The sequence below is a fragment of the Enterobacter cloacae complex sp. P1B genome, from assembly GCF_014982345.1.
Classification (GTDB): Bacteria; Pseudomonadota; Gammaproteobacteria; order Enterobacterales; family Enterobacteriaceae; genus Enterobacter; species Enterobacter bugandensis.
The window spans coordinates 412-55,841 of record NZ_JADCLF010000006.1; the positions used below are offsets into that span (position 1 = coordinate 412).

56 protein-coding genes and 1 tRNA gene (1 of these 57 running past the window's edge) are annotated in these 55,430 nt (G+C 59.1%); 26 read left to right on the forward strand and 31 right to left on the reverse strand.

Features of this window, described 5'->3' with window-relative positions; genetic code table 11:
• Nucleotides 1-24: 24 nt before the first annotated feature.
• The 10 genes from INF77_RS04675 to mltB all read right to left on the reverse strand — a co-directional run bounded on the left by INF77_RS04675 (nt 25) and on the right by mltB (nt 9,751).
• A tRNA-Ser gene (locus tag INF77_RS04675) sits at nt 25-117 on the reverse strand.
• Between the two features lie 342 nt (nt 118-459).
• Entirely contained in the window at nt 460-645 is a 186-nt protein-coding gene (csrA, locus tag INF77_RS04680) for a carbon storage regulator CsrA (protein WP_000906486.1), read from the reverse strand.
• A gap of 241 nt (nt 646-886) precedes the next feature.
• A complete protein-coding gene (gene alaS, locus INF77_RS04685; RefSeq protein WP_028014187.1) occupies nt 887-3,514 on the reverse strand; it encodes an alanine--tRNA ligase in 2,628 nt (875 codons plus the stop codon).
• Between the two features lie 131 nt (nt 3,515-3,645).
• Nucleotides 3,646-4,146: a recombination regulator RecX gene (gene recX, locus INF77_RS04690; protein ID WP_045629917.1), complete on the reverse strand. Its 501-nt coding sequence runs from the start codon at nt 4,144-4,146 to the stop codon at nt 3,646-3,648.
• A 68-nt stretch (nt 4,147-4,214) separates the two neighbouring features.
• Nucleotides 4,215-5,273 (reverse strand): recombinase RecA, encoded by a 1,059-nt coding sequence (gene recA / locus INF77_RS04695; RefSeq protein ID WP_028014189.1) that lies wholly within the window; start codon nt 5,271-5,273, stop codon nt 4,215-4,217.
• Between the two features lie 89 nt (nt 5,274-5,362).
• Nucleotides 5,363-5,860, reverse strand: a complete 498-nt coding sequence (pncC, locus tag INF77_RS04700) for a nicotinamide-nucleotide amidase (RefSeq protein ID WP_028014190.1) — start codon at nt 5,858-5,860, stop codon at nt 5,363-5,365.
• Between the two features lie 129 nt (nt 5,861-5,989).
• On the reverse strand, nt 5,990-6,868 hold the full coding sequence (locus INF77_RS04705) for a metal ABC transporter substrate-binding protein (RefSeq protein ID WP_028014191.1): 879 nt from the start codon (nt 6,866-6,868) through the stop codon (nt 5,990-5,992).
• A gap of 14 nt (nt 6,869-6,882) precedes the next feature.
• On the reverse strand, nt 6,883-7,743 hold the full coding sequence (locus INF77_RS04710) for a metal ABC transporter permease (protein WP_041908508.1): 861 nt from the start codon (nt 7,741-7,743) through the stop codon (nt 6,883-6,885).
• Nucleotides 7,740-8,393 (reverse strand): metal ABC transporter ATP-binding protein, encoded by a 654-nt coding sequence (locus tag INF77_RS04715; protein ID WP_193532026.1) that lies wholly within the window; start codon nt 8,391-8,393, stop codon nt 7,740-7,742. Before INF77_RS04715 ends, INF77_RS04710 begins: the two co-directional genes overlap by 4 nt.
• Nucleotides 8,394-8,650: 257 nt before the next feature.
• The gene (mltB, locus tag INF77_RS04720) at nt 8,651-9,751 is read right to left on the reverse strand and encodes a lytic murein transglycosylase B (RefSeq protein ID WP_170228335.1); all 1,101 of its coding nucleotides are present in this window, start codon (nt 9,749-9,751) and stop codon (nt 8,651-8,653) included.
• 253 nt (nt 9,752-10,004) lie between these two features.
• On the opposite strand from mltB, the gene srlA reads away from it, so the two are divergent.
• From srlA to gutQ, 7 genes are all read left to right on the forward strand, one after another.
• Nucleotides 10,005-10,568 (forward strand): PTS glucitol/sorbitol transporter subunit IIC, encoded by a 564-nt coding sequence (gene srlA, locus INF77_RS04725; RefSeq protein ID WP_003862164.1) that lies wholly within the window; start codon nt 10,005-10,007, stop codon nt 10,566-10,568.
• A complete protein-coding gene (locus INF77_RS04730) occupies nt 10,565-11,524 on the forward strand; it encodes a PTS glucitol/sorbitol transporter subunit IIB (RefSeq protein WP_045261264.1) in 960 nt (319 codons plus the stop codon). Before srlA ends, INF77_RS04730 begins: the two co-directional genes overlap by 4 nt.
• A gap of 12 nt (nt 11,525-11,536) precedes the next feature.
• Nucleotides 11,537-11,899, forward strand: coding sequence for a PTS glucitol/sorbitol transporter subunit IIA (srlB, locus tag INF77_RS04735; RefSeq protein WP_041908503.1), 363 nt, complete (start codon nt 11,537-11,539; stop codon nt 11,897-11,899).
• A gap of 14 nt (nt 11,900-11,913) precedes the next feature.
• A complete protein-coding gene (srlD, locus tag INF77_RS04740) occupies nt 11,914-12,693 on the forward strand; it encodes a sorbitol-6-phosphate dehydrogenase (protein ID WP_023294411.1) in 780 nt (259 codons plus the stop codon).
• Nucleotides 12,694-12,760: 67 nt separating this feature from the next.
• Nucleotides 12,761-13,120 (forward strand): transcriptional regulator GutM, encoded by a 360-nt coding sequence (gene gutM / locus INF77_RS04745; RefSeq protein WP_063437567.1) that lies wholly within the window; start codon nt 12,761-12,763, stop codon nt 13,118-13,120.
• Nucleotides 13,121-13,183: 63 nt separating this feature from the next.
• Nucleotides 13,184-13,957: a DNA-binding transcriptional repressor gene (locus INF77_RS04750; RefSeq protein WP_010434430.1), complete on the forward strand. Its 774-nt coding sequence runs from the start codon at nt 13,184-13,186 to the stop codon at nt 13,955-13,957.
• Nucleotides 13,950-14,915, forward strand: coding sequence for an arabinose-5-phosphate isomerase GutQ (gene gutQ / locus INF77_RS04755; RefSeq protein WP_041908497.1), 966 nt, complete (start codon nt 13,950-13,952; stop codon nt 14,913-14,915). Before INF77_RS04750 ends, gutQ begins: the two co-directional genes overlap by 8 nt.
• Here the strand turns inward: gutQ and norR are convergent.
• Nucleotides 14,912-16,426 carry a nitric oxide reductase transcriptional regulator NorR gene (gene norR / locus INF77_RS04760; protein WP_193532027.1) on the reverse strand — a complete coding sequence of 505 codons (1,515 nt, stop codon included), beginning with the start codon at nt 16,424-16,426 and terminating at the stop codon, nt 14,912-14,914. The genes gutQ and norR overlap by 4 nt on opposite strands.
• Before the next feature lie 187 nt (nt 16,427-16,613).
• Here norR and norV point away from each other — a divergent pair, with 187 nt between their 5' ends.
• Nucleotides 16,614-18,056: an anaerobic nitric oxide reductase flavorubredoxin gene (gene norV, locus INF77_RS04765; protein WP_041908494.1), complete on the forward strand. Its 1,443-nt coding sequence runs from the start codon at nt 16,614-16,616 to the stop codon at nt 18,054-18,056.
• Nucleotides 18,053-19,186, forward strand: coding sequence for an NADH:flavorubredoxin reductase NorW (gene norW / locus INF77_RS04770; protein WP_193532028.1), 1,134 nt, complete (start codon nt 18,053-18,055; stop codon nt 19,184-19,186). Before norV ends, norW begins: the two co-directional genes overlap by 4 nt.
• Nucleotides 19,187-19,276: 90 nt before the next feature.
• Here the strand turns inward: norW and INF77_RS04775 are convergent, their stop codons facing one another.
• The 4 genes from INF77_RS04775 to INF77_RS04790 form a co-directional block, all read right to left on the reverse strand.
• A complete protein-coding gene (locus tag INF77_RS04775; protein WP_193532029.1) occupies nt 19,277-20,299 on the reverse strand; it encodes a HoxN/HupN/NixA family nickel/cobalt transporter in 1,023 nt (340 codons plus the stop codon).
• Between the two features lies 1 nt (nt 20,300).
• On the reverse strand, nt 20,301-22,517 hold the full coding sequence (gene hypF, locus INF77_RS04780; RefSeq protein ID WP_193532030.1) for a carbamoyltransferase HypF: 2,217 nt from the start codon (nt 22,515-22,517) through the stop codon (nt 20,301-20,303).
• A gap of 6 nt (nt 22,518-22,523) precedes the next feature.
• Complete coding sequence (gene hydN / locus INF77_RS04785) at nt 22,524-23,069, reverse strand: electron transport protein HydN (RefSeq protein WP_008499565.1); 546 nt, start codon at nt 23,067-23,069, stop codon at nt 22,524-22,526.
• 133 nt (nt 23,070-23,202) lie between these two features.
• A complete protein-coding gene (locus INF77_RS04790; protein ID WP_193532031.1) occupies nt 23,203-24,216 on the reverse strand; it encodes a LacI family DNA-binding transcriptional regulator in 1,014 nt (337 codons plus the stop codon).
• A 213-nt stretch (nt 24,217-24,429) separates the two neighbouring features.
• Here INF77_RS04790 and ascF point away from each other — a divergent pair, with 213 nt between their 5' ends.
• Both ascF and INF77_RS04800 read left to right on the forward strand, forming a co-directional pair.
• A complete protein-coding gene (gene ascF, locus INF77_RS04795; protein ID WP_193532032.1) occupies nt 24,430-25,881 on the forward strand; it encodes a PTS cellobiose/arbutin/salicin transporter subunit IIBC in 1,452 nt (483 codons plus the stop codon).
• Nucleotides 25,882-25,899: 18 nt separating this feature from the next.
• Nucleotides 25,900-27,324 carry a 6-phospho-beta-glucosidase gene (locus tag INF77_RS04800; protein ID WP_193532033.1) on the forward strand — a complete coding sequence of 475 codons (1,425 nt, stop codon included), beginning with the start codon at nt 25,900-25,902 and terminating at the stop codon, nt 27,322-27,324.
• A gap of 79 nt (nt 27,325-27,403) precedes the next feature.
• Here INF77_RS04800 and hycI read toward each other — a convergent pair whose 3' ends face one another.
• The 9 genes from hycI to hycA form a co-directional block, all read right to left on the reverse strand.
• Complete coding sequence (hycI, locus tag INF77_RS04805; RefSeq protein WP_193532034.1) at nt 27,404-27,859, reverse strand: hydrogenase maturation peptidase HycI; 456 nt, start codon at nt 27,857-27,859, stop codon at nt 27,404-27,406.
• Nucleotides 27,852-28,262, reverse strand: coding sequence for a formate hydrogenlyase maturation HycH family protein (locus INF77_RS04810; RefSeq protein ID WP_028014209.1), 411 nt, complete (start codon nt 28,260-28,262; stop codon nt 27,852-27,854). Before INF77_RS04810 ends, hycI begins: the two co-directional genes overlap by 8 nt.
• Nucleotides 28,259-29,026, reverse strand: a complete 768-nt coding sequence (locus INF77_RS04815) for an NADH-quinone oxidoreductase subunit B family protein (RefSeq protein WP_028014210.1) — start codon at nt 29,024-29,026, stop codon at nt 28,259-28,261. The genes INF77_RS04810 and INF77_RS04815 overlap by 4 nt, the downstream gene beginning before the upstream one ends.
• Nucleotides 29,026-29,568, reverse strand: a complete 543-nt coding sequence (locus INF77_RS04820; protein WP_063437560.1) for a formate hydrogenlyase complex iron-sulfur subunit — start codon at nt 29,566-29,568, stop codon at nt 29,026-29,028. Before INF77_RS04820 ends, INF77_RS04815 begins: the two co-directional genes overlap by 1 nt.
• 9 nt (nt 29,569-29,577) lie before the next feature.
• Nucleotides 29,578-31,287, reverse strand: a complete 1,710-nt coding sequence (gene hycE / locus INF77_RS04825) for a formate hydrogenlyase subunit HycE (protein WP_063451860.1) — start codon at nt 31,285-31,287, stop codon at nt 29,578-29,580.
• 15 nt (nt 31,288-31,302) lie between these two features.
• Nucleotides 31,303-32,226 carry a respiratory chain complex I subunit 1 family protein gene (locus INF77_RS04830; RefSeq protein WP_047367499.1) on the reverse strand — a complete coding sequence of 308 codons (924 nt, stop codon included), beginning with the start codon at nt 32,224-32,226 and terminating at the stop codon, nt 31,303-31,305.
• A gap of 1 nt (nt 32,227) precedes the next feature.
• Nucleotides 32,228-34,042 (reverse strand): formate hydrogenlyase subunit 3, encoded by a 1,815-nt coding sequence (hycC, locus tag INF77_RS04835; protein ID WP_193532035.1) that lies wholly within the window; start codon nt 34,040-34,042, stop codon nt 32,228-32,230.
• Nucleotides 34,039-34,647: a 4Fe-4S dicluster domain-containing protein gene (locus INF77_RS04840; protein ID WP_028014215.1), complete on the reverse strand. Its 609-nt coding sequence runs from the start codon at nt 34,645-34,647 to the stop codon at nt 34,039-34,041. Before INF77_RS04840 ends, hycC begins: the two co-directional genes overlap by 4 nt.
• 73 nt (nt 34,648-34,720) lie before the next feature.
• The gene (gene hycA / locus INF77_RS04845) at nt 34,721-35,185 is read right to left on the reverse strand and encodes a formate hydrogenlyase regulator HycA (protein WP_041908468.1); all 465 of its coding nucleotides are present in this window, start codon (nt 35,183-35,185) and stop codon (nt 34,721-34,723) included.
• A gap of 211 nt (nt 35,186-35,396) precedes the next feature.
• On the opposite strand from hycA, the gene hypA reads away from it, so the two are divergent.
• The 10 genes from hypA to INF77_RS04895 all read left to right on the forward strand — a co-directional run bounded on the left by hypA (nt 35,397) and on the right by INF77_RS04895 (nt 45,330).
• Nucleotides 35,397-35,747, forward strand: coding sequence for a hydrogenase maturation nickel metallochaperone HypA (gene hypA, locus INF77_RS04850; protein WP_063155082.1), 351 nt, complete (start codon nt 35,397-35,399; stop codon nt 35,745-35,747).
• Nucleotides 35,748-35,750: 3 nt separating this feature from the next.
• On the forward strand, nt 35,751-36,614 hold the full coding sequence (gene hypB / locus INF77_RS04855; RefSeq protein ID WP_100170787.1) for a hydrogenase nickel incorporation protein HypB: 864 nt from the start codon (nt 35,751-35,753) through the stop codon (nt 36,612-36,614).
• Nucleotides 36,605-36,877, forward strand: a complete 273-nt coding sequence (locus INF77_RS04860) for a HypC/HybG/HupF family hydrogenase formation chaperone (protein ID WP_100170788.1) — start codon at nt 36,605-36,607, stop codon at nt 36,875-36,877. Before hypB ends, INF77_RS04860 begins: the two co-directional genes overlap by 10 nt.
• Before the next feature lie 3 nt (nt 36,878-36,880).
• Nucleotides 36,881-38,002: a hydrogenase formation protein HypD gene (gene hypD / locus INF77_RS04865; RefSeq protein WP_100170789.1), complete on the forward strand. Its 1,122-nt coding sequence runs from the start codon at nt 36,881-36,883 to the stop codon at nt 38,000-38,002.
• On the forward strand, nt 37,999-39,009 hold the full coding sequence (gene hypE, locus INF77_RS04870) for a hydrogenase expression/formation protein HypE (RefSeq protein WP_193532036.1): 1,011 nt from the start codon (nt 37,999-38,001) through the stop codon (nt 39,007-39,009). Before hypD ends, hypE begins: the two co-directional genes overlap by 4 nt.
• 63 nt (nt 39,010-39,072) lie before the next feature.
• Nucleotides 39,073-41,145, forward strand: a complete 2,073-nt coding sequence (flhA, locus tag INF77_RS04875) for a formate hydrogenlyase transcriptional activator FlhA (protein ID WP_193532037.1) — start codon at nt 39,073-39,075, stop codon at nt 41,143-41,145.
• A gap of 151 nt (nt 41,146-41,296) precedes the next feature.
• Nucleotides 41,297-42,295, forward strand: coding sequence for an ABC transporter substrate-binding protein (locus INF77_RS04880; RefSeq protein ID WP_028014223.1), 999 nt, complete (start codon nt 41,297-41,299; stop codon nt 42,293-42,295).
• Entirely contained in the window at nt 42,295-43,332 is a 1,038-nt protein-coding gene (locus tag INF77_RS04885) for an iron ABC transporter permease (protein WP_047367491.1), read from the forward strand. Before INF77_RS04880 ends, INF77_RS04885 begins: the two co-directional genes overlap by 1 nt.
• Nucleotides 43,332-44,093: an ABC transporter ATP-binding protein gene (locus INF77_RS04890; protein ID WP_063437554.1), complete on the forward strand. Its 762-nt coding sequence runs from the start codon at nt 43,332-43,334 to the stop codon at nt 44,091-44,093. Before INF77_RS04885 ends, INF77_RS04890 begins: the two co-directional genes overlap by 1 nt.
• Before the next feature lie 16 nt (nt 44,094-44,109).
• Complete coding sequence (locus tag INF77_RS04895; protein ID WP_088204200.1) at nt 44,110-45,330, forward strand: MFS transporter; 1,221 nt, start codon at nt 44,110-44,112, stop codon at nt 45,328-45,330.
• A gap of 5 nt (nt 45,331-45,335) precedes the next feature.
• Here INF77_RS04895 and INF77_RS04900 read toward each other — a convergent pair whose 3' ends face one another.
• Entirely contained in the window at nt 45,336-45,680 is a 345-nt protein-coding gene (locus tag INF77_RS04900; protein WP_047364429.1) for a nitrous oxide-stimulated promoter family protein, read from the reverse strand.
• Nucleotides 45,681-45,855: 175 nt separating this feature from the next.
• Between INF77_RS04900 and INF77_RS04905 the strand changes: the two genes are divergently transcribed.
• Both INF77_RS04905 and mutS read left to right on the forward strand, forming a co-directional pair.
• Nucleotides 45,856-46,074 (forward strand): SymE family type I addiction module toxin, encoded by a 219-nt coding sequence (locus tag INF77_RS04905; protein ID WP_193532038.1) that lies wholly within the window; start codon nt 45,856-45,858, stop codon nt 46,072-46,074.
• A gap of 125 nt (nt 46,075-46,199) precedes the next feature.
• The gene (mutS, locus tag INF77_RS04910; RefSeq protein WP_045261242.1) at nt 46,200-48,761 is read left to right on the forward strand and encodes a DNA mismatch repair protein MutS; all 2,562 of its coding nucleotides are present in this window, start codon (nt 46,200-46,202) and stop codon (nt 48,759-48,761) included.
• 93 nt (nt 48,762-48,854) lie between these two features.
• Here the strand turns inward: mutS and INF77_RS04915 are convergent, their stop codons facing one another.
• From INF77_RS04915 to INF77_RS04925, 3 genes are read right to left on the reverse strand one after another with little or no spacing between them, the layout of a single operon-like run.
• Complete coding sequence (locus tag INF77_RS04915) at nt 48,855-49,076, reverse strand: non-oxidative hydroxyarylic acid decarboxylases subunit D (RefSeq protein ID WP_003862116.1); 222 nt, start codon at nt 49,074-49,076, stop codon at nt 48,855-48,857.
• Nucleotides 49,077-49,086: 10 nt separating this feature from the next.
• The gene (locus INF77_RS04920; RefSeq protein WP_041908445.1) at nt 49,087-50,514 is read right to left on the reverse strand and encodes a non-oxidative hydroxyarylic acid decarboxylases subunit C; all 1,428 of its coding nucleotides are present in this window, start codon (nt 50,512-50,514) and stop codon (nt 49,087-49,089) included.
• Nucleotides 50,504-51,106 carry a non-oxidative hydroxyarylic acid decarboxylases subunit B gene (locus INF77_RS04925; RefSeq protein WP_028014231.1) on the reverse strand — a complete coding sequence of 201 codons (603 nt, stop codon included), beginning with the start codon at nt 51,104-51,106 and terminating at the stop codon, nt 50,504-50,506. The genes INF77_RS04920 and INF77_RS04925 overlap by 11 nt, the downstream gene beginning before the upstream one ends.
• A gap of 173 nt (nt 51,107-51,279) precedes the next feature.
• Between INF77_RS04925 and INF77_RS04930 the strand changes: the two genes are divergently transcribed.
• Entirely contained in the window at nt 51,280-51,687 is a 408-nt protein-coding gene (locus INF77_RS04930) for a MarR family winged helix-turn-helix transcriptional regulator (RefSeq protein WP_028014232.1), read from the forward strand.
• Here the strand turns inward: INF77_RS04930 and INF77_RS04935 are convergent.
• Entirely contained in the window at nt 51,684-52,571 is an 888-nt protein-coding gene (locus INF77_RS04935; protein WP_059358076.1) for a LysR family transcriptional regulator, read from the reverse strand. The two genes, INF77_RS04930 and INF77_RS04935, sit on opposite strands and share 4 nt — an antisense overlap.
• 108 nt (nt 52,572-52,679) lie before the next feature.
• Between INF77_RS04935 and INF77_RS04940 the strand changes: the two genes are divergently transcribed.
• Nucleotides 52,680-53,882: an MFS transporter gene (locus INF77_RS04940; protein ID WP_193532039.1), complete on the forward strand. Its 1,203-nt coding sequence runs from the start codon at nt 52,680-52,682 to the stop codon at nt 53,880-53,882.
• Nucleotides 53,879-54,256 (forward strand): DUF4440 domain-containing protein, encoded by a 378-nt coding sequence (locus INF77_RS04945; protein WP_163332821.1) that lies wholly within the window; start codon nt 53,879-53,881, stop codon nt 54,254-54,256. The genes INF77_RS04940 and INF77_RS04945 overlap by 4 nt, the downstream gene beginning before the upstream one ends.
• Before the next feature lie 51 nt (nt 54,257-54,307).
• Here the strand turns inward: INF77_RS04945 and rpoS are convergent, their stop codons facing one another.
• Together rpoS and nlpD are read right to left on the reverse strand one after the other, a co-directional pair.
• Nucleotides 54,308-55,300, reverse strand: a complete 993-nt coding sequence (gene rpoS, locus INF77_RS04950) for an RNA polymerase sigma factor RpoS (protein WP_013098493.1) — start codon at nt 55,298-55,300, stop codon at nt 54,308-54,310.
• 59 nt (nt 55,301-55,359) lie between these two features.
• On the reverse strand, nt 55,360-55,430 hold the 3' end of the coding sequence (gene nlpD / locus INF77_RS04955; RefSeq protein ID WP_041908436.1) for a murein hydrolase activator NlpD. The gene runs 1,054 nt beyond the window's last position; 71 of the gene's 1,125 nt are visible here — the last part of the coding sequence; its start codon lies off the right edge, out of view; it ends in the stop codon at nt 55,360-55,362.

Consider the following 55,430-nt stretch of genomic DNA (forward strand, 5'->3'; position numbering starts at 1 on the left):
TCCAGCTGAGCTACGGATGCAAAATGGCGGTGAGGCGGGGATTCGAACCCCGGATGCAGCTTTTGACCGCATACTCCCTTAGCAGGGGAGCGCCTTCAGCCTCTCGGCCACCTCACCACACAACGCCTCTTTCGAGTGCTTCGAGTGACTCGTTAAGAGCTTCTCGTCGCTGCGTGGCGCATATATTACTTTCTGGGACTTATAAGTCAAACAATTTTCCAAAAGCTTTTATCGTTTGCACAAATCACACGCAATTCGCATGTAAAAGCCGCAAAGAGGGTGTTTTATAAGCGGATTTTGCAGGCAACGCCACAGAAAACATCTGCCGAAATGGCGGTATTGAGACGAGTTAAGGGTAACGGAGTGGTTAAAAAGAGAGCGATTGAAATTAAACGGTAACTTTGAGCAGGAAAAATAGCGGGAGGGTTGCGTCTCGCCCGACAGCGAGACGCGACAATATCAGTAACTGGACTGCTGGGATTTTTCAGCCTGGATACGCTGGTAGATCTCTTCACGGTGGACAGATACTTCTTTAGGAGCGTTAACACCAATACGTACCTGGTTACCCTTTACCCCTAAAACTGTCACGGTGACCTCATCCCCAATCATGAGGGTCTCACCAACTCGACGAGTCAGAATCAGCATTCTTTGCTCCTTGAAAGATTAAAAGAGTCGGGTCTCTTGTATCCCGGCATTATCCATCATATAACGCCAAAAAGTAAGCGATGACAAACACGTAAAGTGTAAGCAGTCACGGCATCACATTCTGTTAAACGTAAGTTTAGCCGATATACACAAACTCAACCTGACTTTATCGTTATCGATAGCACAGTGAACAAGACGCCATAACGTTGCCGCTATGGCGTCTGCTTGTGCTTTGTAGTTATTACAGTTTCGCGCTTACCCAGCTTTCAACGCTGGCTAATGCCGCAGGAAGTGCCGCCGCATCCGTACCACCGGCTTGCGCCATGTCCGGACGACCGCCACCCTTGCCGCCCACCTGCTGAGCGACCATACCAATCAGTTCCCCTGCTTTAACGCGGTCGGTCACATCCTTAGAGACGCCCGCAATCAGAGAAACCTTACCTTCTGCCACTGTCGCCAGCACGATAACGGTAGAACCAAGCTGGTTCTTGAGATCGTCGACCATAGTACGCAGCATCTTAGGCTCAACGCCCGCCAGATCGCTGACCAGCAGTTTGACGCCCTTAATGTCTACAGCCTTGCTGGAGAGGTTTGCACTCTCCTGCGCCGCAGCCTGCTCTTTCAGCTGCTGCAGCTCTTTTTCCAGCTGACGAGTACGATCCAGCGCAACGCGCACTTTCTCGCCCAGATTCTGGCTATCGCCTTTCAGCAGCTGCGCGATGTCGTGCAGCTGATCGCTCTGCGCATGCAGGCTGGCGATTGCGCCTTCACCGGTCACCGCTTCAATACGACGCACACCTGCAGCCGTACCGGATTCGGAAACAATGCGGAACAGGCCGATGTCACCGGTGCGCGAGGCGTGAGTACCGCCGCACAGTTCGGTAGAGAAGTCGCCCATGCTCAACACGCGAACGCGCTCGTCATATTTCTCGCCAAACAGCGCCATCGCACCTTTTTTCTTCGCGTCCTCAAGATCCATGATGTGGGTCTCAATTGGCAGGTTACGACGGATCTGCGCGTTCACCAGGTCTTCCACCGCGCGAATTTCAGACGGCTTCATCGCTTCAAAATGCGAGAAGTCGAAGCGCAGCACTTTATCGTTTACCAGAGAACCTTTCTGTGCAACGTGGGTACCCAGCACGTCGCGCAGGGCTGCGTGCATCAGGTGGGTTGCAGAGTGGTTCAGACGAATGCGCGCACGGCGTGCTTCATCAACGTTAGCCTGTACGCCCTCGCCCACTTTCAGAGAACCGGATACCAGTTTGCCCTGGTGACCGATCGCCTGACCGTATTTCTGGGTGTCGCTGACGCTGAAGCTAAAACCGTTGCCTTTCAGTTCGCCTTTATCGCCAACCTGGCCGCCGGATTCCGCATAGAACGGCGTTTTGTCCAGAATGACAACGGCTTCCTGACCCGCGCTGATGCTGTCTACGGCTTTACCGTCAACAAACAGGGCGGTCACTTTGCCGGTCAGTTCCAGCGCTTCATAACCTTTGAATTCAGACGCGCTATCAACGCGGATCATCGCGTTGTAGTCTGCACCGAAACCGCTGGACTCACGCGCACGACGACGCTGCTCTTCCATCGCGGCTTCAAAGCCTGCTTCATCAACTTTGATGTTGCGCTCGCGGCAAACGTCCGCCGTCAGGTCAACCGGGAAGCCGTAGGTGTCGTACAGGCGGAAAGCGGTTTCGCCATCCAGCGTGTCGCCCTTAAGCTTCGCCAGTTCTTCGTCCAGCAGCGCCAGACCGCGCTCCAGCGTACGAGCGAACTGCTCTTCTTCGGTTTTCAGAACCTGCTCAACCTGCGCCTGCTGGCGTTTCAGCTCGTCGCCGGCTGACCCCATCACGCCAATCAGTGGCCCAACGAGTTTATAGAAGAAGGTGTCCTTCGCGCCCAGCATGTTGCCGTGACGGATCGCACGGCGAATGATGCGACGCAGCACGTAGCCACGGTTTTCATTCGACGGAATAACGCCGTCGGCAATCAGGAACGCACAGGAACGAATATGGTCTGCGATAACGCGCAGCGATTTGTTGTTCAGATCGGTCGCGCCGGTAACGTTCGCAACGGCTTTGATCAGAGTGCTGAACAGGTCAATCTCGTAGTTGGAGTTAACGTGCTGCAGAACCGCGGCGATACGCTCCAGGCCCATACCGGTATCAACGGACGGCTTCGGCAGCGGCTCCATGGTGCCGTCAGCCTGGCGGTTGAACTGCATGAAGACGATGTTCCAGATCTCAATATAGCGATCGCCGTCTTCTTCCGGGCTGCCTGGAGGGCCGCCCCAGATATGGTCGCCGTGATCGTAGAAGATCTCGGTGCACGGACCGCAAGGACCGGTGTCGCCCATCTGCCAGAAGTTATCAGACGCATATGGCGCGCCTTTGTTATCACCGATGCGAATAATACGCTCGCGCGGGATACCCACTTCTTTTTCCCAGATTTCGAACGCTTCGTCATCGGTTTCGTAGACGGTCACCCACAGACGCTCTTTCGGCAGGTTGAACCAGTTTTCACCGGTCAGCAGCTCCCATGCGTATTGAATGGCATCATGTTTGAAGTAGTCGCCGAAGCTGAAGTTACCCAGCATTTCGAAGAAGGTGTGGTGGCGCGCGGTGTAACCGACGTTTTCCAGGTCGTTGTGTTTACCGCCCGCACGCACGCAACGCTGTGAGGTTGTGGCGCGGGAATAATTACGCTTGTCGAGACCAAGGAACACATCCTTGAACTGGTTCATCCCGGCGTTGGTAAACAGCAGAGTCGGATCGTTGTTCGGTACCAGGGAGCTGCTGGCAACAACCTGGTGTCCCTTACTATGGAAAAAATCGAGAAACGCCTGACGGATCTCAGCGGTGCTCTTGCTCATAATTATCCTGAAATCAAGCTAACGAAATGTCGTAGCCAGCCTGTATCGGTAAACCGTTGGACGGACCAGCTACTGGAAAAAGTGGGAATAAGATAAGTTTTCTTTAGTGGGAAGTAAAATCCCGCATGCGTTCAATCGGCAAAATTACGCCAGATATCCTGAATATCTTCCATCAGAAAGCCGCGGTAGAGCAAAAAGCGCTGGATTTTGACTTTTTCTGAAAATTCACGCGGCAGCGGTTCGCCGTACTTACGAATCGCCTGCTCTTTTGCCAGTTCGCACCAGTCCGTGTCGCTTTCGCGCATCGCTTTTTCGATGGACTCCCTGGCCACCCCTTTCTGGCTTAGCTCCTGGCGGATGCGCGCGGGCCCATACCCTTTGCGACCACGGCTGGCGAGAAAACGCGAGGCAAACCGGTCATCGTCCAGGTAATGATGCTCATAGCACCAGGCCACCACGCGGTCGTAGTCTTCCGCAGTGGCATCAATCTCTTCCGGCCCGTTTTTGCTCATGACGGGCGCTGACAGCTTCCGCCGCAGCTCCTGTTCACTATGGTCGCGCACGGCGAGAATGCGTACCGCACGATCCAGCAAGCGCGCGTAGGCGGGTCGGCGTGATGTCGGTTCACTCATAAAAAACCTGCAGAATCAGAAATGCAAAAAGGGCCGCGTCAGCAGCCCTTCATCTTTACACGAGAGACTTAAAAGTCTTCGTTGGTTTCTTCAGCATCCGCGGCATCCACCACGAAATCAGGCTTGGAGTCCTGGTTGTTCAGCAGAAGCTCACGCACCTTCTTCTCAATCTCTTTCGCCGCAGCCGGGTTCTCTTTCAGCCAGGAGATAGCATTCGCTTTACCCTGACCAATCTTGTCACCGTTGTAGCTGTACCAGGCGCCCGCTTTTTCAATCAGCTTCTCTTTCACGCCCAGGTCAACCAGTTCGCCGAGGAAGTTGATACCTTCGCCGTAGAGGATCTGGAATTCAGCCTGTTTGAACGGTGCTGCGATTTTGTTCTTCACAACCTTCACGCGGGTTTCGCTACCCACCACGTTCTCGCCCTCTTTCACCGCGCCGATACGGCGGATATCCAGACGGACAGAGGCGTAGAATTTCAGGGCGTTACCACCGGTGGTGGTTTCCGGGTTACCGAACATCACACCAATTTTCATACGGATCTGGTTGATGAAGATCAGCAGCGTATTGGACTGCTTCAGGTTACCGGCCAGCTTACGCATCGCCTGGCTCATCATACGTGCCGCGAGGCCCATGTGAGAGTCACCGATTTCACCTTCGATTTCCGCTTTTGGCGTCAGCGCCGCAACGGAGTCGACGATGATCACGTCAACCGCACCGGAGCGTGCCAGCGCGTCACAAATTTCCAGCGCCTGCTCGCCGGTGTCCGGCTGGGAACACAGCAGGTTGTCGATATCAACGCCCAGCTTACGGGCATAGACTGGGTCCAGCGCGTGCTCGGCATCGATAAACGCACAGGTTTTACCTTCGCGCTGCGCCGCTGCAACAACCTGCAGGGTCAGCGTCGTTTTACCTGAGGATTCCGGACCGTAGATTTCTACGATACGCCCCATCGGCAAACCGCCCGCGCCCAGTGCGATATCCAGAGAAAGCGAACCGGTGGAGATAGTTTCCACATCCATGGAACGGTCTTCACCCAGGCGCATGATGGAGCCTTTACCGAATTGCTTTTCGATCTGGCCCAGTGCTGCCGCCAACGCTTTCTGTTTGTTTTCGTCGATAGCCATTATTACTCCTGTCATGCCGGGAGAAGCAACTGCGCTTCACCATGGACTTCTGTTCTGTTGGTGCAATTATACTGTATAGTCATACAGTATCAAGTATTTTGTAGAAATTGTTGCCAGAGCGTTTTTAACGCATAAACGGTAGCCTGACGACGCACGCTTTCGCGATCGCCGCTGAAGCACTCCCGGCGGGTGATCCCTTCCCCTTTGGACGTGGCAAACCCGAACCAGACGGTGCCGACAGGCTTCACGTCGCTGCCGCCGTCCGGCCCCGCGATGCCGCTGATGGAAATAGCGTAATCTGCCCGCGCCTCTTTCAGCGCGCCAATGGCCATTTCAATGACAACCGGTTCGCTGACCGCGCCATGCTGTTCCAGCGTGGCTTCGCGCACGCCAATCATCTGCGCCTTAGCTTCGTTACTGTAGGTCACAAAGCCACGTTCAAACCAGGCGGAACTGCCGGCGATATCGGTAATCGCTTTCGCCACCCAGCCGCCGGTGCAGGATTCCGCGGTGGTAATAGTCGCGCCACGCTGCTTCAGGGCAAGGCCAACGATCTCGCTAAGCTGCATCAATTCATGGTCAGTCATTCTTGCTCCAGGCTTGAGAAAAACGTGCAGCACAAGATAGCACTTTCTCGTCAGATATGGGGATGCGCTTCAGGTTTTACGAGGGGGCTTCAGAAAAAAGCCGGTGCGGGCGCACCGGCTGTAGAAATATTATTTCATGCTGTTCGCAAGCGTATCGACATTATGGCGAAACGCCTTAACGTAGGTGTCTGCTGCCCCACCTTTTGCCGACAGGGCTTCCGGGTAAAGTTCGCCGCCCGGCTGTGCGCCCGTCGCCGACGCAATCTGCTTCACCAGACGCGGGTCGAGCTGGTTTTCCATAAACCACGTTTTCACGCCGTCGGCTTTAATCTGCTTGATAATCTCCGCCACCTGCGACGCGCTGGCCTCGCTCTCTGAAGAGAGTCCTTGAGGTGCCATGAAGGTTACGCCGTAAGCGCGGCCAAAATAACCAAACGCGTCATGGCTGGTCAGCACTTTGCGCTTTTCCTGCGGGATCTGGCTAAAGCGCGTTTTGGCCCAACTGTCCAGTTGGGTCAGTTGCGCAATGTATGGTTTTCCTGAAGCCTCCAGCGCCGCTTTGTCTTCCGGATCGGCTTTCACCAGCCCGTTCAGAATATTTTGCGCATACAGCGCACCGTTCGCCGCGCTGTTCCAGGCGTGCGGATCGGTCACGGTCTTTCCATCTTCCTCAAGCGTGTGGGTTTTCACCCCGTTTGAGGCGACGACCAGCTGGCCTTTGAACCCGGAGGCTTTCACCAGGCGGTCGAGCCAGCCTTCCAGCCCCAAACCGTTGACCACGACCACGTCAGCCTTGCTCAGCGCCGCGCTGTCCTTAGGCGACGGTTCGAAGGTATGCGGATCGCCGTCCGGCCCCACCAGCGTCGTCACGTTTACACGATCGCCCCCCACCTCCTGCGCGATATCCCCAAGTATCGAAAAGCTGGTGACCACATTCAGCGTTTTCGCCATCACGCTATGCGACATCATCCCCAGCGCTAGCGCCATGATTAATCCTGTACTTTTCATCGTTTCCCCTTGCGTTAATAAAGCGCCCGCAGGCTGCCAGCCAGCCTGCTGCGCGTGCCAAATAAAACGGAAATAAAGAACAGCGCGCTGGCGGTCAGCACAATAGATGGCCCCGCGGGTAAACTTGCCGCCCAGGAGAGGCTTAGCCCCAGCCACGCGCAGAAAATACCGCTGATACCAGCCATCAGGAGTAATCCGGGTAAGGTGCGGACCCAACAGCGCGCCGCCACCGCCGGGAGCATCATCAGCCCGACGGCCATCAGCGTGCCGAGCACCTGAAAACCGGCCACCAGGTTAAGCACTAGCAGCGCCAGAAACAGGCCGTGCAACAGCCCGGGTAGCCAGCGGGCATTCACCTGCAGCCAGGCGGTGTCAAACGCCTCCGTCACCAGCCCGCGGTAAAAAAGAGCCAGCATGATAAGGGTGAAGATGCACACGCCGGTCACAAACAGCGCGGCGTCGTTGTCCACCGCGAGGATTGAGCCAAACAGCAGATGCAGCAGATCGACATTCGAGCCGCGCAGAGATACCAGTGTGACGCCCAGTGCCAGTGACCCCAGGTAAAAACCGGCAAAGCTGGCATCCTCTTTCAGCGGCGTGCGGCGGCTGACCAGCCCGGCCACCAGCGCAACGGCAATCCCGGCGATAAACCCGCCGACGGTCATAGCCAACAGCGACATCCCGCTGAGCAAATATCCCACGGCGACGCCGGGCAAAATGGCGTGAGAAAGCGCATCGCCCATCAGGCTCATCCGGCGCAGCTGAAGAAACACGCCGAGCGCGGTGGTGCTGACAGAGAGCGCCAGGCAAACCACCAGCGCGCGGCGCATAAAACCGAATTCGATAAACGGCTGGAAGAATGTGTGCCAGATCATGCCACCCTCACCCGTTCGGTTTTCCACTGGGGGGCGTCAGCATCCAGCCGCAGCGTCTGCGGGAAGTGGCGCGCCACGCACTCGCTGTCGTGCAGTACCGCGAGCAGCGTTTGCCCCTGCATATACATCTCCAGCATCAGATCCATCAGCACGTTGCAGGTCGCTTCATCAACGCCGGTGAAGGGCTCGTCGAGCATCACCAGCGGCGCCTGCTGTACTAACACGCGGGCAAAAAGCATGCGCTGAAACTGGCCGCCGGAGAGTTCATCAATGGTGGAGAGCGCCATCGACTCCAGCCCCACGCGCTCAAGTGCACCACTAATGCGCAGACGCGCTTCGCGACGAAAACCGGCGAAAAGCGAAATTCCGGGCCAGCAGCCCATGCTCACCACGTCCTGCACGGTCAGCGGAAACTGCGCTTCCAGCGCGTGACGCTGCGCCAGCCAGCCGATTACCGGTCGTCTACCCTGCCAGTGAAATCTGCCGCTGACGGGCGGAATAAATCCGGCGAGGGTTTTCAGCAGCGTGGATTTGCCGCAGCCGTTGGCGCCGATAATCGCGGTCATGCTGCCGCGTTCAATCACGCCCGAAAGCGGACGCGTGACGGGCTGGCGGTCGTAGCCCGCAACCAGTGCGTTCATCACGATCATGGCAGCGCCACCGCCCAGCGCACGGCCAGCCCGAGAAACAGAATGAGCACCATCGCCAGCAGCAGCCGAACCGGGGATGAGAGAGAAAACAGGGACATGGATATTTCAACTCAAAAATAATGTTATAACATAACAATAATGAAAGACGATGAAGATGTAAACGGCGGGAATGAAATGGGAGTGTGGCGAAATGTTTCTGCGGGAAAGAGGTGCGCGCGGGTGCCCTCTCCCACAGGGAGAGGGCGGAATAAGGCGAGTTACTGACTAAACGGCGACGCCGCCGGGACGCGAGCCTGCGATACCGCCAGCCCCAGTTGCCACACCGCCATCGCATAGTGGGTGCTATGGTTGTAGCGGGTGATGGTGTAGAAGTTCGGCATGCCGTACCAGTACTGGTAGCCGGTTCCCACGTCCAGACGCAGCAGGCTCACCTGGTCAACGTTGCCCAGCGGCTGGGTTGGCGTTAAGCCTGCCGCCGTCAGCTGCGCAACGCTGTATTTGGTTTTAAAGCCGTTTTCCAGACCAAACGCTTCGCCGTTCGCCTGCACGGCAACCTGGCCGCCCGGCGTCCAGCCGTGCGCTTTGAAGTAGTTCGCCACGCTGCCGATGGCATCCACCGGATCCCACAGGTTAATGTGACCATCCCCGTTAAAGTCGACGGCATACTGCTTATAGGAGGACGGCATAAACTGGCCGTAGCCCATCGCGCCGGCAAATGACCCTTTCAGATCGAGCGGATCGTCCTGCTCGTTGCGCGCCATCAGCAGGAAGGTTTCCAGCTCGGAAGAGAAATACTCCGCGCGGCGCGGGTAGTTAAAGGAGAGCGTCGCCAGTGCGTCGAGGATGCGGGTTTTGCCCATCACGCGCCCCCAGCGGGTCTCTACACCGATAATCCCGACGATGATTTCCGGCGGCACGCCGTAAACCTGCCACGCGCGGTTGAGCGCATCTTCATACTGGTTCCAGAACACCACGCCGTTTTGCACGTTGTCCGGGGTAATAAACTGTTTGCGGTAGCGCAGCCATGCGCCGTTCGGCCCGCTCGGCACCTGGGCGGATGGTGCCTGCCTGTCCATCAGGCGCAGAACGTAGTCCAGACGCTTCGCCTGAGACAAAATTTCATGCAGCTGCTGGCGGTCGAAACCGTGTTTGCTCACCATTTTATCGATGAACTGCTCGGCCGCCGGGTTATTCGCGAAGTCGCCTCCCATCTGCATCATATTGTGCTGCGGCTCCAGCAGGAATCCCCCGGAAGGTGCGCCCGCCGTTTGCTGAACGGCTTCGGTCTTAGGTTTGCTGCTACAGGCAGACAGCAGGATAAGCGCAGGCAACAGCGCTGCATAACGACGCTTGAACATGAGACATCCATTTAACGGGTTCGACAAGAACCCAGTATGGTAAAGCATCCGCAACACCTCAAGGAAGCGGTACGCGCCTCCACAACGCAAATCCGCGCTTTTTTCCACCGAAAATCATTCACCTCATCAATTAACTTTCAAAATAATACATTTTTCTTTCATTGTGAGATCTAACTAACACTTTAAAACCTTTCAAAGTGATTATTATTAGCCGCAGTTATACAAAAACAAAAAAGCCCCACAGGAGAGAAGAATGATAGAGACCATCACCCACGGCGCCGAGTGGTTCATCGGGCTGTTTCAGAAAGGCGGAGAAGTGTTCACCGGCATGGTGACCGGGATCCTGCCCCTGCTGATCAGCCTGCTGGTGATCATGAACGCGCTGATCAACTTTATCGGCCAGCAGCGCATCGAACGCTTTGCCCAGCGCTGCGCCGGTAACCCGCTGTCCCGCTACCTGATATTGCCATTCATCGGCACCTTTGTTTTCTGTAACCCGATGACCTTAAGCCTCGGCCGCTTTATGCCGGAAAAGTACAAGCCGAGCTACTACGCCGCCGCCTCCTACAGCTGCCACTCGATGAACGGCCTGTTCCCGCACATCAACCCCGGAGAGCTGTTTGTCTACCTCGGGATCGCCAGCGGCCTTACCACGCTTGGCCTACCGCTCGGCCCGCTGGCGGTGAGCTACCTGCTGGTTGGCCTGGTGACCAACTTCTTCCGCGGCTGGGTGACTGACCTCACCACCGCTATTTTCGAGAAAAAAATGGGCATCCAGCTTGAACAGAAGGTCCATCTTTCAGGAGCGACAGCATGAACCGGATCCGCATTGAGAAAGGCACGGGCGGCTGGGGCGGCCCGCTGGAGTTCGACGCCACCGAAGGCAAAAAGATCGTCTACATCACCGCGGGCACGCGCCCGGCGATTGTCGACAAGCTGCGCGAGCTGACCGGCTGGGAAGCGGTTGACGGCTTTAAAGAGGGCGAGCCGCCGGAAGCGGACATCGGCGTGGCGGTGATTGACTGCGGCGGCACGCTGCGCTGCGGCATCTATCCGAAGCGCCGCATTCCGACGGTGAATATTCACTCCACCGGGAAATCCGGTCCGCTGGCGCAGTACATCCTGGAGGACATTTATGTCTCGGGCGTGAAGGAGGACAACATCACTCTGGTGAATGGCACTGCCGCGCCGCAAAAAGCAGCCCCGCGCGAGTACGACACCAGCAAGAAGATCACCGAGCAGAGCGACGGCCTGCTGGCAAAGGTCGGGATGGGGATGGGCTCCGCCGTGGCGGTGCTGTTCCAGTCCGGGCGCGACACTATCGATACGGTGCTGAAAACGATTCTGCCGTTTATGGCGTTCGTCTCGGCGCTGATCGGCATCATCATGGCGTCCGGCCTGGGCGACTGGATTGCCCACGGCCTCGCCCCGCTCGCCAGCCACCCGCTCGGGCTGGTGACGCTGGCGCTGATCTGCTCCTTCCCGCTGCTGTCGCCGTTCCTCGGCCCGGGCGCGGTGATTGCTCAGGTCATCGGCGTGCTGATTGGCGTGCAGATTGGTCTGGGCAACATTCCCCCGCACCTCGCCCTGCCCGCCCTGTTTGCCATTAACGCCCAGGCGGCGTGCGACTTCATCCCCGTGGGTCTGTCGCTGGCCGAAGCGCGCCAGGACACCGTGCGCGTGGGCGTGCCGTCCGTGCTGGTGAGCCGCTTCCTGACGGGCGCGCCGACGGTGCTGATTGCCTGGTTTGTCTCCGGCTTTATCTATCAATAAGAGGTTCCTGCAATGAACGTCATTTACCAGACCACCATTACCCGCATCGGCCAGAGCGCAGCGGACGCGCTGAGCGACCAAATGCTGATCACCTTCCGCGAAGGCGCTCCGGCGGATATCGAAGAGTTTTGCTTTATCCACTGCCACGGCGAACTGAACGGCGAGCTGAAGGCCGGAAGCCAGCTGGAGCTGGGCGAGGCGCGCTATGCCGTCACCGCCGTCGGCGACGTGGCCGAGCAAAACCTGCGCGAGCTCGGCCACATCACCCTGCGCTTCGACGGCCAGCCGCAGGCGGAATACCCCGGTACGGTTCACGTGGATGGCCCGGTTCCGCAGTCTGTCACCCCAGGCTGCACGTTAAAATTTGTTGCGTAATTAAGGAGAATCACATGAGTCAGGTTGCCGTTGTCATTGGTGGGGGACAAACCTTAGGCGAGTTCCTCTGCCGTGGGCTTGCCGCAGAAGGTTACCGCGTGGCGGTAGTGGACATTCAGAGTGAAAAAGCCGCCCGCGTGGCGGACACCATTAACACCGAGTTTGGCGAAGGGATGGCGTACGGGTTTGGTGCTGACGCCACCAGCGAGCAGAGCGTGATGGCGCTGGCCCGCGGCGTGGACGAGATTTTTGGGCGCACCGATCTGCTGGTCTACAGCGCGGGGATTGCGAAAGCGGCGTTTATCAGCGATTTCGAACTGGGGGATTTTGACCGTTCGCTGCAGGTGAATCTGGTGGGCTATTTCCTTTGCGCCCGCGAGTTTTCCCGCCTGATGATCCGCGACGGGATTCAGGGGCGCATCATTCAGATCAACTCAAAATCCGGGAAAGTGGGCAGCAAGCACAACTCCGGGTACAGCGCGGCGAAGTTTGGCGGCGTGGGGCTGACGCAGTCCCTGGCGTTGGATCTGGCCGAATACGGGATTACCGTGCACTCGCTGATGCTGGGCAACCTGCTGAAATCGCCGATGTTCCAGTCCCTGCTGCCGCAGTACGCCACCAAGCTCGGCATCAAGGCTGAGGAAGTGGAGCAGTACTACATCGATAAAGTGCCGCTGAAGCGCGGGTGTGACTATCAGGACGTGCTGAACATGCTGCTGTTTTACGCCAGTCCGAAAGCGTCGTACTGCACCGGGCAGTCGATTAACGTGACCGGTGGGCAGGTGATGTTCTGATCGAGCGGCCTGATGCCCTCACCCTAACCCTCTCCCACCGGGAGAGGGAACAAAACAAGGAGTCGATATGGTAACCGCACTCATCACCGTCGCTGCCCTCGCCTGGCTGTGCCAGATGGCGTTTGGCGGCTGGCAGATCCACCAGTTTAACCGCGCGTTTGATGCGCTGTGTCAGAAGGGCCGCGTCGGCGTCGGGCGTTCCGGCGGACGCTTTAAACCGCGCGTGGTCGTCGCCGTAGCGCTTGACGAGCACGACCGGGTGTGCGATTCCCTCCTCATGCGTGGCGTGACGGTATTTGCCCGTCCGGCCAAAATCCAGGCAATCAACGGCCTCTTGTTACAGGAATTGCAGCCTGATGTGATCTTTCCCCATGATCCACTCTGTCGGAATGCACTATCATTAGCGCTCAATCTGAAACATGGATAATTTCGTTGTGAAAGTTATAGACTTGCGAAATTATCATTTCGCAACCTAAGGAACGAAGCGCCTATGAAACCACGTCAGCGGCAGGCGGCCATTCTCGAGCATCTACAAAAGCAGGGAAAATGCTCGGTAGAGGATCTGGCCCACTACTTTGACACCACCGGCACGACAATACGCAAGGACCTGGTATTGCTCGAAAACTCTGGCGCCGTTATTCGCACCTACGGCGGCGTGGTGCTCAACAAGGACGAAGCGGACCCGCCAATCGATCACAAAACGCTGATCAATACCCACCAGAAAGCGCTGATTGCCGAAGCCGCCGTCAAATTTATCCAGGACGGCGATTCCATCATCCTCGACGCAGGCAGTACCGTCCTGCAGATGATCCCCCTGCTCAGCCGCTTCAACAACATCACGGTGATGACCAACAGCCTGCACATCGTCAACGCGCTGTCGGAGTTCGACAGCGAGCAGACCATCCTGATGCCCGGCGGCACCTTCCGCAAAAAATCGGCGTCCTTTCACGGCCAGCTGGCGGAGAACGCTTTCGACCACTTTAGCTTCGATAAACTGTTTATGGGCACCGACGGCATCGACCTGAACGCAGGCGTCACGACGTTTAACGAGGTGTTCAGCGTCAGCAAAGCCATGTGTAACGCCGCGCGGGAAGTGATTTTAATGGCCGACTCGTCGAAGTTTGGCCGCAAAAGCCCCAATATTGTCTGTAGCCTCGAAAGCGTTGATAAGCTGATTACCGACGCGGGTATCGATCCGGCGTTCAAAAAAGCGCTGGAAGAGAAAGGGATCGACGTGATCGTAACCGGAGAAAGAGATGAGTGATTTTCTGTTAGAAACGGGCCGCCAGACGCTGATGCTGGAGCTGCAGGAAGCCAGCCGCCTGCCGGAACGTCTGGGCGAGGATTTTGTCCGCGCCGCCAACACCATTATCCACTGCGAAGGCAAAGTGATTGTGGCGGGTATCGGTAAATCCGGCCATATCGGCAAGAAGATTGCCGCGACGCTCGCCAGCACCGGTACCCCGGCGTTCTTCGTGCATCCGGCAGAGGCACTGCATGGCGATCTCGGGATGATCGAAAGCCGCGACGTGATGCTGTTTATCTCCTACTCCGGTTCGGCCAAAGAGCTGGATCTGATTATTCCGCGCCTGCAGGAAAAATCGGTCGCCCTGCTGGCGATGACCGGGAAACCCCGCTCGCCGCTGGCGCTGGCCGCCAAAGCGACGCTGGATATTTCCGTTGAGCGTGAAGCCTGCCCGATGCACCTCGCCCCGACCTCCAGCACCGTTAACACCCTGATGATGGGCGACGCGCTGGCGATGGCGGTAATGCAGGCGCGCGGATTCAATGAGGAAGATTTTGCCCGTTCGCATCCGGCAGGTGCGCTCGGCGCGCGACTGCTCAATAAGGTTCACCATCTGATGCGCACTGACGATGCCATTCCGCAGGTCAAACTCGATACCAGCGTGATGGACGCGATGCTGGAGCTGAGCCGCACCGGTCTGGGGCTGGTGGCGGTATGCGATGACGGCGGAAACGTGAAGGGCGTGTTCACCGACGGCGACCTGCGCCGCTGGCTGGTGGGCGGCGGCAGGCTGGAAACAAACGTGTCTGACGCCATGACCAAAGGCGGGCTGACGCTCAACGCCGACAGCCGTGCCATTGAAGCCAAAGAGGTGCTGATGAAGCGCAAAATCACCGCCGCACCGGTGGTGGACGAGCACGGCAGGCTGTGCGGCGCTATCAACCTGCAGGACTTCTACCAGGCCGGGATTATTTAACCCTTCAGCCCAAGTCGCTTCGCCAGCCGGTGCAGGTTGGCGACGTCCATCTCCAGCGCCCGCGCGCACGCCGCCCAGCTGCGGTTATTCTGCTCCAGCGCGCGGGTAATCATCTGACGCTGAAACTCTTCCGTCGCTTCGCGCAGGTTTTCGATTGCGATCTCAGGCACAGCAGGCTTCACGGTCGGGGCATTTTCCTCATGCAGCGCAAAATGGCGCGCATGAATCACCACTTCATCCCCCGAGCGCGTCGCCCTCGCCAGCACCACCGCGCGGTGAATCGCATGCTCCAGTTCGCGCACATTGCCCGGCCAGCCGTAGCTGAGCAGATGCGCTCTCGCCCCCGGGCTAAGCACCACGCGGGACAGCCCCATTTTGAGACGGCACTGTTCGCAGAAATAACCCGCCAGCAGCACCACGTCGTCTCCGCGCTCGCGCAGCGGCGGCACGGACAGCGGGAACACGCTCAGGCGATGGAACAGGTCGGCTCGGAACTGCCCGGCCAGCACCGCTTCGCGCAGATCCCGGTTGGTCGCAGCAAGGACGCGCACGTCCACCCGCAGGCTGCGGTCATCCCCCACGCGCTGGATGTCGCCGTACTGCAATACGCGCAGCAGCTTGGCCTGAAGTGAAAGGGAAAGCTCGCCAATCTCATCAAGAAACAGCGTGCCGTTATCGGCCATTTCAAACTTGCCGCTGCGGTTGCTGATGGCCCCGGTAAACGCCCCTTTGACGTGACCGAACAGCTCGCTCTCCGCCACGCTTTCCGGCAGCGCGGCGCAGTTGAGGTACACCAGCGGGTTGACCGCGCGCGGCGAAGCTTCGTGGATGGACTTCGCCACCAGCTCCTTACCGGTACCGGTCTCTCCGAAGATCAGCACGTTCAGATCGGACGCGGCAACAATCTCAATCTCTTTTTTGAGCTGCGCCATGCCGGGCGAAAGGCCGATCATCTCGGTGTGCGCCACCGGCTCAAACGCCGTCGGGCTACCGGGAAGAATATTCTGGCTCTCCAGCTGCTCTATCAGCAGTGCATTGTTCAGCGCCCCGGCTGCCAGCGCCGCAATCAGGCGCAGTTCTTCGTCGCTGAAGGTGTCGAACTGGTCCGGCGACATGCCGTCGAGGGTTAATGCGCCAATCAGATTCTGCCCGGCGAACAGCGGCAGGCCAATACAGGCGTGCACCTTCAGGCTCTCCTGCCCCGGAATCAGGCCGTCGTACGGATCGGGCAGATCGCTGTCTGCCGGGAAACGCACCACGTCGCCCGCGCGGGCGATGGTTTCCAGACGCGGGTGGCCCTCCAGCGTAAAGCGCCGCCCGAGTACGTCCTTCGCCAGGCCGTCGATAGCCAGCGGAATAAACTGCCGCCCTTCGTAACGCAGCAGCGCCGACGCATCGCAATCCAGCACGTGGCGCAGCGTGGAGATCAGGCGCTGAAAGCGGTCCTGATGGCCGATACCGGTTTGCAGTTCTATGGCTATCTTCGCCAGCACGTCTACGGAAAAACTCATGCCTGCCTCACTGTCATTTTGACAATGCATAATGTCATATTGACTCTTTTTAGGATAGTCATAATGACTACTCATTATGGGGCATTAAATCACAACTTATTGAATATTAATAATTTAAAAAGTTGGCACGCAACTTGATATAAGCAAACCATCTTATTTAAAAACGCTGTATTAAGTTGAGGTTGCTATGTCTATTCTGGTTAAAAATAACATTCATTGGGTGGGTCAACGTGACTGGGAAGTGCGCGATTTCCACGGGACGGAATACAAAACGCTGCGCGGCAGCAGCTACAACAGCTATCTCATCCGCGAAGGTAAAAACGTCCTGATCGATACCGTCGATCACAAATTCAGCCGTGAGTTCGTGCAGAACCTGCGCGGTGAAATCGACCTGAATGACATCGACTACATCATCATCAACCATGCGGAAGAGGACCACGCCGGGGCGCTGACCGAGCTGATGTCCCACATTCCGGATACCCCAATCTACTGCACCACCAACGCCATTGATTCAATTAACGGCCACCACCATCATCCGGAGTGGAACTTCCACACCGTAAAAACTGGCGACACGCTGGATATCGGCAACGGCAAGCAGCTGATCTTCGTCGAAACCCCGATGCTGCACTGGCCGGACAGCATGATGACCTACATGACCGGCGACGCGGTGCTGTTCAGCAACGACGCCTTCGGCCAGCACTACTGCGACGAACGCCTATTCAATGACGAAGTGGATCAGACCGAGCTGTTCGAACAGTGCCAGCGCTACTACGCCAATATCCTGACCCCGTTCAGCCGTCTGGTGACGCCTAAAATTACCGAGATCCTCGGCTTCAACCTGCCGGTGGACATGATTGCGACCTCCCACGGCGTGGTGTGGCGTGAAAACCCCACCCAGATCGTCGAGCTGTACCTGAAATGGGCCGCGGATTACCAGGAAGATCGCATCACCATCTTCTACGACACCATGTCCAACAACACCCGCATGATGGCGGACGCGATTGCCCAGGGTATCAATGAAGTTGACCCGAACGTGGCGGTGAAAATCTTCAACGTGGCGCGCAGCGATAAGAACGAGGTATTGACCAACGTCTTCCGCTCCAAAGGCGTGCTGGTGGGTACCTCCACCATGAATAACGTGATGATGCCGAAGATTGCCGGCCTGGTGGAAGAGATGACCGGCCTGCGCTTTCGTAACAAACGCGCCAGCGCCTTTGGCTCTCACGGCTGGAGCGGCGGCGCGGTAGACCGTCTTTCCACCCGTTTACAGGATGCGGGTTTTGAGATGTCCATGAGCCTGAAGGCGAAATGGCGTCCGGATATCGACGCGCTGGAAATCTGCCGCCAGCATGGCCGCGACATCGCCCGTCAGTGGGCGCTCGCCCCGCTTCCTGAAGTCACCGCAAAACCTGCGGAACAGCCACAAACCTGTTCTACGGCAGCCAGCGCCGATCTCGGTCCGCGCATGCAGTGCAGCGTCTGCCAGTGGATCTACGATCCTGAGCTGGGCGAACCGCTGCAGGATGTTGCCCCGGGCACGCCGTGGAGCGAGGTGCCAGACAACTTCCTCTGCCCGGAATGCTCCCTCGGCAAAGACGTCTTTGATGAACTGGCAACGGAGGCAAAATGAGCAACGGCATCGTTATCATCGGCTCGGGCTTTGCTGCCCGCCAGCTGGTGAAAAATATCCGCAAACAGGATGCAAACGTGCCGTTGACACTGATCGCCGCCGACAGCATGGACGAGTACAACAAGCCTGATTTAAGCCACGTCATTAGCCAGAATCAGCGCGCCGATGACCTCACCCGCCAGACGGCGGGGGAGTTTGCGGAGCAGTTCAACCTGCGTCTGTTTCCGTACACCTGGGTCACCGATATCGATGCCGACGCCCACGTGGTAAAAGCGAAAGCGAAAACCTGGCAGTACGACAGGCTGGTGCTGGCGACCGGGGCATCTGCGTTTGTGCCGCCGGTTGAAGGCCGCGAGCTGATGATTACCCTCAACAGCCAGCAGGAGTATCAGGGCAGCGAAACCCTGTTACGCGATGCGCAACGGGTGATGATTGTCGGCGGCGGGCTGATCGGCACCGAGCTGGCGATGGACTTCTGTCGGGCGGGAAAATCCGTGACCCTGGTTGACCACGCAGCGAGCATTCTGTCGGCGCTGATGCCGGCAGAAGTAAGCAGTCGCTTACAGCATCGTCTGACTGATATGGGCGTGCATCTGATGTTGAAATCGCAGCTACAAAGCCTGAGCAAAACTGAAGGCGGTATCCGTGCCACGCTCGACCGAAGCCGCAGCGTAGAAGTGGATGCGGTGGTTGCCGCGACGGGCCTGCGCCCGGAAACCGCGCTGGCGCATCGCGCAGGGGCTGAAATAAACCGCGGCGTGAAGGTAAATAGCTACCTGCAAACCACGCGGCCGGATATTTATGCCCTGGGCGACTGCGCGGAAATTAACGGCCAGGTGCTGCCCTTCCTGCAGCCGATACAATTAAGCGCCATGTATCTGGCAAAAAACCTGCTCGGCGGCAGCGCGCCGCTGAAATTACCCGCCATGCTGGTAAAGGTCAAAACGCCGGAATTGCCGCTGCATCTTGCAGGTGAAACGCAGCGTCAGGATCTGGACTGGCAGATTGCCCTTTCGCCGCAGGGCATGGTGGCGCGCGGCACCGATGCTGACGGTCAGATGCGCGCCTTTGTCGTCAGCGAAGACCGGATGAAGGAGGCCTTCGCCCTGCTGAAATCGCTACCTGCTTAACCCTCGTATTGCCGGGTGGCGCTCCGCTTACCCGGCCTACATGCAGACCCGCGCAAGCGCAGCGCCTCCGGGTAAAACAGGGTGGGGAGTTCAGGAACGCACCACCAGCGCGTCGTAGCCGCGCCAGCGATAGTTGGCCATGGAGATGAGCCAGCAGGCAACGAACAGCCCGACAACCACAAATCCAGCGTTGCCCAGGTTGTCATTTACCGCGCCGATCAGATCCCAGACGCCGCCGCTGAGGGCAAATTTATCCATCAGCAGGCCCAGCGCTTCCAGCCCGCCGATAAACAGCGCAACCACCACGGAGGTGCCGGTGATGGTCATGTTGTAGTAGAGCTTGCGCTGCGGTTTATCAAACGCCCAGCCGTAGGCACCGACCATCAGCAGGTTATCGAGCGTATCCACCAGCGCCATGCCGCTGGCGAAGAGCGCCGGGAAGATCATGATTGACCACACGGACATCCCGCTGGAGGCGCTGGCGGCAGAGATCCCCAGCACGCCGATTTCCGTGGCAGTGTCAAACCCGAGGCCAAACAGAAAGCCCACCAGATACATCTGCCAGCTTTTATTGACGAGGCGGAAGGTTTTACCGAACAGCCAGTTCATAACGCCCCCCTGGGCAGGCAGCGTGACGTCACCCTGCATCGTCTGGCCCTTTTTCAGCGCCTGGAAACTGCGCCAGACGCCGCGCAGGATCACCATATTCACCAGCGCCATCGCCAGCAGGAAGGTGGCGGATACCGCAGTGCCAATCAGGCTGCCGGTTTCGTGGAACCATTCCATGTTTTTCTGAAACGCCGTGGCGGTGGCGGCGATGGCAATGGAGGCCAGCACCACGATGGTGGAGTGCCCCAGCGAGAACCACGCCCCCACCCCGCACGGGCGTTTGCCCTGCTGCATCATCTTACGCGTCACGGTATCAATGGCCGCGATGTGGTCGGCATCCACCGCATGGCGCAGCCCGTAGCACCACGCCAGCAGGCTGGCGGCCATCAGCGCCGTGCTGCCGCTAAAAGAGTGCCATGCCCATCCCCAGGCCAGCAGGTTTGCCATTACCAGAGCCAGCAGCAGAAGCGCGGCGCGAGGTTCGTTGCGTAACAGTCGTAACATTTTAAATCCTTTTTGAACATGACCGGGCAGCGGCAACCACCGCCTGCCCGAAGGAGATCGCTCCGTCACCTGCGGGCAGGCGCGAAGGAAAAAGAAGCGTAAAGTCAGAAAGATAATGACGCAGGCGCGCGCGCAGCAGGCGGTTGTGCAACACGCCGCCGCTGAAGCAGATTGTCGAAATCGATAAGCGTCGGGCATGGCGCGCGGCGAGCTGAGCCAGCCCTTTTGCCAGCGCGTCGTGAAACGCCCACGCGCGCTCGCAGGGCTCCGCCTGCCAGTTCAGCCACTGCTGCCAGAACAGCGCAAGGTTATTCGCTTCCAGAATCACCGGATGGTCAACGCCCGCGCACTGAGATGCCAGCGCCTCCAGCCTGCACGCTGCCTCGCCTTCATAGCGCTGCGCGTCGATGCCCAGCGCGCAGGCGACCGCGTCAAACAAACGACCGCAGGACGACGCCTGCGGCGCGTTGATGCCACGCTGGATCGCCGTTGCCAGCAGCGGCCAGCTGTGGCGCTGAACCGCTCGCGTTTCCGGGTAGCGTTGCCAGTCCGGGACAAACGCCAGGCAGTGGGCGAGCAGATTACGCCACGGCTGCTTTGCCGCCAGATCGCCGCCCGGCAGCGCCACGGCAGGCAGGCCGCCGAGCCGTTCGCAGTCGAGATAGTTCACCCGCAGGCACTCTCCGCCCCACAGCGCGCCGTTCTCGCCCTTGCCGATCCCGTCCAGCGTCAGAGCGATAGCGTCTCCGCTGCCGAGCGGCCAGCCGTTCTCCGCCAGGCACGCCGCCGCGTGAGCGTGATGATGCAGCACGGTTTCGACGGGCAGCGCCTGCTCCTGCGCCCACCGGCGCGCGCGATACCCCGGATGGGCATCGCACACCAGCTTATCAGGCTGGAAAGCGTAGATGTCCTGCATCGTCGAGAGCGCGCTGCGCCACTGCGCCTCTACGCCCTCGTCGCTCAGATCGCCAAAGTGCTGGCTCACCACCGCCTGGTTGCCTCGCACCAGGCAGAAGGTGTTTTTCATCTCTGCACCGGTGCACAGCATGGCGGGGATATTCTCAAAACCCACGGGCAACGTGACGGCATCGGGCACAAAACCCCGGGCGCGACGCAGGATAGCGCCATCCCGATCCATCACCGAATCATCCATGCGCTGCAGGATGTCGCGGTTGTGCAGCAGGAAGCCGTCCGCGATGCCGCCGAGTTCCTCCAGCGCCTGCGCGTTGGTGACGGCAGGCGGCCTGCCACTGAGGTTGCCGGAGGTCATCACCAGCGGGCGCCGGCAGTCCATCAGCAAAAGATGCTGGAGCGGGTTCGCGGGCAGCATCACGCCAACGCAGTCGAGCCCTGGGGCAATTTCCTCAGGAAACGCGGGAAGCGAAGCTTTCGGCGTCAGCACGATCGGTGCCGCGGGCGAGCGTAACAGCGTCTGTATCGTCTCCGGCAGATCGTCCGCATCCGGCAGCATCACCGCCAGCGGCTTCGTCGGGCGCTGCTTGCGTGCCCGCAGCGTCGCCACTGCCTGCGGGTTAAGCGCGTCGCAGACCAGATGAAATCCCCCCAGCCCTTTAACCGCCACGATCCCGCCGTTTTTCAGCCTCTTCACCGCCGCGTTTAAGGCCGATTCGCGAGTGGCAATAGTGTCTCCGGCTCGCCATTCCAGCTGCGGCCCGCAGTCCGGGCAGGCCACCGGCTGGGCGTGGAAGCGGCGGTCGGCCGGGTTGCGGTAGTCAGTTTCGCACGGCGCGCAGAGCGGGAATGCGGCCATCGACGTGGCCGGACGGTCGTACGGCATGGCGCGGATAATGGTAAACCGCGGCCCGCAGTGGGTGCAGTTGATAAACGGGTAACGATAGCGGCGCTCGCGGGGATCGCGCATTTCAGCCAGACACGCCGGGCAGGTGGCGGCATCCGGCACGATTTGCGTATCCATCGCCCCGCGATCGCTGTGGCGGATGGTAAAGTCCTCAGGCATGTCCGCCCAGGTGAACGGCTGCGTTTCAACGCGATCGATGCGCGCCAGCGGTGGGCAGTCCTGATGCAGCCTCGCGGTAAAGTCCCCCCCATTACCCGCGAGACGCACCAGGACACCCTCTCCGTCGTTGCAGACATCGCCCACAAGCTTCAGCCGGTGCGCCAGCTGCCAGACGAAGGGCCGAAACCCCACGCCCTGCACTTTGCCGCGCACCCGAAGCTGGATGCCGTTAACGCTCATCGCAGCTTAAAACAGCAGCGATGACGAGGTGTCGAACGCCGCGCGACGGCGTTTTTCTGCGCTCATCTGCTCAAGCTTGTCACGATCCACGCAGACCAGCGCATGCGTCGGGCAGGCCTCCATACAGGCCGGGCCGGCTTCGCGGTGATAGCAAAGATCGCATTTATTGGCTTCGGCTTTCTCTGCCCGCACGCTCAGCCCCATGCCGCTGTTGCGCACCACCGGACGGACAACCACCTCCATCGCGCCATACGGACAGGCCACCACGCAGGTTTTGCAGCCGATGCAGCGCTCCTGCATCACGTGCACAAAGCCCTTCTCGCGCTTAATCGCCCCGTTCGGGCAGACGTTCGCGCACGGCGCATCTTCGCACTGGCGACAGATGGCGGCGGTGGAAATATTCACACCTTTAATGACGTGAATGCGCGGCAGGAAGGTATCGGGAGTGAGAGAGGCGCAATCCTGCTCCGCCTGATGGGAAACCACGCACGCCACTTCACAGGTACGGCAACCAATGCACTTGCTGGCATCGGCCATAATAAAACGGTTCATCTGCTTCTCCGGCATAACTGTTATGCGCGAAGCTATTCATAAACCGTGCCAATATTTAACGTACTGATTTTTAAGAATAATAAAAACGCAGCGTTTCTGTCATCGTCATTAGTGACGATGACAGATGTCGACGTCAGCGGTGCGGGCCATCGGTAACGGAGTCGCGCAGGACAAGCTCGCCAGAAAAGGTTTGCTGATATTTGAACTCTCCGCCGTCGAGCATGAAAATCAGGCGACTGACGATCTCCTGGATCATCGCCGTCACCGGAATACGCACGCTGGAGAGCGACGGCACGATGTAGGGCGCAATCGCCACGTCGTCAAAGCCGATGACGGACACCGCGTCCGGGGTGTCGACGCCGCTGTCGTGCAGCTGCTTGATGGCGCCGATCGCCATATCGTCGTTGCTCGCCACCAGCGCGGTAAACGGTTCGCCGCGGGAGAGGAGTTGAGTGACCGCCGCCGCGCCGCTGGCCGGGTTCCACTTCCCTTCGGCGATAAGCGCGTCACGCGCTGCAATACCGTGCTGCGCCAGCGCATCCCTGTAACCGGAAAGACGCTCAACCCCGGTGGGGGAATCCAGCGAGCCGGTGATAAAGGCAATCTCCCGGTGCCCTTTCGCAATCAGCTGCGACACCGCGTCCTGACACGAGGCTTTATGATCGGACCAGACGCTGTGGCTGCTGTTTTTCCGCAGGCGGCGGTTAAGCACCATAATCGGCTGCTCGCATTTCTCGACGAGCTCGTCCAGCTCTTCCACGCTCAGGAAACGCGGGTAGATAATTACCGCATCGCAGCGCATATCCAGCAGATACTGGATCGCCTCGCGCTCTTCTTCGGCGCTGTGCTTGCCGTCGGCGAGGATCAGCTGCCGCCCTTTTTCTTCCGTCATCCGCGCGGCGTTAAACAGCAGCTCGCTAAAGTAGACGCCGTGATACAGGGTGTTGGTCACTACCAGCCCAAGCGTCTGGGTGCGTTTGGTCGCCAGGTTTCGCGCCAGCAAGTTCGGGCGATAGCCGCTCTCTTCAATGGCCTGAAAAACCCGGTCTTTGGTCTCCTGGCTAACGTAGCCGTTGCCCGACAACACCCGGGAAACCGTCGCTTTCGACACGCCTGCCCGCTTCGCCACTTCCAGCATCGTGGTCATATTGTTCTTCCATCCGAAACTCATGCGGGCAGTGTACTGCACCGCGAAAAAATTGTCGCAGCGACGACGTCACGCTTTCTATACCCCACTGCGATCTTCATCACGAAAAGAAAAAATGTCCAAAAAACGGTCTTGTTTCAACAAAAGAAACTCATGATGATTATGTGGAACCGGTTTCCTACATTTCACACAACGATAACAGGAACAGATCCGATGGCCAAAAACTACGCTGCGCTGGCAAACAACGTTATCAGCGCGCTGGGCGGCAAAGAGAACATCGTCGCCGTCACCCACTGCATGACGCGCCTGCGTTTCGTTCTGAAAGACGAAAATCTTACCGACGTTGCGCGCCTGAAAAGCATCAGCGGCGTGCTTGGCGTGGTGCGTAACGACAACCAGTGCCAGGTGATTATTGGCAACACGGTTTCACAGGCGTACCGCGAAGTAGTGAGCCTGCTGCCCGTTGACCTGCAGCCCGTGGTACCGGAAGGCCCGCAGAAGCTGACGTTACGCCGCATTGGCGCCGGGATCCTCGACGCGCTGATCGGCACCATGTCGCCGCTGATCCCGGCGATCATCGGAGGCTCGATGGTCAAGCTGCTGGCGATGATCCTCGAAATGACTGGCGTGCTGGAAAAAGGCGCGCCGACGCTCACCATTTTGACGGTCATTGGCGACGGGGCGTTCTTCTTCCTGCCGCTGATGGTGGCGGCCTCGGCGGCGGTGAAGTTTAAAACCAACATGTCGCTGGCGATTGCCATCGCGGGCGTGCTGGTGCACCCGAGCTTTATTGAGCTGATGGCGAAAGCCGCGCAGGGGGAGCACGTTGAGTTCGCCTTTATTCCGGTGACGGCGGTGAAATACACCTATACCGTCATCCCGGCGCTGGTGATGACCTGGTGCCTGTCGTATATCGAAAGCTGGGTGGATCGCATCACCCCGGCGGTGACCAAAAACTTCCTCAAGCCGATGCTGATCGTGCTGATTGCCGCCCCGCTCGCCATCGTGCTGATTGGCCCGCTGGGGATCTGGATCGGTAGCGCCATCTCCGCGCTGGTTTACACCATTCACGGCTACCTGGGCTGGCTCTCCGTCGCCATCATGGGCGCGCTATGGCCGCTGCTGGTGATGACCGGGATGCACCGCGTGTTTACGCCGACCATCATTCAGACCATTGCCGAAACGGGCAAAGAAGGAATGGTGATGCCGTCAGAAATCGGCGCCAACCTGTCGCTCGGCGGCTCGTCGCTGGCGGTGGCGTGGAAAACGAAAAACCCGGAACTGCGCCAGACGGCGCTGGCCGCGGCGGCCTCCGCCATCATGGCGGGGATCTCTGAACCGGCCCTGTACGGCGTAGCGGTACGCCTGAAGCGTCCGCTGATTGCGAGCCTGATCAGCGGCTTTATCTGCGGCGCGGTGGCGGGTATGGCAGGCCTTGCCAGCCACTCGATGGCGGCGCCAGGGCTGTTTACCAGCGTGCAGTTCTTCGACCCGGCCAACCCGATGACCATCGTCTGGGTGTTTGGCGTAATGGGGCTGGCCGTGGTGCTGTCATTTGTTCTGACCCTGCTGTTAGGGTTTGAGGATATCCCGGTCGAAGACGAGGCTGAAAAAGCGCGCGCCCTGCAGACCGCACCGGTACAGAACAACGCAGCAAAAGCATAAATTGAAAGCGAGGTAAGAATGTCTGTTTTTCCACAAGGATTTTTATGGGGCGGCGCGCTTGCCGCCAACCAGAGTGAAGGTGCTTACCGTGAAGGCGGCAAAGGACTGACGACGGTCGATATGATCCCCCACGGCGCGAACCGCCTGGCGGTGAAGCTGGGTAAGGAAAAGCGTTTTTCGCTGCGTGACGATGAGTTTTACCCGAGCCATGAAGCGATTGATTTTTACCATCGCTATAAAGAGGACATCGCCCTGATGGCGGAGATGGGCTTTACGGTGTTCCGCACCTCGATTGCCTGGAGCCGCCTCTACCCGAACGGCGACGAGCCGCTGCCGAATAAAGAGGGCATCGCCTTCTACCGGGCGGTGTTTGAAGAGTGTAAAAAGTACAACATTGAGCCGCTAGTAACGCTCTGCCACTTCGACGTGCCGATGCACCTGGTGACGGAGTACGGCTCCTGGCGCAACCGTAAGATGGTCGATTTCTTCGCCCGCTACGCCCGCACCTGCTTCGAGGAATTTAACGGGCTGGTGAAATACTGGCTGACCTTCAACGAAATCAACATCATGCTGCACAGCCCGTTCTCCGGCGCGGGGCTGGTGTTTGAGGAAGGTGAAAACGAGGATCAGGTGAAATACCAGGCCGCGCACCACGAGCTGGTGGCGAGCGCGCTGGCGACCAAAATCGCTCACGAGGTGAACCCGGAAAACCAGGTCGGCTGCATGCTGGCGGGCGGAAATTTCTACCCGTACTCCTGCAAACCGGAAGACGTGTGGATGGCGCTGGAGAAAGACCGCGAGAACCTGTTCTTTATCGACGTGCAGGCGCGCGGCAGCTATCCGGCCTACTCCGCCCGCGTGTTCCGCGAGAAAGGCGTCGTGATTGTGAAAGACCCAGGCGATGACGAACTGCTGAAAAATACCGTCGACTTTGTCTCGTTCAGCTATTACGCCTCGCGCTGCGCGTCGGCGGACATGAACGCGGGCAACACCAGCGCGGCAAACATCGTGAAGTCCCTGCGTAACCCGCATATTCAGGTAAGCGAGTGGGGCTGGGGCATCGATCCGCTCGGCCTGCGTATCACCATGAACATGATGTACGACCGCTACCAGAAGCCGCTGTTCCTGGTGGAAAACGGCCTTGGCGCGAAGGACGTCATTTATGAAAATGGCGAGATCAACGACGACTACCGCATCAGCTACCTGCGCGAGCATATCCGCGCGATGGGCGATGCGATTGAGGACGGCGTGCCGCTGATGGGCTACACCACCTGGGGCTGCATCGACCTGGTGTCGGCCTCAACGGGGGAGATGAGCAAGCGCTACGGGTTTGTGTACGTTGACCGCGATGATGCCGGGAACGGCACGCTGGACCGCAAGCGCAAGAAGTCGTTCTGGTGGTATAAGAAGGTGATTGCGAGTAACGGGGCAGATCTGGAGTAGCCTGTTGCCCGGTGGCGCTGCGCTTACCAGGCCTACGGTTTTGTAGGCCGGGTAAGGCGTAGCCGCCACCCGGCACTGCTCAGAGCGGAGAAAACCCTCCATCCCCAACCCACCCCGCCAGCCGCGAATAAACCTCTTCCACCGCATCTTTCACCGGCGGCGTCATCGGGTAATAAAACCCGACAATGTCCGGCTGGATCCCCAAAAACAGCACCTCGTCCACGTCGTCTTTAATCTGATCGACCAGGTAGTTCAGCGGCATATTGTGGGTGGTCATCATAAACATCTCGGCGATGTCGTCCGGATCAATCAGGCGGATTTCGCCCGGGTTCAGCCCCATATCGGTGGCATCGACGATTAGCAGCCTTTCCGGGTGCAGCTCGCGAATGGCGACCACATCGTTTTCCGGCGCGCTGCCGCCGTCAATCACCACCCAGTCGCCCTGCGGTTTTGCGGCGCACATCTCCGCCAGCAGCGGGCCCGCGCCGTCGTCGCCCATCATGCTGTTGCCGACACACAGTAAAACGTCAGTCACGTAATCTCCTCACCATCAGGTAGATGGCGCTCTCCTGATGAATATCATGCAGCATGCCGAGCAGCGTTTTGCTCCACGCCTGCTGCGCCGGGGTTTGCCTGCCGAGCGCCGCGTCAAAGGCGTTAGCGAGCATCGTGATATGGTTGGCGTCGATGACGATCTCGCCATACTTCGGCACGCCCTCCATCTTGCGCCGCGCGGTGCTGCCCTCCTCCAGCGTGGCGATCCACGCCAGGTATTCCGTCCACGGGCAGGTTAGCGCCGCCTCCAGACAGTCGATCACCCCGAGGTGGTGCCCAATCGCCAGGCTGTAATAGACCACCTGCTGCGCCGCATCCGGCGTGGCATCGTTCTCATCAATAAACTTACGGCTCAGCTGGCTGAACACCACCGTTTCACTCATCGGATACGCGCCTCATCCACAATGCTGTTCAGGTTTGCCACGATCTCATTGAGACGCGGATCGTTTTCCGCTTCCAGCCAGCGCGCCACCTGATGGTCGCCCTGGCTCAGCAGGCGCAGGTAATCGTCGGCAATCTGACGCCCGTAGCGATAGCCCGCCAGCCTGCGCGCCGTGCGGTCCACCTTCACGCGCAGCGGCTGCACCATGTCCGGATGCAGAATGGCCGCGGGCTGGTTGTCGATCTCGCCAGGTGCGCGGGCGTGGATCTTCTGCTCCAGCAGGCCGAGCGCCATCGCAAAGCCGTACAGCGTGGCGGCAGGCGTCGGCGGGCAGCCCGGAATATAGACATCCACCGGCACGATTTTGTCGGTGCCGCCCCAGACGCAGTAAAGATCGTGGAAGATGCCGCCGCTGTTGCCGCAGGCGCCGTAGGAGATACAGATTTTCGGATCCGGCGCGGACTGCCAGGCGCGCAGCGCGGGCGATCGCATGGCGCGGGTCACCGCCCCGGTAAACAGCAGAATGTCCGCATGACGCGGGGACGGTACCACTTTGATGCCGAAGCGCTCGGCGTCAAACAGCGGCGACAGGGTGGCGAAGATCTCGATCTCACAGCCGTTGCAGCCGCCGCAGTCCACGCGGTAGACGTAGGCCGAGCGTTTGATTTTTTTCAGTAGCGACGCCTTCATGCTGGCGATGGACTCCTCCACCGTCAGCGGCACCGGAATGCCGTTATCGTCGCGCGGGCCGAGTAAGTTTTCCATCAGCTGGCCTCTCTCATATGGCGGGTAATATCAATGCGGTCGGACGGCAGCAGGCACTTCTGACGTTTGCACTCCGGGCAGGTTTCGAAACTTTCGCGGTGATGCTCCGCGCGGACGTCGCCGTTGTGCTGCAGCAGCGCGATGGCGTAGTCGATCTCTTTTTGCACGGCGAACGGACGCTTGCAGACGCGGCAATTGCACAGCGCGAAGCGCGACTGCTGGAGAAAATCCTCTTTTTTCCACACCGCCAGTTCGTACTCCTGGGAAAGTCGAATGGCGACCGTCGGGCAGACCTCCTCGCAGCGGCCGCAGAAGATGCAGCGCCCGAGGTTAAACTGCCAGGCCAGCTCGCCGGTTTTAAGATCCGTTTCCACCGTTAAGGCGTTCGACGGGCAGGCGTTGACGCAGGCCGCGCAGCCGATGCACTGCTGCGGGTTGTGCTCCGGCTTGCCGCGAAAGTTTTTATCCACCGGGATCGGCTCCAGCGGATAGCTGCTGGTCTGCGCGCCGGTTTTGATTACTTTTTTGATAAAGGTAAACATGGCGTGTCCTTATTTCAGCGGCGAGTTCTTGCGCTCGATGCTGTAGCGCTCAAGCTCTTTGTACGGCACTACCTGGCTTTTCTTCTTGCGCACGTCCACCACCGTCATGCGGTCAGTGCAGGAGTAGCACGGATCGAGGCTGCCGATGATCAGCGGCGCGTCAGAGACCGTGTTACCGCGCAGCATATAGCGCAGGGTAGGCCAGTTGGCGTAGGTCGCCGCGCGACAGCGCCAGCGGTAGAGCTTCTGATTGTCGCCGGTCATGCTCCAGTGGATATCATCCCCTCGCGGCGCTTCGGCAAAGCCGAGGGCAAAGCGGTTTGGAATGTAGGTGAAGCCCTCCACCATCAGCGGACCGCCCGGCAGGTTGTCCAGGCCGAAGTCAATCATGTTCAGGGCGGTGTAGACCTCGTTGATACGCACCTTGAGGCGAGAAATAACGTCGCAGCCCTGTTCGCTGTGCACGGTCATCGGCAGCAGGCCGTAGCCGACGAACGGGTGATCGGCGCGGGTGTCGCGGGCGTGGCCGCTGGCGCGCACCATCGGGCCGACATTGCTGAAGTCGCGGGCAATTTCCGGATCGAGGCGACCAATCCCGACGGTGCGCTGCTCGATGTTTGGCGTGCTGAGCAGCATGTCCACCAGCTCCTGCACGTCCCGGCGCATCTGCTGCGCCAGCTGGCGGGTCTTGATCATGTCGTCTTTCAGCAGGTCGCGGCGGATCCCGCCGATCAGGTTCAGGCCGTAGGTTTTACGCGCCCCGGTGAGGATCTCCGCCATCTTCATCGACGCTTCGCGCACGCGGAAGAACTGCATAAACCCGGAGTCAAAGCCGACGAAGTGGCAGGCCAGGCCGAGGTTCAGCAGGTGTGAGTGCAGGCGCTCCACCTCCAGCAGAATGGCGCGGATCATCTGCGCGCGCTCCGGCACCACGATCCCCATGCCGTTCTCCACCGAGGTGGTGTAGGCGGTACTGTGGGCGAAGCCGCAGATGCCGCACACGCGGTCTGAGAGGAACGTGACCTCGTTGTAGCCCATGCGGGTTTCCGCCAGCTTCTCCATGCCGCGGTGGACGTAGAACAGACGGTAGTCGGCGTCGATGATATTTTCGCCGTCGACGAACAGGCGGAAGTGGCCCGGTTCGTCGGAGGTGACGTGCAGCGGGCCGATCGGCACCACGTTGTTCTTCTTGCTGCCCAGCTCGTTGATGAACTCGTAGGTTTCGCTGTCGGTGGTCGGGGCCGGACGCTGGCGGTAATCCATGCTGTCCTTGCGCAGCGGATAGAGTTCATCCGGCCAGTCGTCCGGCAGCACCAGACGACGCTCGTCCGGCAGGCCGACCGGCACCAGGCCGTACATGTCGCGCACCTCGCGCTCACCCCAGACGGCGGCAGGAACGCGCGGCGTCACGGACGGGTATTCCGGCTTATTCGGGTCGACTTCGACGCGCACGGTGAGCCAGCACTTCTCGCCCTGCTCCATCGACATCACGTAGTACACCGCGTAGTTACCGCACAGCTGGCGCTCGTCGTTACCGAACAGCACCGACAGCCAGCCGCCCTGCCGGTAGTAAAGAAACTCCACCACTTCCGGCAGGTAGTTCACCTTCACGGTAATGGTGATCTGATCTTTGGTTTGCCAGGACTCCTCCAGCACCACGCCGGGGAAAGCCTGATGCAACGCGGCGAGATACTGCTGACCTTTCTTTTCTTCAGACATAAACACTCTCTTTAATCACGCCACCAGCAAGGAGACGAACGCTAAAAATGCAAAACCAAAACCGGCCCAGGTGATGCGCGAGGTTGCCGCAAAACGCAGGCGTGCCATGCTGTTTTCAAACAGGGCGATGACCAGCACGCCGACCAGCAGCTTGAGGGCGGCCACCACCACGGCCAGCAGCAGGCCGCCTGCAGAGAAGTGCGTCATCTGCCCCCACGGGAAGAAAACGCCAACAAACATCTGCAACACCACCAATTGCTTAAGGCTGATGCCCCACTTCAGCACCGCGAAGCCGTAGCCGCTGTACTCGGTAAGCGGCCCTTCCTGCAGCTCCTGCTCCGCTTCCGCGAGATCGAACGGCAGCTTGCCCATCTCAATAAACGTGGCGAACGCGCAGGCGCAGAGTGCCAGCACGAGCGGGATGGAGCGGGCCACCGGCCAGTGGTAAACGGTGTCGGTGATAAAACTGATGTGGGTCGAACCTGCAACCTGCGCGGCCACCCACAGCCCCAGCAGCAGGATTGGCTCAACCAGTACCCCGAGCATCGCCTCGCGGCTGGCGCCGATGCCGGTAAACGGGCTGCCGGTGTCCAGGCCCGCAATCGCAAAGAAGAAGCGCGCGATGGCGAAGAGGTAGATGAGCGTAATCAGATCGCCGAGCACCGGCAGCGGCGAGCCTACCGTGACCACCGGCAGCGCGGTGGCGATGGTGAGCATCACGCCGACCATCACGAACGGCGTCAGGCGGAACACCCAGCCCGCAGCATCCGGCGCGACGCTCTGGCGAGAGAGCAGCTTGATGAGATCGCGGTACTCCTGGAGCACGCCGGGCCCGCGACGGTTGTGCATTCGGGCACGCGCCACGCGCGTGATGCCCGACAGCAGCGGCGCGGCGGCGAACAGCACCAGCGCCTGAAGAATTGCCAGTAACAGACTCATGTCAGGCTCCTCGTGAAATCACAATCACCACCAGCACCGCCAGCTCGATCAGCGCCAGTCGGCGGAACAGCACGGGCACGGCAGCACTCTGCCAGCCCGGCACCCAGCCCTGCGGGTTAAGCCACTGGCGCAGCTTCAGCACGGCGGCGAAGTTCTCCTTCACCGGCATGGCAAATCCGTGGGCGGTGATAACCATTGACGGCTCGTGTTCATAACCGCAGGCCCACGCCGCGCCGCGAGAGCGGGAGGCGAGACGGTCGCGTCTGAAGAACAGCATTAGCACGAACGGCAGGAGCGGCCCGGCGATCAGCAGCAGCGCCATCATCGGCTGGGAGACAACGGTATGCGCCGTCGCCAGCGGCAGCGGAACGGCGTGGCCCAGCAGCGGCAGCAGCCACGGCGCGGCAACCCCGCCCGCAATGCAGCACAGCGCCAGCGCGACCACGCTGGTGGCCATCAGTACCGGGGCGCAGCAGGCGTTTTCCGCTTCACGGGTACGCGGCGCGCCGAGGAAGGTGACGCCGTAGACCTTCGCCATGCACATCACCGCCAGCGCCCCGGTAATCGCCAGGCCCACCGCCAGCAGCGGGCCGAGCAGCCGCGCGATAAACGCGTCGCTCTGGCCGAGCGCGAAGAAGGACTGATAGATCACCCACTCCCCGGCAAAGCCGTTCAGCGGCGGCAGCGCGGCCATCGCCATCAGCCCCACCAGCATGGCGAGTGAAATCATCGGCATCTTTTTGCCAATCCCACCGAGCTTTTCGATATCGCGGTGCCCGGTGCGGAACCAGACGCTGCCCGCGCCGAGGAACAGGGTACTTTTGAACAGGCTATGGTTGACGAGGTGATACAGACCGCCGATAAACCCGGCGGCAATCAGCGCCGGCTGGTTGAGCGCCAGCCCGGTGACGCCCGCGCCCATGCCGAGCAGGATGATGCCGATGTTTTCCAGGGTGTGATAGGCCAGCAGACGCTGGATGTTGTGCTCCATCAGGGCGTACAGGCCGCCGACAAAGGCGGTGATCATCCCCGCAATCAGCAGCGCTACCCCCCACCACAGCGGCGGCTGACCGCCCGTCAGGGTAATCGTCAGGATACCGAACAGACCGACCTTCATTACCACCGTCGAAAACAGCGCGGCGGCGGGCGCAGAGGCATTCGCGTGCGCCTGCGGGACCCAACCGTGCAGCGGGATAATCCCGGCCAGCAGGCCAAAGCCGACTGCGCCCAGCAGCCAGACGTCGTTCCCCAGCGGCTGGCCGTTAAGCGCGGCAAAGTCCAGGGTGCCGAAACGCTGCCACACCAGCCAGCAGGCCAGCGCCAGCAGCAGCGTGCCGAGGCGTCCGAGCGCAAACCACAGCTTGCCGGAGGCGCTGCAGCCGGTCAGGAACACGCCACACAGCGCCATGATCTCCGCCATCACCACCAGCGCGCCAAGGTTGCTGGCGATAACCGTGCAAACCGCGGCGGCCATCAGCAGATTGACCAGCAGGCCGTTGGCTTTGGTCTGCTGATGGCGGTGCCAATCGATATTGAACAGGCTGATAAACAGCCCGCACAGGCCAAAGGTCACCAGCCAGATGGCGTTCAGCGGTGTAATCGCCACGGTATGGCGAATCAGCGGCATGAGTGTTTCCACAGATTGTCCGCCGAGCAGGACGACACCGCCCGCCGCCAGCGTCATCAGGCTGCCGACTGCCCCGCCGATACCGGCTATCCAGCCGCTCAGGGTTTTATGGAAAGAGAACACCAGCGCCAGCACGGCGGCGGCGGCAAAGTACGCCACGGCGCTGTTAATCATAAATATCGCGTTCATTTCGCCCCCTCGTTAAGCGCCTGCAGAAGCGAAAGATCGCCGACGTCGGTATTAATGGTCAGCTCGCGCTTGCGCCTGCTGGTGCGGGCGATATCGCGGATGTTAACCAGGATCAGCGCTTTGGTCGGGCAGGTCCGCACGCAGGCCGGGCCCTGTTCGTCAAAGCTGCACAGGTCGCACTTCACCGCAATAGCGCGGATGCCGGGCACCCAGTCCAGCAGCGTGCTCACGCGTGCCGGAGCCGGTGGCGCAGGCGGCGCTTTCGGGGTATTGGCGTTCGCCGGGATATGCAGCGGGCGGCTGCCGGAGAATTCAATGGCACCGAACGGGCAGGCGATGCCGCACAGCTTGCAGCTCACGCACAGGCTTTCGTTCAGCTGGACCGCGCCATCGACGCGGGTGATGGCATTGACGGGACAGACGCCCGCGCAAGGGGCATCTTCACAGTGGTGGCAGAGCTGCGGGGCAGACTCTTTCTCATTACGCATGACGCGCAGGCGCGGCATGGACTGCAGCCCGTGCAGGCGGTGCGTTTCCGAACACGCCGCCTCACAGGTCCGACAGCCAATACAGACCGTCGAGTCAGCAATTACAAAACGGTTCACCGGGCAATCCTCTGGTGATGGTCATTTTTGACGACGAAAAACTGTCTCATCGACACTTTTCGACATTCGGTTATCAGGCAAGATTTGCGGGGGCCTTTCCCACGACGAGCTGTTTGAGGTCGACCGGCAAGTCGTGCTCAACCGCAGCGTAGAGACCGTTGTAAACCGGCGCGATTTTCTCCAGATAGTGCTCAAGCACCTGCTGGCGATCGCGGTTGCTGACGTAGCCGTCGACCATGCCGTCGGCCATCAGCTGCGCCTGCGCAATACGTTGTTTTTCACCCTCTTTATTCTCAACGTAGTACTCGATGGTGTGGCTGTTAAAGCTGTCTGCCAGGGTCACAAAGACCGTGAAATGACCGAACAGGACAAAGCGCATATCCCCCTGCGCCGCACAGCTCATCGCATGATGCAGTCGGGCTTTTGACAGGGTGATCCCCTGAACCAGAGAGTTACAGTAGAGGTGCCACTGATCCTGAAGCTGCTGGTGGCGCTGCGCGATGTAATCCGCTTTTTCGCTAATTTCCCAAATAGTCATAGAAGGTATCCGGTTAATGGAGATAGCGGCTGTTAAGCAGATTCCGTGCCAGTTTTTAATTTGTTGATTTGAATGATTTTTATCAAAAAAGACACTGTCAACGCCGCCGTGTCGACGTGTCATTTCGACAGCGCTGACATCGTCACGCCGTAACGCAAATCAAGCTGGCACCGTTATTGCATTTACTGGCGCAAATCATTGAGGAGGCGTCATGCACGAAATCACCCTCTGCCAGCGGGCTCTGGAACTTATCGAACAGCAGGCAGTGCAAAACCATGCGAAGCGCGTCACCGGCGTCTGGCTGAAGGTCGGGGCGTTTTCCTGCGTCGAGACCAGCGCCCTGAACTTTTGTTTTGAGCTGGTGTGCCGCGGCACGCTGGCGGAAGGCTGCGCGCTGCATATCGACGAGCAGCAGGCGGAGTGCTGGTGTGAGCAGTGCCAGCAGTACGTCACCCTGCTCTCATCAAAGGTTCAGCGCTGCCCGCAGTGTCAGAGCACGGATCTTCGCATCGTGGCGGATGACGGTATGCAGATCCAACGCCTCGAAATTGAGAAGGAGTAATGTATGTGTAGCACCTGCGGTTGCGCCGAAGGCAACCTGTATATAGAAGGGGATGAACACCGTCCCCACTCCGCGTTTCGCTCCGCGCCCTTTTCCCCTGCCCCGCGTCCTGCGGCGGCCCTGACCGGCATCACCTTTGCGCCGCAGCGTTCCGACGCGGGCGATCTGCATTACGGCCACGGCGAAGCGGGCACCCACGCGCCGGGCATAAGCCAGCGCCAGATGCTGGAGGTGGAGATCGACGTGCTGGACAAAAATAACCAGATCGCCGCCCGCAACCGTGCCCGCTTTGCCGCGCGTCAACTGCTGGTGCTGAACCTGGTCTCCAGCCCCGGCTCCGGCAAAACCACGCTGCTGACCGAAACGCTCAAGCGCCTGAACGAACGCGTCTCCTGCGCGGTTATCGAAGGCGATCAGCAAACCGTTAACGACGCGGCGCGCATCCGCGAAACCGGGACGCCCGCCATTCAGGTTAACACCGGCAAGGGCTGCCACCTGGATGCGCAGATGATTGCCGACGCCGCCCCTCGCCTGCCGCTGGCGGATAACGGCATCCTGTTTATCGAAAACGTCGGCAACCTGGTATGCCCGGCAAGCTTCGACCTCGGCGAACGGCATAAAGTGGCGGTGCTTTCCGTGACCGAAGGGGAGGACAAGCCGCTGAAGTACCCGCACATGTTCGCCGCCGCCTCCCTCATGCTGCTGAACAAAGTCGATCTGCTGCCGTACCTGAACTTCGACGTGGATAAGTGCCTTGCCTGTGCCCGCGAGGTGAACCCGGACATTCACATCCTGCTGGTTTCCGCCACGCGCGGCGACGGCATGGCCGCCTGGCTGGACTGGCTGGAGAGCGAACGATGTGCATAGGCGTACCGGGACAAATCCATTCCCTCGACGGCAATCAGGCCAAAGTGGAGGTTTGCGGCATCCTGCGCGACGTCGACCTGACGCTGGTGGGCTGCACGGATGAGACGGGCGCGTCGCGCCTCGGCCAGTGGGTGCTGGTCCACGTGGGGTTTGCGATGAGCGTGATTAACGAAGCGGAAGCCCGCGACACGCTGGACGCGCTGCAAAACATGTTTGACGTGGAGCCGGACGTGGGCGCGCTCCTGTACGGCGAGGAGCGCTAGCCTATGCGTTACGTTGATGAATACCGCGCGCCAGAACAGGTGATGCAGCTTATCGGACATCTGAAAACGCGCGCGGCTCTGCTGGACTACACGAACGAAAGGCCGCTGCGGATCATGGAGGTGTGCGGCGGGCACACGCACGCCATCTTCAAGTTTGGCCTCGACCAGCTGCTGCCGGAGAACATCGAGTTTATTCACGGCCCCGGCTGCCCGGTGTGCGTTTTGCCGATGGGGCGTATCGACAGCTGCATCGAAATTGCCGGCCAGTCCAACGTCATTTTCTGCACCTTTGGCGACGCGATGCGCGTGCCGGGGAAAAACGGCTCGCTGCTGCAGGCGAAGGCACGCGGCGCGGACGTGCGGATCGTTTACTCGCCGATGGATGCCCTGACGCTGGCAGAGGCTAACCCTGAGCGCAAGGTCGTCTTTTTCGGGCTGGGTTTTGAAACCACCATGCCCGCTACGGCCATCACGCTGCAGCAGGCGAAAGCGCGCAACGTCACTAACTTTTTCTTTTTCTGCCAGCATATTACGCTCATTCCCACGCTGCGCAGCCTGCTCGAAGAGCCGGACAACGGCATCGATGCGTTTCTGGCGCCGGGCCACGTCAGCATGGTAATTGGCACAGACGCCTACGGTTTTATCGCTGAGCAGTACAATCGTCCGTTAGTGGTAGCTGGTTTCGAACCGCTTGATCTACTGCAAGGCGTAGCCATGCTGGTTGAGCAGAAAATAGCGTCCCTGAGCGCGGTCGAAAACCAGTACCGCCGCGTGGTGCCCGATGCGGGAAATGAACGGGCACAGCAGGCGATAGCCGACGTGTTTAGCGTTGAGGGCGACAGCGAGTGGCGCGGGCTGGGGCTGATTGCGGAATCCGGCGTGCGACTGACGCCTGCCTATCGCGAATTTGATGCCGAAGCGCACTTCCGCCCTCAGCCGCAGCAGGTGTGCGACGATCCCCGGTCCCGCTGCGGCGAGGTGCTTACCGGCAAATGCAAACCTCATCACTGCCCGCTATTTGGCAACACCTGTAACCCGCAAACCGCGTTTGGCGCGCTGATGGTCTCCTCTGAAGGGGCATGCGCCGCGTGGTATCAGTATCGCAACCAGGAGTGTGAAGCATGAACACGGTGGAAATGGCGCACGGAAGCGGTGGACAGGCGATGCAGCAGCTGATTAACCGGCTGTTCATGGAGGCCTTTAATAACCCCTGGCTCGCCGAGCAGGAGGATCAGGCGCGCATCGCGCTCTCAACCCTCACCGCACACGGCGACCGGCTGGCGTTCTCCACCGACAGCTACGTGATTGACCCGCTATTCTTCCCGGGCGGCGATATTGGCAAGCTCGCCGTCTGCGGTACGGCCAACGACGTGGCCGTCAGCGGCGCCATTCCGCGCTACCTCTCGTGCGGATTTATCCTCGAAGAAGGATTACCGATGGAGACGCTTGCGGCAGTGGTCAACAGCATGGCGCACACCGCCCGCGAGGCGGGGATTGCTATCGTCACCGGGGATACCAAAGTGGTCCAGCGCGGCGCGGCCGATAAGCTCTTCATCAACACCGCCGGCATGGGGGCGATCCCTGCCGACATTCACTGGGGCGCGCAGCGGCTTTCGGTGGGCGACGTGCTGATTGTCAGCGGAACGCTGGGCTGCCACGGGGCAACCATCCTGAACCTGCGCGAAGGCCTGGGGCTGGACGGCGAGCTTCGCAGCGACTGCGCGGTGCTCACCCCGCTTATCCAGACGCTGCGCGACATGCCGGGCGTCAAAGCCCTGCGCGACGCCACCCGGGGCGGGGTGAATGCCGTTGTCCACGAGTTCGCCGCAAGCAGCGGGTGCGGGATTGAACTGAGCGAGCGCGACCTGCCCGTTAAGCCTGCCGTGCGGGGGCTGTGTGAGCTTTTAGGGCTTGACCCGCTAAACTTTGCCAACGAGGGCAAGCTGGCGATCGGCGTGGAACGTTCGGCGGCGGAAGCCGTACTTGAACAGCTGAGAGCGCATCCCTTAGGGAAAGACGCGGCCATCATTGGCGACGTGGTTGAGCGCAAAGGGGTGCGCCTGGCCGGGCTTTACGGCGTGAAGCGCACGCTGGATCTGCCGCACGCTGAGCCGTTACCCCGAATTTGCTAGAACCGCGCCATAAGCGGTCAGCAGTGAAGTCTCTTTTTTGCCAGTTTCTATTGGAAAGCAATAATGCCGTATACACCGATGAGCGATCTTGGACAGCAGGGCCTGTTTGACATCACGCGCACACTTTTACAACAGCCCGATCTCGGCGCGCTGAGCGATGCCCTGACACGGCTGGTCAGGCAATCAGCGCTGGCGGACAGCGCGGCGATTGTGCTCTGGCATAGCGGAACGCACCGCGCGAGCTACTATTCCACGCGCGAGAATGGCAAAACGTTTCAATACGAAGACGAAACGTACCTCGCGCACGGCCCGGTGCGCCGCATTCTCTCCCGGCCTGAAGTGCTGCACTGCAATTTTGAAGAGTTTCGGATGGCATGGCCGCGGCTGGCAGAGAGCAATCTCTATCAGCCTTTCGGTCATTACGGCATGCTGCCGCTGGCGGCGGAGGGCCATATTTTTGGCGGCTGCGAGTTTATCCGCAATACCGACCAGCCCTGGAGCGAGGCGGAGTACGAGCGGCTGCACACCTTTGCCCAGATTGTGGCCGTCGTCGCGGAGCAGATCCAAAGCCGCGTCACCAATAACGTGGATTACGACCTGCTGAGCCGCGAGCGCGATAACTTCCGCATTCTGGTCGCCATCACCAACGCCGTACTCTCAAGACTCGACATGGACGAGCTGGTCAGCGAAGTCGCCAAGGAGATCCACCACTATTTCAGGATCGACGCCATCAGCATCGCGCTACGCGGGAACCGCAAAGGCAAGCTGAACATCTACTCCACCCACTATCTTGATGAGGCCAACCCAGCGCACGAGCAGAGCGAGGTGGACGAAGCGGGCACCCTTTCTGAGCGGGTATTTAAAAGCAAAGAGATCCTGCTGCTGAATCTCAGCGAGCAGGACCCGGTGGCGCCGTACGAGCGGATGCTGTTTAACACCTGGGGCAACAAAATTCAGACCCTGTGCCTGCTGCCGCTGATGTCCGGCAGCACCATGCTTGGGGTGCTCAAACTGGCGCAGTGCGATGAAGCCGTGTTTACCACCGCCAACCTGAAGCTGCTGCGCCAGATCGCCGAGCGTATTTCCATCGCGCTGGATAACGCCCTCGCCTATCAGGAGATCCACCGCCTGAAAGAGCGGCTGGTGGACGAAAACCTGGCCCTGACCGAACAGCTCAACAACGTGGACAGCGAGTTTGGCGAAATCATCGGGCGCAGCGATGCCATGTACAGCGTGCTTAAGCAGGTGGAGATGGTGGCCCAGAGCGACAGCACGGTGCTGATCCTCGGTGAAACCGGCACCGGTAAAGAGCTGATAGCGCGCGCCATTCATAACCTGAGCAACCGCAACAGCCGGCGGATGGTGAAGATGAACTGCGCGGCGATGCCCGCGGGTCTGCTGGAAAGCGACCTCTTCGGCCACGAGCGCGGCGCGTTTACCGGGGCCAGCAGCCAGCGGCTGGGCCGTTTCGAACTGGCGGATAAAAGCTCCTTGTTCCTCGACGAAGTGGGCGATATGCCGCTGGAGCTGCAGCCCAAGCTGCTGCGCGTTTTGCAGGAGCAGGAGTTTGAGCGCCTCGGCAGCAACAAGCTTATCCAGACCGACGTGCGGCTGATTGCCGCCACCAACCGCGACCTGAAAAAGATGGTCGCTGACCGCGAGTTTCGCAGCGATCTCTACTATCGCCTGAACGTCTTTCCGATCTGCCTGCCGCCGCTGCGCGAGCGCCCGGAAGATATTCCGCTGCTGGTGAAGGCCTTTACCGCGAAGATTGCCCGCCGGATGGGGAGGAATATCGACAGTATTCCTGCCGAAACGCTACGTACCCTCTCGTCGATGGAGTGGCCCGGCAACGTGCGCGAGCTTGAAAACGTCATTGAACGCGCGGTACTGCTGACGCGCGGGAACGTCCTTCAGCTCTCTTTGCCTGAAGTCTCCCTTCAGGAAGCCCCCACGCTTTCGGCAGAAGTCGCGCAGGAAGGCGAAGATGAATATCAGCTGATATTGCGCGTACTGAAAGAGACCAACGGCGTGGTAGCCGGACCGAAGGGCGCAGCTCAGCGGCTGGGGCTGAAACGCACTACCCTGCTCTCTCGCATGAAGCGTCTGGGAATCGATAAAGAGAGCCTGCTTTAACCCGTCATTCCGGCGCCGCTTATGGCGCCGCTTTTCGTCACCCTGCGCAATTGTCCCTCATTGACACAATATATTTTCCTCTGTATAAAATTCCGCCTTAATAATGCGTTTCATTTGCATCAAAAATAATATTAATGAAGGGTAGCGTTTCATGAAGAAGGTCATCTGCGCGTTAGGCCTGGCGATTGCGTCGGTCAGTTCTGCTCTGGCAACCACATATCCTCTGACGATTGAAAACTGTGGCTATAAAGAGACATTCACTAAAGCGCCGGAACGCGTCGTGGCCCTCGGTCAGAACACCGTGGAAATTTTGCTCCTGCTGGGGCTGGAAGATAAGGTCAAAGCCAGTGCCTTCTGGCCGACCAAAGTGCTGCCGCAACTGGCTGAGCAGAATGCAAAAATCAAAACCCTGACCGTCGAAATTCCGACTCTTGAATCCATCCTTGCGCAAAACCCCGATTTTGTTCCTGCACAGCTGCCGCTGCTGCTTGGGCCGGAAAGTAAGGTCGCAAAACGTGAAGATCTGGCTACCGTCGGCGTGAACAGCTATTTATCTCCAGGCATGTGCGCCACCAAAAAAGCGGCAGGCGATATGTACGGCAGCCGCCAGACGCTGTGGGATATGACGTACCTTTATAAAGAGATTGAAGATTTCGCGAAGATTTTCAACGTTGAAGCGCGCGGCCAGGCCGTTATCGCTGATTTCAAAAAACGTGAGGCCGACCTGCGTCAGGAATTTGGTAAAAACAAAAAAGACCTCTCCTTTGTTTTCTGGTTCTCAAGCGCCTCGCCTTCGGCAGATGCCTATGTCGGCGGGAAAAACAGCGCCTCCGGTTTTATTGCTAACGTGCTGGGTGGCCATAACGCCATTACCGCTGAGACCGAATGGCCGACCGTCGGCTGGGAAAGTATTATTGCCGCGAACCCTGATGTGATTGTCGTCTCCAGTCTGGACCGCAACCGCTGGGCGCTGGATAACGCGGATGAGAAAATCAAATTCCTGAAAAGCGATCCTGCCGTGAGCCAGCTTGATGCCGTCAAAAAAGGCCATATCGTGGTGATGGACGGTCAGGCGATGAACCCGACGATTCGTACGATTTACGGTGCTGAACAGGTGGGTGAACAGCTCAGAAAACTGGGGCTGAACTGATGACGGCAGCCGTACTTCAGGCCCGCCAGGGCCTGATCCTGACCACTTCCGCTCTGCTTGCCGTTGTCCTGCTGTTTTTAGTGATTGCTCTTGGCGTCAGCGTCGGTGAGCTGCCGATTCCGCTGTCCAACGTCTTTTACGCTATTGGTAATAAGCTGGGGCTGACCGACGTTCCGCTCAACCGCATCTATGAGAGCGTGATCTGGGACTTTCGCCTGAGTCGCGCGCTGGTGGCGGCCTGCTGCGGGGCCGGTTTAGCCATCTGCGGTGCCGTGCTGCAAAGCCTGCTGAAGAACGCGCTGGCGGAACCTTACGTGCTCGGCGTGTCGGCGGGTGCCTCAACCGGGGCGGTATCGGTCGTCGTCCTGGGCATCGGCACCGGCGCGGTATCGCTCTCTGCGGGCGCGTTTGCCGGGGCGTTCGCCGCCTTTGCGTTTGTCGCCTTTCTGACGAACGGCGCGCGCGGAGGCAATGAACGCACCATTCTGGCAGGCGTTGCTGCATCTCAGCTTTTCAACGCCATTACCGCCTACACCATCAGCACCTCCGCCAGCGCGCAGCAGGCGCGCGACGTGATGTTCTGGCTGCTGGGCAGCTTTAGCGGCGTGCGTTGGCCGGAATTCCAGCTGGCGCTGGTTGTCGTGCTGGCGGGCCTTGCCGTCTGCCTCTACTATTCCCGGGCGCTGGACGCCTTTACCTTTGGTGATGACGCGGCTGCCTCTTTAGGCATTGCCGTGCCCTGGGTGCGTCTTGCCCTGTTTACCACCACGGCCCTGATCACCGCGACCATCGTCAGCATGGCGGGCTCAATCGGCTTTGTAGGGCTGGTGGTGCCGCACGTTATGCGCTTCCTGTTCGGGCCGCTGCACCGCACGCTGCTGATTGCCAGCGCGCTGGCGGGGGCGATCCTGATGGTGCTGGCCGATATCGCCTCGCGCATGCTGATTGCGCCGCAAAGCCTGCCCGTCGGCGTGGTCACCGCGCTGGTGGGCGTACCTTTCTTTGCCGTGATTATCTACCGCTCAAGGAATAAGTGATGAGTATCTGCGCTGAAGATATTACCTGGAAGGTAGGCAAAAAAGTTATCGTCAATGGTGTCTCGCTGAAGGTTTCACGCGGCGAAACGGTGGGTTTGCTTGGTCCTAACGGCTGCGGCAAATCGTCCCTTTTGCGTATCCTGGCAGGCCTGCGTCGCCCGGATGCGGGCAGCGTGACCCTGGACGGGCAGGACATTTCCCGCATCGCCAAAAAGCAACTTGCCCGCCGGGTGGCGTTCGTTGAGCAGCACGGGATGACCGACGCCAATATGCGCGTGCGCGACGTGGTCAAACTTGGACGTATTCCGCACCACTCCCCTTTTTCTAACTGGAGCGCGCAGGATGACGACACCGTCACCGCGGCTCTGCAGCGTGTCGATATGCTGGACCGCAGCGAGCAGGGCTGGCTGAGCCTGTCCGGCGGCGAGCGTCAGCGGGTGCATATTGCCCGCGCGCTGGCGCAAACGCCAACCGAAATCCTGCTGGATGAACCGACCAACCACCTGGATATCCATCATCAGATGCAGCTGATGCAGTTGATCAGCCAATTACCCGTTACCAGTATCGTCGCCATCCACGATCTCAACCACGCTTCAATGTTCTGCGACTCGCTGATTGTGATGCAGAAAGGGCAAATTGTGGCGACCGGAACGCCGCAGGACATCTTATCCGAGTCATTGCTCTGGGATGTCTTCCGGGTCAAAACCAAAATCGAGATCTCGCCGTTTCATGGCAAAAAGCACATTCACTTTATCGTTTAGGGACGAGTGATCGACAATGACCCTTCGCCCCGCCACCACGCTCTGGCCGCCCGTTTTACTGGGTAGCCAGTTTGTTTTTAACATTGGTTTTTACGCCGTCGTTCCCTTCCTGGCGATATTTCTGCGTGACGACATGCTGCTCTCCGGCGGGCTCATCGGGCTGATCCTGGGCCTGCGCACGTTCTCGCAGCAGGGGATGTTTATCGTTGGCGGTGCGCTCTCGGACCGGTTTGGCGCGAAAGTCATCATCCTCAGCGGCTGTATAGTTCGTGTTTCAGGCTATCTGCTGCTGGCCTTCGGGGGATCGCTGTGGCCGATTATTCTGGGCGCGTGTCTGACGGGCGTCGGCGGCGCGTTATTTTCTCCCTCAATTGAGGCTCTGCTGGCGAAAGCGGGTACCCACAGCGAGGCGAAAGGGAAACGAAGCCGGGCGGAGTGGTTTGCGCTCTTTGCCGTATGCGGAGAGCTCGGCGCGGTACTGGGCCCGGTTGCTGGCGCTCTGCTAACGGGGCTTGGCTTCCGCCAGGTAGCGCTGGCGGGGGCAGGCGTCTTTATCATTGCGCTAGTGGTGCTTTACTTCTGTCTGCCTGCTGCCGGGCAACGTTCACAGAAGATAAAAATAGTGCCCTGGTGGACGACGTTCCGCCAGCCTCGCTTTGTCGCCTTTATCATTGCCTACAGCTCCTGGCTGTTAAGCTATAACCAGCTCTATCTGGCGCTGCCGGTGGAGATCCAGCGCTCCGGCGGTAACGAGAAAGATCTCGGCCCGCTTTTTATGCTGGCCTCCGTTCTGATCATTACCTTACAGCTGCCGCTGGCGCGTTTCGCCCGACGCGTGGGCGCGGTGAACATTCTTCCGGTGGGCTTTTTGCTGCTTTCCGCCGCCTTTGCGAGCGTGGCAATGTTTGCGGCAACAGAACCGCCTGAAGGCTGGCTGCGGCTTCTGCCCTCGGTCTCGTTTGTCACGCTGCTGACGCTGGGGCAGATGCTGCTGGTGCCGTCGGCAAAAGATCTCATTCCGCGTTTCGCCGATGAATCCACGCTGGGCGCGCACTATGGCGCACTCTCCACCGCCGGAGGCATTGCGGTACTGGCTGGAAACTTGTTATTTGGCAGCCTGCTGGATCGCGCGCTGGTGCCTTCAACGCAGGCGATTTATCCGTGGCTGCTGCTGGCGCTCTTTCCACTCTGCAGCGCGCTGGCCCTGAACGTGATTTGCCGCCCGCTACGAAGCTGATCGGTTCACTTTTTCGGGCGATACTTCTCCGGCAGTTCCGGCACCGGACGGCGGTCATCCATCAGATGGCGGACGGTCAGAATGGGGTGACGCCATAACATACGCGGGCCTGCCCAGCGCATAATCTGCTTCATCTCTTCACGTCTGGCAGGCTGGTAGCAGTGCACCGGGCATTGTTTACAGGCGGGCTTTTCTTCACCAAAAACGCACTTATCCAGGCGCTTATCAGCATACGCGTTGAGCGCCTGATAATGCCCCGCTTCCTGAGAAGCCTGTGGACACTGCTTTGCGTACAACGCGATCATTTTCGCGATGGTCTCTTTTTCACGTGATATGCGTTTACCGGTCATAGCGACTTACCAAATAATAAGATGCATAAATAATACACTTTAACACTGTGGATTTCAGGTGTTGCATTCCGTTTTCTGAAGCCTGATTCCACTATTAACCCTGCACCTCCTGAAAATCACTGGTATTTTATACAGGCATCAGGAATGACCGTTGTCCGTATAGTCTGGAGACCCTATGAAAGAGATCGCGATCGGCAAACCCTACCGCCATTTAAAAGTGGGATATTTCAGAAAACGTCACGAGGATCGAAAAACGAAGATACCAAAGCGATACAGCGTGCATGCGGCGCTGAGCTTAAAAGGAGACTGGCTTGAAAAGGCGGGCTTTACCACCAACTCCCAGGTCAGGGTGGGCGTTGAGCATGGAAAAATCGTCATTGAGTTAATGTCTTAAGGCGCCTCGTAAAGCCGCCACATTTTTCTGCGCCGTACCTTTTTTTCATGCGACAATAGAACGAACAAACGGCCAATGAGCCGCTCAAAACGGTTTATTTTCAAAGAAATGGACATCATAACTCCATGAGCACAATCGACAATTTCGACGCACATACGCCGATGATGCAGCAGTACCTGAAGCTGAAGGCACAGCATCCGGAAATCCTGCTGTTTTACCGCATGGGCGATTTTTACGAGCTGTTTTATGACGATGCTAAACGTGCGTCGCAGTTGCTCGACATCTCGCTAACCAAACGTGGCGCATCCGCAGGCGAGCCCATCCCGATGGCCGGTATCCCGCACCACGCGGTTGAAAACTATCTGGCCAAGCTGGTGAATCAGGGTGAGTCCGTTGCCATCTGCGAACAAATCGGCGATCCGGCAACCTCGAAAGGCCCGGTTGAGCGCAAAGTTGTGCGCATAGTCACGCCAGGCACCATCAGTGATGAAGCCCTGCTTCAGGAGCGTCAGGATAACCTGCTGGCGGCGCTGTGGCAGGACGGCAAAGGGTTTGGCTACGCCACGCTGGACATCAGCTCCGGGCGTTTTCGCCTGAGTGAGCCGGCTGACCGCGAAACGATGGCTGCCGAACTGCAGCGCACCAACCCGGCAGAGCTGCTCTACGCCGAAGACTTCGCCGAAATGGCGCTGATTGAAGGCCGTCGCGGATTGCGCCGTCGCCCGCTGTGGGAATTTGAAATTGATACCGCGCGCCAGCAGCTGAACCTGCAGTTCGGTACCCGCGATCTGATTGGCTTTGGCGTGGAAAATGCTCCGCGCGGGCTGTGTGCCGCAGGTTGCCTGCTGCAGTACGTGAAAGACACCCAGCGCACCGCCCTGCCACATATCCGCTCTATCACCATGGAGCGCCAGCAGGACAGCATCATCATGGATGCCGCCACGCGCCGTAACCTGGAGATCACCCAGAACCTGGCAGGTGGCGTTGAAAACACGCTCGCGTCGGTGCTCGACAGCACGGTGACGCCGATGGGCAGTCGCATGCTGAAGCGCTGGCTGCATATGCCGATTCGCGATACCGATACCCTTGTCTGCCGTCAGCAGACCATTGCCGCCCTGCAGGATCGCTATACCGAGCTGCAGCCGGTCCTGCGCCAGGTGGGCGATCTGGAGCGTATCCTGGCCCGTCTGGCTCTGCGCACCGCGCGACCACGCGACCTCGCGCGGATGCGTCATGCTTTCCAGCAGCTGCCGGAACTGCGTGCGCAGCTGAGCGACGTTGACAGCGCGCCGGTACAGAAACTCCGCGAAACGATGGGCGAATTCACTGAACTTCGCGAACTGCTGGAGCGCGCCATTATCGATGCGCCTCCGGTACTGGTGCGCGACGGCGGCGTGATTGCCCCAGGCTACAACGAGGAGCTGGACGAATGGCGCGCGCTGGCCGACGGCGCGACGGACTATCTCGATAAGCTGGAAATTCGCGAACGCGAGCGTCTTGGGCTCGACACGCTGAAAGTGGGATATAACGCGGTACACGGTTACTACATTCAGATCAGCCGCGGGCAAAGCCATCTGGCGCCGATTCACTACGTACGTCGTCAGACCTTGAAAAACGCCGAGCGTTACATCATTCCCGAGCTGAAAGAGTACGAGGACAAAGTACTCACCTCGAAAGGTAAAGCCCTGGCGCTGGAAAAACAGCTGTATGACGAGCTGTTCGACATGCTGATGCCGCACCTTGCTGACCTGCAGCTCAGCGCCAGCGCGCTGGCGGAGCTGGACGTGCTGGTGAACCTGGCTGAACGGGCTGAAACGCTGAACTATACCTGCCCGACCTTTACCGACAAGCCCGGCATTCGCATTACGGAAGGCCGTCACCCGGTCGTTGAGCAGGTGCTGAACGAACCGTTCATCGCCAACCCGCTGAGCCTGTCGCCGCAGAGAAGAATGCTGATCATTACCGGCCCGAACATGGGCGGTAAGAGTACCTACATGCGCCAGACGGCGCTGATTGCTTTGCTCGCGTATATCGGCAGCTACGTCCCGGCGCAAAAAGTGGAGATTGGCCCCATCGATCGTATCTTCACCCGCGTTGGGGCAGCGGACGATCTGGCGAGCGGTCGCTCAACCTTCATGGTCGAGATGACCGAAACGGCTAACATTCTGCATAACGCGACGGAGCACAGCCTGGTGCTGATGGATGAGGTAGGACGCGGAACCTCAACCTATGACGGCCTGTCTCTGGCCTGGGCCTGTGCTGAAAGCCTCGCGAATAAAATCAAGGCCATGACGCTGTTCGCCACCCACTACTTCGAGCTGACGCAGCTGCCGGAGAAAATGGAAGGCGTGGCTAACGTTCATCTTGATGCGCTTGAGCACGGCGACACCATCGCCTTTATGCACACGGTGCAGGATGGCGCGGCGAGCAAGAGCTATGGCCTGGCCGTTGCGGCGCTGGCAGGTGTACCAAAAGAGGTGATCAAGCGCGCTCGCCAGAAGCTGCGTGAACTGGAAAGTCTCTCGCCGAATGCGGCGGCGACGCAGATTGATGGCACCCAGATGTCGCTGTTGGCACCAGCTGAAGAAACGTCGCCTGCGGTGGAAGCGCTGGAGAACCTCGACCCGGATTCACTGACGCCGCGTCAGGCGCTGGAGTGGATTTACCGGTTGAAGAGTCTGGTTTAGTTTTCTGCGGTCTGTTTTGTCGGGTGGCGGCTTCGCCTTACCCGACCTACAAAACCCATAGGCCCGGTAAGCGCAGCGCTACCGGGCTTATTTTTACAACAGCGGCGGGATCGTCGGCACCTGCGGTGCTTCATCAATATCCTTCTGCGTCATGCGGAACGCTTCCGGGTAATGCTCGCGGCTGGTACGACGCAGCGGTTCGGTATCGCGCCAGGTATAAAGACAATGCTGGCACTGGTAAACGGTCCAGACCCCTTTCACCGGTGACGTCGCCATCACTTCAATATGCTCATCGGCACAACGTGGACAAATCATCTTTTCCTCCTTATTGGCGTGCTGCCAGCATCGCGGTCAGTTTTTCAGCCCAGGCTTTAGTTTCAGGCAGATCCTGTACCGGCTGGCTGTAGTGGCCACGGGTGTCCGGTGCAACAGGCGTGGTGGCATCAATAATCAGTTTGTCGGTAATGCCCGCCGGGCTGGAGCCAGGGTCGAGTTCAAGCACTGACATGTTCGGCAGCTGCACCAGATCCCCTGCCGGATTGACCTTCGATGAGAGCGCCCACATCACCTGCGGGAGGTTGAACGGATCGACATCCTCATCCACCATAATCACCATCTTCACGTAGCCCAGACCGTGCGGCGTGGTCATGGCACGTAAACCGACCGCGCGGGCAAAACCACCGTAGCGTTTTTTGGTGGAGATAATTGCCAGCAGACCGTGGGTGTACATCGCGTTCACCGCCTGCACTTCCGGGAATTCCGCCTTCAGCTGCTGGTAAAGCGGCACGCAGGTGGCTGGTCCCATCAGATAGTCAATCTCGGTCCACGGCATGCCGAGGTAAAGGGATTCGAAGATCGGTTTGGTGCGGTAAGAAACTTTGTCGATACGGACCACCGTCATATTACGGCCACCGGAATAGTGTCCGGTAAACTCGCCGAACGGCCCTTCGATTTCACGTTTGCGGCCTTCAATCACCCCTTCCAGGATCACTTCAGACCCCCACGGCACGTCGAAGCCGGTCAGCGGCGCGGTGGCAATCGGATACGGGCTTTCGCGCAGCGCGCCGGCCATTTCATACTCAGACTGATCGTATTTCAGCGGCGTGGCGCCCATCAGGGTGATGATCGGGTCGTTGCCGAGAGTAATCGCGATCGGCAGATCTTGCCCGCGCTCTTCCGCTTTGTGCAGATGGAGGGCGATATCGTGCATCGGTACCGGCTGCAGGCCGAGCTTGCGCTTGCCCTTGACCTCCATGCGGTAGATCCCGACGTTCTGCTTGCCGAAATGGTCCGGGTCGAGCGGATCGCGCGAGACAACGCACGCTTTATCGAGATAAAAACCGCCGTCACCGTCGTTCAGGCGAAACAGCGGCAGGATATCGAACAGGTTAATGTCTTCACCGTCGACCGTATTTTGCGCCCAGGCCGGGTTAGCGCGGCGCTCCGGCGTAACGGGGAATTTGTCCCAGCGGCGAATAAACTCGTCGATCTGTTTTTTTACCGGGGTATTCGCTGGCAACCCCATCGATATGGCGTGGTTTTGCCACGAGCCGATGGTGTTCATCACCACGCGGGCATCGGTAAAGCCACGAATATTGTCGAACCACAGCGCGGGCGCGCCGTCGCCAATACGGCCTGTGGCGTTGGCTGCCGCCGCCAGATCCGGCTCCGCATTCACCTCTTCCTCAATTTTCAGCAGTTGCCCTTGCTCATCGAGCGCCTGCAGGAAGCTTCTCAAATCATCAAATGCCATCTTTGTTCTCCTGTGAAAAATGTTTCGCCTCCCGCAACCCGTTCCATCGGCGCGCCTTTTTGTGCTCCAGACCAAACTGGTCGAGCACACGGGTCACGATATGCTGGGTGATGTCATCGGCGGTTTGCGGGTGGTTGTAATACGCAGGCATGGGCGGCACCATCGCCACGCCCATGCGGGAAAGCGCCAGCATGTTCTCCAGATGAATGGTGCTGAGCGGCGTTTCGCGGGGAACGAGCACCAGCTTGCGCCCCTCTTTCAGCACCACATCTGCCGCACGGCCCACCAGCCCTTCGGCGTAGCCCGCGCGGATCCCCGCCAGCGTTTTCATGCTGCAGGGAATGACGATCATGCCGTCGGTGCGAAACGAGCCGGAGGAGATAGTGGCGGCCTGGTCAGCCGGGCTGTGAACAACGTCAGCCAGCGCAGCAACGTCCTGCACGCTGTAAGGCGTTTCCAGCTCAATGGTTGTTTTTGCCCACTTCGACATGACCAGATGGGTCTCTACCTCCGGCATTTCCCTCAGCGCCAGCAGCAGCGCCACGCCCAGCGGAGCCCCCGTTGCTCCTGTCATTCCCACGATCAATCTCATTCATCACCTCAATCAATTTGTTCGTGTACGAACATTTATAGATAAATTACTCCCGGATCGCTCTACTGACAAGATCGTTCGTACACGATCACATTAATTGCTAAAAAATCCCGCGTTATCATCCCGGGCTTTAGCGGCTATCATAGGGGGTGATTTTTTCTGTCGGAGTGTTCATGGAACTAAGACAAGAGGCGTTCCACCTGTTACGTCAGCTTTTTCAACAGCATACCGCTAAGTGGCAACATTCCCTGCCGGAACTGACCAAGCCGCAGTATGCGGTTATGCGCTCCATTGCCGAGCACCCGGGCATTGAGCAGGTGGCATTGACCGAAGTGGCGGTCAGCACGAAGGCGACGCTGGCGGAGATGCTCAGCCGAATGGAGGCGCGCGGGCTGGTCAAACGCGAGCACGATCCCGCAGATAAGCGCCGCCGGTTTGTCTTCCTGACACCGGAAGGCGAAGCCCTGCTTGCAGACTGCCAGCCGGTCGGCAACGAGGTGGATGAGGCGTTTTTAGGGCGTCTTAATAAGGCCGAACGGGAGCAGTTCTCTGCGCTCATCAAAAAGATGATGCACGATTAATTCACGCTGGCGCGCATAAAATCAATAAAGGTGCGCACTTTCGCAGGCACGTGCCGGGCATCCGGATAAACCGCGTGGATGCCCTGCCGCGCGAAGGTATATTCCGGTAAAACCGGGACCAGTTTTCCCGCATCAAGCGCATCGCGCACCAGCCATTCCGGCAGTAACGCCACGCCACTTCCCGCAAGCGCAAAAGCCATAAGCGCCTGCGCGCTGTCGGCAAACAGGCGCGGCGCTTTTTTTATCTCAAGCATTTCAGACGCACCGCTGGCATCTTTTACCTGCCAGCGCAGCGGCGACGCTAAGCGCTCGTGAATAATCCAGTCGGCTTGCGCCAGCTGCGCAAGCGATTCAACCGGATGATTCATCCGCCATTCCGGCGTCGCGACGGGCAGGATGGAAAAATGTGAAATCAATGCGGCGTGGTAGCGCGAGTCGGTAAGCGTTCCCAACCGAATAGCCACGTCAAAGCGCTCTGAGATCAGGTCGGCATGGAGTGAAGACGAAACATGACGCACGCGAAGCTCCGGGTGCAGCTGGCTAAACCTTGCAAGCAACGGTACCACGACCCGCGAACCATACTCAGGCGTGGTGGTGATCCGCAATTCCCCCGTGAGTCCTGCATGATTCGCGCGAACATCATCCTGCAGCCGTTCTGCGTCCTTCAGAAGCGCCACGCTGCGCTGATGAAAAAGCGCTCCCGCCTCGGTTAACGTCAGGCGGCGGGTGGAGCGCAGCAGCAGCGTCACCCCCAGCTCGGCTTCGAGCTGGCGAATATTGAAGCTGACCACGGCTTTTGTCAGGCCCAGCGCATCCGCTGCGGCAGTAAAGCTGCCGGTATCGGCCACCGCAACAAACATCTGCGTCCGCTGTAGGTTAATCATCATTACGCCTTTTACCGTCAAAATTTTTTTGACAGTATATCGCGCTTTGTCAGGTTTATCCGTGCTTCCGGGGTCGATACGATACGCCACCTCACGGGAGGATCCACCATGACGTATCGCAGCAAAGTCGCCGCTGTCTATCTGCTGGGCTTTTTTCTTGATTTGATCAACATGTTTATTGCCAGCGTCGCTTTTCCGGCGATGGCGCAAGCTCTTAACGCCACGCCTTCAGCGCTTGCCTGGGTCAGTAACGGGTACATTGCCGGCCTGACGCTGGCGATCCCGTTCAGCAGCATGCTCACGCGCCGCTTCGGACCAAAACGGGTCATCCTGATCTCGCTTTTTCTGTTCAGCGCGGCTTCTGCTGCGGCAGGCTTGTCTGCAACGCTGGAAAGTCTGATCGCCTGGCGCGTGCTGCAGGGCATCGGCGGTGGCTTACTGATCCCCGTCGGACAGGCGCTGACCTGGCAACTGTTTCAGCCTCACGAGCGAGCCAGACTCTCCTCGGCGGTCATGCTGGTCGCGCTGCTTGCTCCCGCCTGCTCCCCCGCTATTGGGGGCCTGCTGGTGCAGATGCTAAGCTGGCGGTGGATATTTTTCGCGACGCTTCCGGTGGCCATCGTGACCTTTGTGTTGGCCTGCCTGTGGCTTAAACATGAAATACCCGCGATGAAAGCGGCCAGGCTGCTCAACCTGCGGTTGCTCGCGGACCCGCTTTTGCGTTTTGCCATGCTTGTCTATGTATGCGTTCCTGGCGTATTTATCGGGGTAAACGTTACGGGCATGTTTTATCTTCAGCACGAGGCGAACATGAGCCCAGCCGCAACGGGTATGCTCATGCTGCCGTGGTCCGTGGCATCGTTTATCGCCATCACGGCGACGGGACGCTATTTTAACCGTATCGGCCCACAGCCGCTGATTGTTATCGGCTGCCTGCTGCAGGCGACGGGCATTCTGCTTTTGCTTAACGTCAGTTCGGCTACGCTGCTTCCTGTCGTTGCGTTTACCCTGATGGGCGCGGGGGGAAGCCTGTGCAGCAGTACCGCTCAGAGCAGCGCTTTTCTGACAACGCGCAGGGAAGAGATGCCGGATGCCAGCGCGCTGTGGAATCTCAATCGTCAGTTGAGCTTTTTTGCCGGTGCCCTGCTGCTGGCAGAGGTGCTGAGTCTGGCGCAGAGTTATCTGGCGCCGCTCGCTGCCTGGCACGGAATGTTTCTTTTTGCCGCAGGCATGACCCTATTGCCTGTACTGTACGTTTTCCGACTTAACAATACGCAGGTGCTCGCCCAGCTGCGACAGGAGAATTCATGACGCCTTTTGAACACGACATTATCGACCTCCACATTGCGCTTGAAAACTGGTTAGGCAAAGGCGAAGGCGACTCCGACGCCCTGCTCGCCCGTTTCCGGCCAGATTTTCTGATGATCCCACCGGGTGGCGTTCATATCGACTATCACGGCCTTGTGGGCTTTCTGCACAGTCAGCGAGGAAGCCGCCCCGGACTGAAGATCGTCATTGACGAATTATCCACGATCGAGCGCTGGGATCGTGGCGCGGTACTGCACTACCGGGAAACGCAAACCCGGCCGGATCTGCCCGTCAACGTGCGCTGGTCAACCGCGGTGCTTAATCAGGAAGGCGGCGGGATTACATGGCGTCTGCTGCACGAAACGGCCCAGCCGTAGCACAAAAGAAAAAGGCCCGTCTCACGACGGGCCTTTTTGACGAAAGGATGCTTATTCGCGGAACAGCGCTTCGATATTCAGACCTTGCCCCTGCAGAATTTCACGCAGGCGGCGCAGACCTTCTACCTGAATCTGACGAACACGTTCACGGGTCAGGCCAATTTCGCGGCCGACGTCTTCCAGTGTCGCAGCTTCATACCCCAGTAAACCGAAACGACGTGCCAGCACTTCACGCTGTTTGGCGTTCAGTTCGAACAGCCATTTGACGATGCTCTGCTTCATGTCATCGTCCTGCGTGGTGTCTTCCGGGCCGTTGTCTTTTTCATCGGCCAGGATGTCCAGCAGCGCTTTTTCGGAGTCGCCACCCAGCGGGGTGTCAACCGAGGTAATGCGCTCGTTGAGACGCAGCATACGGCTTACGTCATCAACCGGTTTGTCGAGTTGTTCGGCAATTTCTTCTGCGCTTGGCTCGTGGTCCAGTTTATGGGACAACTCGCGCGCGGTACGCAGATAGACGTTCAACTCTTTGACGATGTGGATCGGCAGTCGGATCGTACGGGTCTGGTTCATAATAGCCCGTTCGATGGTCTGACGAATCCACCAGGTCGCGTAGGTTGAGAAACGGAACCCGCGTTCCGGGTCAAACTTCTCAACTGCGCGGATGAGACCTAAGTTGCCCTCTTCAATCAGATCCAGCAGAGCCAGACCACGATTGCCGTAACGGCGGGCAATTTTCACGACCAGTCGCAGGTTACTTTCGATCATGCGACGACGCGAGGCAACATCACCACGCAAAGCACGACGTGCGAAATAGACTTCTTCTTCGGCCGTTAGCAGTGGGGAGTAACCAATCTCCCCAAGGTAAAGCTGAGTCGCGTCCAGTACACGCTGTGTGGCGCCCTGCGATAACAGCTCTTCTTCAGCCAAATCGTTATCACTGGGTTCCTCTTCTACTAAGGCTTTTTCGTCAAAAGCCTCTGCTCCGTTCTCATCAAATTCCGCGTCTTCATTTAAATCATGAACTTTCAGCGTATTCTGACTCATAAGGTGGCTCCTACCCGTGATCCCTGAACGAGACACCCTGGCTGGCATGCCCCGTCAATTTATCGCTGCGGCAAGTACTGCAGCGGGTTTACGGATTTCCCCTTGTAACGAATTTCAAAATGCAAGCGTG

What these genes read in the sequence shown, in the direction of transcription:
- csrA (WP_000906486.1), bottom strand. Translation starts at nt 645, where the DNA reads ATGCTGATTCTGACTCGTCGAGTTGGTGAGACCCTCATGATTGGGGAT.
- alaS (WP_028014187.1), bottom strand. Translation starts at nt 3,514, where the DNA reads ATGAGCAAGAGCACCGCTGAGATCCGTCAGGCGTTTCTCGATTTTTTC.
- recX (WP_045629917.1), bottom strand. Translation starts at nt 4,146, where the DNA reads ATGAGTGAACCGACATCACGCCGACCCGCCTACGCGCGCTTGCTGGAT.
- recA (WP_028014189.1), bottom strand. Translation starts at nt 5,273, where the DNA reads ATGGCTATCGACGAAAACAAACAGAAAGCGTTGGCGGCAGCACTGGGC.
- pncC (WP_028014190.1), bottom strand. Translation starts at nt 5,860, where the DNA reads ATGACTGACCATGAATTGATGCAGCTTAGCGAGATCGTTGGCCTTGCC.
- INF77_RS04705 (WP_028014191.1), bottom strand. Translation starts at nt 6,868, where the DNA reads ATGAAAAGTACAGGATTAATCATGGCGCTAGCGCTGGGGATGATGTCG.
- INF77_RS04710 (WP_041908508.1), bottom strand. Translation starts at nt 7,743, where the DNA reads ATGATCTGGCACACATTCTTCCAGCCGTTTATCGAATTCGGTTTTATG.
- INF77_RS04715 (WP_193532026.1), bottom strand. Translation starts at nt 8,393, where the DNA reads ATGATCGTGATGAACGCACTGGTTGCGGGCTACGACCGCCAGCCCGTC.
- mltB (WP_170228335.1), bottom strand. Translation starts at nt 9,751, where the DNA reads ATGTTCAAGCGTCGTTATGCAGCGCTGTTGCCTGCGCTTATCCTGCTG.
- srlA (WP_003862164.1), top strand. Translation starts at nt 10,005, where the DNA reads ATGATAGAGACCATCACCCACGGCGCCGAGTGGTTCATCGGGCTGTTT.
- INF77_RS04730 (WP_045261264.1), top strand. Translation starts at nt 10,565, where the DNA reads ATGAACCGGATCCGCATTGAGAAAGGCACGGGCGGCTGGGGCGGCCCG.
- srlB (WP_041908503.1), top strand. Translation starts at nt 11,537, where the DNA reads ATGAACGTCATTTACCAGACCACCATTACCCGCATCGGCCAGAGCGCA.
- srlD (WP_023294411.1), top strand. Translation starts at nt 11,914, where the DNA reads ATGAGTCAGGTTGCCGTTGTCATTGGTGGGGGACAAACCTTAGGCGAG.
- gutM (WP_063437567.1), top strand. Translation starts at nt 12,761, where the DNA reads ATGGTAACCGCACTCATCACCGTCGCTGCCCTCGCCTGGCTGTGCCAG.
- INF77_RS04750 (WP_010434430.1), top strand. Translation starts at nt 13,184, where the DNA reads ATGAAACCACGTCAGCGGCAGGCGGCCATTCTCGAGCATCTACAAAAG.
- gutQ (WP_041908497.1), top strand. Translation starts at nt 13,950, where the DNA reads ATGAGTGATTTTCTGTTAGAAACGGGCCGCCAGACGCTGATGCTGGAG.
- norR (WP_193532027.1), bottom strand. Translation starts at nt 16,426, where the DNA reads ATGAGTTTTTCCGTAGACGTGCTGGCGAAGATAGCCATAGAACTGCAA.
- norV (WP_041908494.1), top strand. Translation starts at nt 16,614, where the DNA reads ATGTCTATTCTGGTTAAAAATAACATTCATTGGGTGGGTCAACGTGAC.
- norW (WP_193532028.1), top strand. Translation starts at nt 18,053, where the DNA reads ATGAGCAACGGCATCGTTATCATCGGCTCGGGCTTTGCTGCCCGCCAG.
- INF77_RS04775 (WP_193532029.1), bottom strand. Translation starts at nt 20,299, where the DNA reads ATGTTACGACTGTTACGCAACGAACCTCGCGCCGCGCTTCTGCTGCTG.
- hypF (WP_193532030.1), bottom strand. Translation starts at nt 22,517, where the DNA reads ATGAGCGTTAACGGCATCCAGCTTCGGGTGCGCGGCAAAGTGCAGGGC.
- hydN (WP_008499565.1), bottom strand. Translation starts at nt 23,069, where the DNA reads ATGAACCGTTTTATTATGGCCGATGCCAGCAAGTGCATTGGTTGCCGT.
- INF77_RS04790 (WP_193532031.1), bottom strand. Translation starts at nt 24,216, where the DNA reads ATGACCACGATGCTGGAAGTGGCGAAGCGGGCAGGCGTGTCGAAAGCG.
- ascF (WP_193532032.1), top strand. Translation starts at nt 24,430, where the DNA reads ATGGCCAAAAACTACGCTGCGCTGGCAAACAACGTTATCAGCGCGCTG.
- INF77_RS04800 (WP_193532033.1), top strand. Translation starts at nt 25,900, where the DNA reads ATGTCTGTTTTTCCACAAGGATTTTTATGGGGCGGCGCGCTTGCCGCC.
- INF77_RS04810 (WP_028014209.1), bottom strand. Translation starts at nt 28,262, where the DNA reads ATGAGTGAAACGGTGGTGTTCAGCCAGCTGAGCCGTAAGTTTATTGAT.
- INF77_RS04815 (WP_028014210.1), bottom strand. Translation starts at nt 29,026, where the DNA reads ATGGAAAACTTACTCGGCCCGCGCGACGATAACGGCATTCCGGTGCCG.
- INF77_RS04820 (WP_063437560.1), bottom strand. Translation starts at nt 29,568, where the DNA reads ATGTTTACCTTTATCAAAAAAGTAATCAAAACCGGCGCGCAGACCAGC.
- hycE (WP_063451860.1), bottom strand. Translation starts at nt 31,287, where the DNA reads ATGTCTGAAGAAAAGAAAGGTCAGCAGTATCTCGCCGCGTTGCATCAG.
- INF77_RS04830 (WP_047367499.1), bottom strand. Translation starts at nt 32,226, where the DNA reads ATGAGTCTGTTACTGGCAATTCTTCAGGCGCTGGTGCTGTTCGCCGCC.
- hycC (WP_193532035.1), bottom strand. Translation starts at nt 34,042, where the DNA reads ATGAACGCGATATTTATGATTAACAGCGCCGTGGCGTACTTTGCCGCC.
- hycA (WP_041908468.1), bottom strand. Translation starts at nt 35,185, where the DNA reads ATGACTATTTGGGAAATTAGCGAAAAAGCGGATTACATCGCGCAGCGC.
- hypA (WP_063155082.1), top strand. Translation starts at nt 35,397, where the DNA reads ATGCACGAAATCACCCTCTGCCAGCGGGCTCTGGAACTTATCGAACAG.
- hypB (WP_100170787.1), top strand. Translation starts at nt 35,751, where the DNA reads ATGTGTAGCACCTGCGGTTGCGCCGAAGGCAACCTGTATATAGAAGGG.
- INF77_RS04860 (WP_100170788.1), top strand. Translation starts at nt 36,605, where the DNA reads ATGTGCATAGGCGTACCGGGACAAATCCATTCCCTCGACGGCAATCAG.
- hypD (WP_100170789.1), top strand. Translation starts at nt 36,881, where the DNA reads ATGCGTTACGTTGATGAATACCGCGCGCCAGAACAGGTGATGCAGCTT.
- hypE (WP_193532036.1), top strand. Translation starts at nt 37,999, where the DNA reads ATGAACACGGTGGAAATGGCGCACGGAAGCGGTGGACAGGCGATGCAG.
- flhA (WP_193532037.1), top strand. Translation starts at nt 39,073, where the DNA reads ATGCCGTATACACCGATGAGCGATCTTGGACAGCAGGGCCTGTTTGAC.
- INF77_RS04880 (WP_028014223.1), top strand. Translation starts at nt 41,297, where the DNA reads ATGAAGAAGGTCATCTGCGCGTTAGGCCTGGCGATTGCGTCGGTCAGT.
- INF77_RS04885 (WP_047367491.1), top strand. Translation starts at nt 42,295, where the DNA reads ATGACGGCAGCCGTACTTCAGGCCCGCCAGGGCCTGATCCTGACCACT.
- INF77_RS04890 (WP_063437554.1), top strand. Translation starts at nt 43,332, where the DNA reads ATGAGTATCTGCGCTGAAGATATTACCTGGAAGGTAGGCAAAAAAGTT.
- INF77_RS04895 (WP_088204200.1), top strand. Translation starts at nt 44,110, where the DNA reads ATGACCCTTCGCCCCGCCACCACGCTCTGGCCGCCCGTTTTACTGGGT.
- INF77_RS04900 (WP_047364429.1), bottom strand. Translation starts at nt 45,680, where the DNA reads ATGACCGGTAAACGCATATCACGTGAAAAAGAGACCATCGCGAAAATG.
- INF77_RS04905 (WP_193532038.1), top strand. Translation starts at nt 45,856, where the DNA reads ATGAAAGAGATCGCGATCGGCAAACCCTACCGCCATTTAAAAGTGGGA.
- mutS (WP_045261242.1), top strand. Translation starts at nt 46,200, where the DNA reads ATGAGCACAATCGACAATTTCGACGCACATACGCCGATGATGCAGCAG.
- INF77_RS04915 (WP_003862116.1), bottom strand. Translation starts at nt 49,076, where the DNA reads ATGATTTGTCCACGTTGTGCCGATGAGCATATTGAAGTGATGGCGACG.
- INF77_RS04920 (WP_041908445.1), bottom strand. Translation starts at nt 50,514, where the DNA reads ATGGCATTTGATGATTTGAGAAGCTTCCTGCAGGCGCTCGATGAGCAA.
- INF77_RS04925 (WP_028014231.1), bottom strand. Translation starts at nt 51,106, where the DNA reads ATGAGATTGATCGTGGGAATGACAGGAGCAACGGGGGCTCCGCTGGGC.
- INF77_RS04930 (WP_028014232.1), top strand. Translation starts at nt 51,280, where the DNA reads ATGGAACTAAGACAAGAGGCGTTCCACCTGTTACGTCAGCTTTTTCAA.
- INF77_RS04935 (WP_059358076.1), bottom strand. Translation starts at nt 52,571, where the DNA reads ATGATTAACCTACAGCGGACGCAGATGTTTGTTGCGGTGGCCGATACC.
- INF77_RS04940 (WP_193532039.1), top strand. Translation starts at nt 52,680, where the DNA reads ATGACGTATCGCAGCAAAGTCGCCGCTGTCTATCTGCTGGGCTTTTTT.
- INF77_RS04945 (WP_163332821.1), top strand. Translation starts at nt 53,879, where the DNA reads ATGACGCCTTTTGAACACGACATTATCGACCTCCACATTGCGCTTGAA.
- rpoS (WP_013098493.1), bottom strand. Translation starts at nt 55,300, where the DNA reads ATGAGTCAGAATACGCTGAAAGTTCATGATTTAAATGAAGACGCGGAA.